At 55.7% G+C, this 44,133-nt stretch carries 37 protein-coding genes and 1 pseudogene; 16 read left to right on the top strand and 22 right to left on the bottom strand.

Annotation, left to right across the window (positions count from 1 at the left end):
* Positions 1 to 180 precede the first annotated feature (180 nt).
* Positions 181 to 837 (top strand): HAD family hydrolase, encoded by a 657-nt coding sequence (locus ACLRGG_RS13255; RefSeq protein WP_416250205.1) that lies wholly within the window; start codon positions 181 to 183, stop codon positions 835 to 837.
* A 63-nt stretch (positions 838 to 900) separates the two neighbouring features.
* Here the strand turns inward: ACLRGG_RS13255 and ACLRGG_RS13260 are convergent, their stop codons facing one another.
* Positions 901 to 2,028, bottom strand: coding sequence for a PQQ-dependent sugar dehydrogenase (locus ACLRGG_RS13260; protein WP_416250206.1), 1,128 nt, complete (start codon positions 2,026 to 2,028; stop codon positions 901 to 903).
* 494 nt (positions 2,029 to 2,522) lie between these two features.
* Between ACLRGG_RS13260 and rimO the strand changes: the two genes are divergently transcribed.
* A complete protein-coding gene (gene rimO / locus ACLRGG_RS13265; protein ID WP_416250207.1) occupies positions 2,523 to 3,851 on the top strand; it encodes a 30S ribosomal protein S12 methylthiotransferase RimO in 1,329 nt (442 codons plus the stop codon).
* Between the two features lie 132 nt (positions 3,852 to 3,983).
* Here rimO and ACLRGG_RS13270 read toward each other — a convergent pair whose 3' ends face one another.
* The 6 genes from ACLRGG_RS13270 to ACLRGG_RS13295 all read right to left on the bottom strand — a co-directional run bounded on the left by ACLRGG_RS13270 (position 3,984) and on the right by ACLRGG_RS13295 (position 10,911).
* Entirely contained in the window at positions 3,984 to 4,433 is a 450-nt protein-coding gene (locus ACLRGG_RS13270) for a DUF4385 domain-containing protein (RefSeq protein WP_416250208.1), read from the bottom strand.
* Positions 4,434 to 4,437: 4 nt separating this feature from the next.
* Positions 4,438 to 5,343, bottom strand: coding sequence for a glutathione ABC transporter permease GsiD (gene gsiD, locus ACLRGG_RS13275; RefSeq protein WP_416250209.1), 906 nt, complete (start codon positions 5,341 to 5,343; stop codon positions 4,438 to 4,440).
* 9 nt (positions 5,344 to 5,352) lie between these two features.
* Positions 5,353 to 6,273 (bottom strand): glutathione ABC transporter permease GsiC, encoded by a 921-nt coding sequence (gene gsiC / locus ACLRGG_RS13280; protein WP_416250210.1) that lies wholly within the window; start codon positions 6,271 to 6,273, stop codon positions 5,353 to 5,355.
* A 65-nt stretch (positions 6,274 to 6,338) separates the two neighbouring features.
* On the bottom strand, positions 6,339 to 7,877 hold the full coding sequence (gene gsiB / locus ACLRGG_RS13285) for a glutathione ABC transporter substrate-binding protein GsiB (RefSeq protein ID WP_416250211.1): 1,539 nt from the start codon (positions 7,875 to 7,877) through the stop codon (positions 6,339 to 6,341).
* A 42-nt stretch (positions 7,878 to 7,919) separates the two neighbouring features.
* Positions 7,920 to 9,776 carry a glutathione ABC transporter ATP-binding protein GsiA gene (gene gsiA / locus ACLRGG_RS13290; protein ID WP_416250212.1) on the bottom strand — a complete coding sequence of 619 codons (1,857 nt, stop codon included), beginning with the start codon at positions 9,774 to 9,776 and terminating at the stop codon, positions 7,920 to 7,922.
* The gene (locus ACLRGG_RS13295) at positions 9,766 to 10,911 is read right to left on the bottom strand and encodes an isoaspartyl peptidase/L-asparaginase (protein WP_416250213.1); all 1,146 of its coding nucleotides are present in this window, start codon (positions 10,909 to 10,911) and stop codon (positions 9,766 to 9,768) included. The genes gsiA and ACLRGG_RS13295 overlap by 11 nt, the downstream gene beginning before the upstream one ends.
* Positions 10,912 to 11,194: 283 nt before the next feature.
* Here ACLRGG_RS13295 and moeA point away from each other — a divergent pair, with 283 nt between their 5' ends.
* From moeA to ACLRGG_RS13310, 3 genes are all read left to right on the top strand, one after another.
* Positions 11,195 to 12,427, top strand: coding sequence for a molybdopterin molybdotransferase MoeA (gene moeA / locus ACLRGG_RS13300; protein WP_416250214.1), 1,233 nt, complete (start codon positions 11,195 to 11,197; stop codon positions 12,425 to 12,427).
* Between the two features lies 1 nt (position 12,428).
* A complete protein-coding gene (gene moeB / locus ACLRGG_RS13305; RefSeq protein WP_416250215.1) occupies positions 12,429 to 13,187 on the top strand; it encodes a molybdopterin-synthase adenylyltransferase MoeB in 759 nt (252 codons plus the stop codon).
* 175 nt (positions 13,188 to 13,362) lie between these two features.
* Positions 13,363 to 14,877 (top strand): sensor domain-containing diguanylate cyclase, encoded by a 1,515-nt coding sequence (locus tag ACLRGG_RS13310; protein ID WP_416250216.1) that lies wholly within the window; start codon positions 13,363 to 13,365, stop codon positions 14,875 to 14,877.
* 242 nt (positions 14,878 to 15,119) lie between these two features.
* On the opposite strand, the gene ACLRGG_RS13315 is transcribed toward ACLRGG_RS13310, so the two are convergent.
* Together ACLRGG_RS13315 and ACLRGG_RS13320 are read right to left on the bottom strand one after the other, a co-directional pair.
* Positions 15,120 to 16,712, bottom strand: coding sequence for an ABC-F family ATPase (locus ACLRGG_RS13315; RefSeq protein WP_416250217.1), 1,593 nt, complete (start codon positions 16,710 to 16,712; stop codon positions 15,120 to 15,122).
* Positions 16,713 to 16,819: 107 nt separating this feature from the next.
* Positions 16,820 to 18,307, bottom strand: a complete 1,488-nt coding sequence (locus ACLRGG_RS13320) for a sugar porter family MFS transporter (protein ID WP_416250218.1) — start codon at positions 18,305 to 18,307, stop codon at positions 16,820 to 16,822.
* 574 nt (positions 18,308 to 18,881) lie between these two features.
* Between ACLRGG_RS13320 and ACLRGG_RS13325 the strand changes: the two genes are divergently transcribed.
* Complete coding sequence (locus tag ACLRGG_RS13325) at positions 18,882 to 19,043, top strand: hypothetical protein (RefSeq protein ID WP_416250219.1); 162 nt, start codon at positions 18,882 to 18,884, stop codon at positions 19,041 to 19,043.
* Positions 19,044 to 19,087: 44 nt separating this feature from the next.
* Here the strand turns inward: ACLRGG_RS13325 and ACLRGG_RS13330 are convergent, their stop codons facing one another.
* From ACLRGG_RS13330 to ompX, 6 genes are all read right to left on the bottom strand, one after another.
* Complete coding sequence (locus tag ACLRGG_RS13330) at positions 19,088 to 20,641, bottom strand: efflux transporter outer membrane subunit (RefSeq protein ID WP_416250220.1); 1,554 nt, start codon at positions 20,639 to 20,641, stop codon at positions 19,088 to 19,090.
* 1 nt (position 20,642) lies between these two features.
* Positions 20,643 to 22,211: a DHA2 family efflux MFS transporter permease subunit gene (locus tag ACLRGG_RS13335; RefSeq protein ID WP_416250221.1), complete on the bottom strand. Its 1,569-nt coding sequence runs from the start codon at positions 22,209 to 22,211 to the stop codon at positions 20,643 to 20,645.
* Positions 22,208 to 23,410: an HlyD family secretion protein gene (locus ACLRGG_RS13340; RefSeq protein ID WP_416250222.1), complete on the bottom strand. Its 1,203-nt coding sequence runs from the start codon at positions 23,408 to 23,410 to the stop codon at positions 22,208 to 22,210. The genes ACLRGG_RS13335 and ACLRGG_RS13340 overlap by 4 nt, the downstream gene beginning before the upstream one ends.
* A gap of 108 nt (positions 23,411 to 23,518) precedes the next feature.
* On the bottom strand, positions 23,519 to 24,637 hold the full coding sequence (locus tag ACLRGG_RS13345) for an SLC13 family permease (protein WP_416250223.1): 1,119 nt from the start codon (positions 24,635 to 24,637) through the stop codon (positions 23,519 to 23,521).
* Between the two features lie 23 nt (positions 24,638 to 24,660).
* Entirely contained in the window at positions 24,661 to 25,113 is a 453-nt protein-coding gene (gene mntR / locus ACLRGG_RS13350; RefSeq protein WP_416250224.1) for a manganese-binding transcriptional regulator MntR, read from the bottom strand.
* Between the two features lie 357 nt (positions 25,114 to 25,470).
* On the bottom strand, positions 25,471 to 25,983 hold the full coding sequence (gene ompX / locus ACLRGG_RS13355; RefSeq protein WP_067702657.1) for an outer membrane protein OmpX: 513 nt from the start codon (positions 25,981 to 25,983) through the stop codon (positions 25,471 to 25,473).
* Between the two features lie 365 nt (positions 25,984 to 26,348).
* Here ompX and rhtA point away from each other — a divergent pair, with 365 nt between their 5' ends.
* The 7 genes from rhtA (at position 26,349) to ybiO (ending at position 33,404) form a co-directional block, all read left to right on the top strand.
* Positions 26,349 to 27,251 carry a threonine/homoserine exporter RhtA gene (rhtA, locus tag ACLRGG_RS13360; protein ID WP_416250225.1) on the top strand — a complete coding sequence of 301 codons (903 nt, stop codon included), beginning with the start codon at positions 26,349 to 26,351 and terminating at the stop codon, positions 27,249 to 27,251.
* Positions 27,252 to 27,635: 384 nt separating this feature from the next.
* Positions 27,636 to 28,139 (top strand): DNA starvation/stationary phase protection protein Dps, encoded by a 504-nt coding sequence (dps, locus tag ACLRGG_RS13365; protein WP_416250226.1) that lies wholly within the window; start codon positions 27,636 to 27,638, stop codon positions 28,137 to 28,139.
* Positions 28,140 to 28,229: 90 nt separating this feature from the next.
* Positions 28,230 to 28,496, top strand: a complete 267-nt coding sequence (locus ACLRGG_RS13370; protein ID WP_416250227.1) for a DksA/TraR family C4-type zinc finger protein — start codon at positions 28,230 to 28,232, stop codon at positions 28,494 to 28,496.
* A gap of 286 nt (positions 28,497 to 28,782) precedes the next feature.
* Positions 28,783 to 29,529, top strand: a complete 747-nt coding sequence (gene glnH, locus ACLRGG_RS13375) for a glutamine ABC transporter substrate-binding protein GlnH (RefSeq protein WP_416250228.1) — start codon at positions 28,783 to 28,785, stop codon at positions 29,527 to 29,529.
* Between the two features lie 95 nt (positions 29,530 to 29,624).
* Positions 29,625 to 30,284, top strand: coding sequence for a glutamine ABC transporter permease GlnP (glnP, locus tag ACLRGG_RS13380; RefSeq protein ID WP_416250229.1), 660 nt, complete (start codon positions 29,625 to 29,627; stop codon positions 30,282 to 30,284).
* Positions 30,281 to 31,003 (top strand): glutamine ABC transporter ATP-binding protein GlnQ, encoded by a 723-nt coding sequence (gene glnQ / locus ACLRGG_RS13385; RefSeq protein WP_416250230.1) that lies wholly within the window; start codon positions 30,281 to 30,283, stop codon positions 31,001 to 31,003. Before glnP ends, glnQ begins: the two co-directional genes overlap by 4 nt.
* Before the next feature lie 178 nt (positions 31,004 to 31,181).
* A complete protein-coding gene (gene ybiO, locus ACLRGG_RS13390) occupies positions 31,182 to 33,404 on the top strand; it encodes a mechanosensitive channel protein (protein WP_416250231.1) in 2,223 nt (740 codons plus the stop codon).
* Positions 33,405 to 33,418: 14 nt separating this feature from the next.
* Here the strand turns inward: ybiO and rlmF are convergent, their stop codons facing one another.
* Positions 33,419 to 34,351 carry a 23S rRNA (adenine(1618)-N(6))-methyltransferase RlmF gene (gene rlmF, locus ACLRGG_RS13395; RefSeq protein ID WP_416250232.1) on the bottom strand — a complete coding sequence of 311 codons (933 nt, stop codon included), beginning with the start codon at positions 34,349 to 34,351 and terminating at the stop codon, positions 33,419 to 33,421.
* A 124-nt stretch (positions 34,352 to 34,475) separates the two neighbouring features.
* Here rlmF and ACLRGG_RS13400 point away from each other — a divergent pair, with 124 nt between their 5' ends.
* The 3 genes from ACLRGG_RS13400 to ACLRGG_RS13410 all read left to right on the top strand — a co-directional run bounded on the left by ACLRGG_RS13400 (position 34,476) and on the right by ACLRGG_RS13410 (position 37,003).
* Complete coding sequence (locus tag ACLRGG_RS13400) at positions 34,476 to 35,105, top strand: flavin reductase family protein (RefSeq protein ID WP_416250233.1); 630 nt, start codon at positions 34,476 to 34,478, stop codon at positions 35,103 to 35,105.
* A gap of 139 nt (positions 35,106 to 35,244) precedes the next feature.
* The gene (locus ACLRGG_RS13405) at positions 35,245 to 35,766 is read left to right on the top strand and encodes a 5' nucleotidase, NT5C type (RefSeq protein ID WP_416250247.1); all 522 of its coding nucleotides are present in this window, start codon (positions 35,245 to 35,247) and stop codon (positions 35,764 to 35,766) included.
* A 79-nt stretch (positions 35,767 to 35,845) separates the two neighbouring features.
* Positions 35,846 to 37,003, top strand: a complete 1,158-nt coding sequence (locus ACLRGG_RS13410; protein ID WP_416250235.1) for a M20 aminoacylase family protein — start codon at positions 35,846 to 35,848, stop codon at positions 37,001 to 37,003.
* Between the two features lie 12 nt (positions 37,004 to 37,015).
* On the opposite strand, the gene ybiB is transcribed toward ACLRGG_RS13410, so the two are convergent.
* The 6 genes and pseudogenes from ybiB to ACLRGG_RS13440 all read right to left on the bottom strand — a co-directional run.
* Positions 37,016 to 37,987 (bottom strand): DNA-binding protein YbiB, encoded by a 972-nt coding sequence (gene ybiB / locus ACLRGG_RS13415; protein ID WP_416250236.1) that lies wholly within the window; start codon positions 37,985 to 37,987, stop codon positions 37,016 to 37,018.
* Between the two features lie 20 nt (positions 37,988 to 38,007).
* On the bottom strand, positions 38,008 to 40,170 hold the full coding sequence (dinG, locus tag ACLRGG_RS13420; RefSeq protein WP_416250237.1) for an ATP-dependent DNA helicase DinG: 2,163 nt from the start codon (positions 40,168 to 40,170) through the stop codon (positions 38,008 to 38,010).
* A gap of 164 nt (positions 40,171 to 40,334) precedes the next feature.
* Positions 40,335 to 41,117, bottom strand: a complete 783-nt coding sequence (locus tag ACLRGG_RS13425; RefSeq protein WP_416250238.1) for a DUF3750 domain-containing protein — start codon at positions 41,115 to 41,117, stop codon at positions 40,335 to 40,337.
* Positions 41,118 to 41,225: 108 nt separating this feature from the next.
* Positions 41,226 to 41,786, bottom strand: coding sequence for an Ail/Lom family outer membrane beta-barrel protein (locus ACLRGG_RS13430; RefSeq protein WP_416250239.1), 561 nt, complete (start codon positions 41,784 to 41,786; stop codon positions 41,226 to 41,228).
* A gap of 1,120 nt (positions 41,787 to 42,906) precedes the next feature.
* A complete protein-coding gene (locus ACLRGG_RS13435; protein WP_416250240.1) occupies positions 42,907 to 43,620 on the bottom strand; it encodes a topoisomerase II in 714 nt (237 codons plus the stop codon).
* Between the two features lie 44 nt (positions 43,621 to 43,664).
* Positions 43,665 to 43,901, bottom strand: a pseudogene (locus tag ACLRGG_RS13440) (hypothetical protein); the annotation flags it as partial.
* Between the last annotated feature and the right edge of the window lie 232 nt (positions 43,902 to 44,133).

The following is a 44,133-nucleotide window of genomic DNA, read 5'->3' on the forward strand; positions in this document are numbered from 1 at the left end:
CAGCAGTAGAGTAAAGATTTTTATATTTTATTAGATAATAACCTGACACTGAGGGTAAAGTGGCGGTTTTTTCGCCTTCACCGCCAGCGAAACCAGGCTAAATTCCGAATTTTTGCAAAACAGTTAAGTGCATCACATAATTCCGCTACTCTGAGGTCAATCTGCCTGAGGAGCAACACCATGGATTTAGCCCTGTTTGACCTTGATGAGACCCTTATTTGTGAAGACAGCACTGGCCTGTGGCTGCGCTGGCTGGTCTCCCAGGGGTTTGCGCCACCTGAACTGATTGAACAGGAGCAGGCGTTGATGGAGCAGTACTATGCAGGGTCGTTGTCGATGGATGAGTATATGCAAACTATCCTGGCCCCGCTGACCGGCATGGGCACGTTAACGGTTTCCGGCTGGGTACGCCGGTTTATACAGCGCGATATACTTCCCCGCGTTTACCCCGCTGCCCGCGAACGCATGAGCTGGCATCAGCAGCGCGGCGATACCATTCTGGTGATTTCCGCCAGCGGCGAACACCTGGTAACACCCATCGCGCAGCAGCTTGGCGCTCATGATGCCCTGGCCATTGGCGTTGAGATTGTGGATGACCGTTACAGCGGAAACACCTACGGCACAGTGACCTATAAAGAGGGCAAAGTCGCCCGGCTACAGGAGTGGCTTGACGACCAGCAGAAAGCAAAATTTAACCGCACCTGGGCCTACAGCGACTCATTAAATGACCTGGCGATGCTGGAACACGCCGATCACGCCTGGGTGATAAATCCGGCCCAGCCACTGCACACTCTGGCACAGCAGCGAGGCTGGGAAGTGTGCAACTGGGTCAGATAATCCCCTCTGCCGGGCGTGGCGGAGCAATGTGACGCCGGGTCAGAGAGAATCGCTCACAGCGCGCTACTGGCCGGATGACTCCGCCAGACCAACCTTAAGCAGCTTGCCGTCGTTCTCATCCGTCAGCACATACAGGTAGCCATCCGGCCCCGTTCTTACGTCACGAATGCGCTCCTTACGGTCGGCCAGAAGCCGCTCTTTTTCCTCAATGTTGCTGCCGTCCACCTTCAGGTGGATCAGGCTCTGCTGCTTCAGCGCGCCGATAAATAAGCTATTTTTCCACTGCGGAAAGCGCGGGCTGTTATAGAACGCCATGCCGCTGATGGCGGGTGACACCTTCCACCAAAACGCAGGCTGCTCGGTGCCTGCCACCCTGCCCCCTTTCGATCCCGGGACTTTTTCCCCGCTGTAGTCAATGCCCCAGGTGGCGAGCGGCCAGCCGTAATTCTTGCCCTTGCTGAGGATATTAACCTCGTCTCCGCCGCGCGGGCCGTGCTCGCTTTCCCACATCTCATGCGTCCAGGGGTTGAGCGCCAGCCCCTGAGGATTACGCATCCCCGAGGTCCAGACTTCGCTCCGCGCCCCGGCCTTACCGACAAAAGGATTATCTTTCGGCACGCTGCCATCGGCATTCAGCCGTATTACTTTGCCGGTCAGTGACGCGGGATCCTGAGCGGTTTCAGCGTGGAAATTATCGCCAAAGGTAACATAGAGATATCCCTTATCATCAAAGGCCAGCCTCGATCCCAAATTAGCGCCACTGGAGAGCCATGGCTGCTGACGAAGCACCACCCGAAAATTTGTAAGCTGGCGGCTGTCCGGGCTTAGCGTACCGTAGCCCACCGCAGCACCCGCCCTGCCCTCACTGTCCGCTTCGGTCCAGGTGAGCCAGACGCGATGACTCTGTTCAAAGTCCGGCGCCAGCGCCACGTCCAGCAGGCCACCCTGACGCTGCGCCCACACCTTCGGCACGCCGCTAACCGGCTGCGACAGCCCCTTACCGGGCTGCCAGAGGCGCAGCTGCCCCGCACGTTCGGTTATCAGCATGCTTTCCCCATCCGGCATAAATGCCAGCGCCCAGGGGTGATCCAATCCTTTCTGCAGCTCTTCAACGGTCAATTTCTGCGCCACTGCCCCCTGACTCAGGGTCAGCGCGACGGCCAGCAAGATGTATTTAACGAAACGGGACATACCTTTCTCCTGATGGGAAGCATCAGATAAATCTAGTAAAAGGTGTCAAAGCACGTGGAAGTTTTACAAAACATTAAGCTGGGGTGCAGGGGCCGTCGGGTATACCTTGATTTCGTAACTGATTGCATTGATAGATCAATAAACGTGCGGATCTCGCATCGATCAGTCCCGGCAGGTAGCTTCGCCGCCGTCTTTGGCACCGCGCCATGCGCCTGGACAGTCTGATACTTACCGCTTCAACATCGGCAGTAATATTAACCACGGCCCCTTTCCTCCAGCCTGCTCTGGCAGCAAGATCTTCGGGAATACTCTGCACCACTAAGCCTGGCAAGTGTTAGTATTCACTGTTGGCGGGTAAGCCCATAGCAATTCTAAGCCTCCCTGAAGGACTCTGCCCCCCTTTAATCCCCTCTGTTATTAACATTGCTGTATAAATTTTGCTTCGACCCCGGTAAAATCCCGCGCAAATTGCTGTGCTGAACTGGAAATGAGCTATGTCGCAAACTACAACAATGGCACCACGGGTCGGTTTCGTCTCGCTGGGCTGCCCAAAAAACCTGGTCGACTCTGAACGGATCCTCACCGAGTTGCGTACGGAAGGATACGAGGTTGTGCCACGCTATGACGATGCGGAAATCGTTATCGTTAATACCTGCGGCTTTATCGACAGCGCGGTGCAGGAGTCGCTGGAAGCGATCGGTGAAGCGCTGAATGAAAACGGTAAGGTCATTGTTACCGGCTGCCTGGGCGCGAAGGAGAACCAGATCCGGGAAGTGCATCCCAAAGTGCTGGAAATTACCGGCCCTCACAGCTATGAGCAGGTGCTGTCCCACGTGCATCGCTACGTGCCTAAGCCACAGCATAATCCGTTCACCAGCCTGGTGCCAGAACAGGGCGTGAAGCTGACGCCGCGCCACTATGCCTATCTGAAAATTTCCGAAGGCTGCAACCATCGCTGCACCTTCTGTATTATTCCCTCTATGCGTGGCGATCTGGACAGCCGCCCTATCGGTTCGGTGCTCGACGAGGCCCGTCGACTGGCCGAAGCCGGGGTGAAAGAGCTGCTGGTGATCTCGCAGGATACGTCAGCCTACGGCGTCGACGTCAAACACCGTACCGGCTTCTGGAACGGTCAGCCGGTTAAAACCAGTATGGTCAGCCTGTGCGAACAGCTGGCGAAGCTGGGCGTATGGGTGCGCCTGCACTATGTTTACCCTTACCCACACGTTGACGATGTGATCCCGCTGATGGCGGAAGGCAAGCTGCTGCCCTATCTCGACATTCCCCTTCAGCATGCCAGCCCGCGCATTCTTAAGCTGATGAAGCGACCAGGTGCCGTAGAGCGTACGCTGGAGCGCATCAAGCGCTGGCGCCAGATTTGCCCTGAACTGACGCTTCGCTCGACGTTTATTGTCGGCTTCCCCGGTGAAACGGAAGAAGATTTCCAGATGCTGCTCGATTTCCTCAAGGAAGCACGGCTGGATCGCGTGGGCTGCTTTAAATACAGTCCGGTCGAAGGCGCTACGGCCAACCAGCTGCCTGACCCGGTGCCGGAGTCGGTTAAAGAGGAGCGTTACGATCGCTTTATGCAGCTACAGCAGGCAATCTCCGCTGAGCGCCTGCAGGAGAAAGTCGGTCGTGAGATTCTGGTGATTATTGACGAAGTGGATGAGGAAGGCGCAATTGGCCGCAGCATGGCCGACGCCCCTGAGATCGACGGTGCGGTCTATCTGAACGGAGAGTTTAACGTGAAGCCCGGTGACATTATCCGCGTGAAGGTGGATAACGCCGACGAATACGATCTGTGGGCATCTAAAATCTAGCCTCTGTTCGCCTGCTTACCGCCGGTTTCAACCGGCGGTTTCAGTATCGACAACTTCAGGTGAAGCGGCTGGCTTCAGCCAGCGACACGCGACGCGACAGGGTTTAGCCCATTACAACTGACGCGGTCAGCCTCAGCCATATTTCGCCTGATGCGCTTTCTTCCGGGCCAGATAGTCCGCATCGGCCCGCAGCTTGTCCCACTCCGCTTTAAAAATAGCCGCCGCAGCGGCCTTCTCTTCGTTCAGCTCACGCGGCAGCACCTCACGATCATTATCATACTTGCGGCCGCCCTTGTGATTGGCATAGCGCCTGGCGCGGGTATACCCCATCTGAATAAACTTACGCGCCATATCCATGCCGACAAAATCATCGCTGGCGCGGTACGCCTCAAACAGTTTCATAATCTCATCCGCCGAGGCCCGGGCAATTTCAGGCGTGCGGAAGCGCCAGTGGGGAAGGATCTCACCTTTATAAGGCTCCACCATCAACACGCCCTGCTCGCCGCGTCCTACCTGATAAAGCTCTGGATGCTGACGGAAATCAATGCGCTTAAAATCCTGTTCATAATCGAATTCTTTCATCAGGTTAGCTCTTTAGCTTAGGATCCAGCGCATCGCGCAGACCGTCACCCAGCAGATTAAAGGCCAGAACGGTGAGAAATATCGCCAGGCTGGGGAATACCGCTACGTGCGGCGCCATCACCATATCCGCGCGGGCTTCATTAAGCATCGCCCCCCACTCCGGCGTTGGCGGCTGCGCGCCCAGCCCCAAAAATGACAGGCTGGCCGCCGTAATGATCGAGGTGCCGATGCGCATGGTGAAATAGACCACAATCGAAGAGAGGGTGCCGGGCAGAATATGGCGAACCAGGATGGTGAGATCCGATGCGCCGATGCTGCGTGCCGACTCAATATAGGTCATATGCTTTAGCACCAGCGTATTGCCCCGCACCAGGCGGGCAAAGGCCGGAATGCTGAAGATCGCGACGGCAATAATCACGTTCGACATGCCGGTGCCCATGATCGCCACCACCGCGATCGCCAGCAGAATGCCGGGGAAGGCAAACAGCACATCGCTGATGCGCATGATAATGCGATCCCACCAGCCTTCGTAGTAACCCGCCAGCAGGCCCAGCGCCGTGCCGATCGCAGCACCTATCGCCACCGAGACGAAACCGGAAATCAGCGACAGCCGCGTACCCAGCAGCACCCGGCTAAAAATATCTCGCCCAAGCGAGTCCACGCCGAACCAGTGCATCAGCGAGGGGCCTTCCGTCAGCCTGTCGTAGTCGAAATAGTTTTCAGCATCAAACGGGGCAAGCCAGGGAGCCAGCATCGCCACCACAATCAGCAGCAGCACAAACAGACCTGCCGCTATCGCCACCGGCTGACGGCGGAAGCGCCGCCAGAACTCATGCCAGGGGGTGCGCACGCGATGCTGCGTTATAGTCGGCATCGCGGACAGCGCCGCGTTAAGTCGCCAGTTTTTCATCGCGGGTCCTTATTTATAGCGAATCGCAGGGTTGATTGCGGCATAGAGCATATCGACAATCAGGTTAATCAGAATAAACTCCAGCGAGAACAGCAGCACTTCGGCCTGTACCACCGGGTAGTCGCGCATTTCAACCGAATCCACCAATAACCGTCCCAGTCCCGGCCAGTTAAATACCACCTCGACGACGATCGATCCCCCCAGCAGGAAACCAAACTGCAGGCCCATCATCGTCACCACCGGGATCATCGCATTGCGCAGGCCGTGCTTGACGATTACCCACGTCTCCCGCACGCCTTTCGCCCGCGCGGTACGCATATAGTCTTCCTGCATGACCTCAACAAAGGATGCGCGGGTAAAGCGCGCCATAACCGCCGCGACCGCCGCGCCCAGGGTAATTGAGGGTAAAATATAGTGTCGCCAGCCATCAGCGCCCACCGTAGGCAGCCAGCCCAGCTGGACGGAGAATACCTGCATCAGCAGCATGCCAAGGGCAAAAGCCGGGAAGGAAATACCCGATACGGCCAGCGTCATGCCCAGTTTATCCGGCCATTTATTGCGCCATACCGCCGAGATAATGCCGATGGCCATACCCAGAATCACCGACCAGACCATACTGCTTAACGTCAGCCAGAGCGTGGGGAAGAAGCGCTGCGCGATTTCGGTGGAAACCGGCCGCTTAGTCACCATCGACTGACCAAAATCGCCCTGTAGCGCATGGGTGATAAAGTGCCAGAACTGATGGGTAATCGGCTGATCCAGCCCTAACTGGTGGCGCACCAGCGTCACCACCGTCGCATCGGCCTCTGGCCCTGCCACAAGGCGAGCCGGGTCGCCCGGCAGCATATGAACAAACAGGAACACCAGAACCGCCACAATCAGCAGCGTTGGGATCAGTCCCAGTAAACGTCTGATAAAATAATTAAGCATGCGTTATCCTGCGCCTCAGACAGCCGCACCTTCCGGGAGGGAAGGTGCGGGCGTGTATCGGCGGGTTACTTCAGAGAGGCGTCGTCAAAGCTGAACGAGGTGTCAGGCATGACGTAGAAGCCCGTCAGGTTTTTAGTATTGGCTGAAACCAGCTTTTCTACCACCAGCGGGGCCCAGGGCTGATCCTTCCAGATACGATCCTGCGCATCCTTATACAGCGACGCTTTTTTATCGCCGTCGGTGGTATTCAGCGCCTCGGTCAGATCTTTATCTACCTGCGGATTGCTGTAAAACGCAGTATTAAAGATGGTTGGCGGCCAGGACTGGGTGGCAAACAGTGGCGTTAGCGCCCAGTTCGCTTCGCCGGTAGAAGCGGACCAGCCGGTATAGAACATGCGTACGCCGCTCTCTTTCTGACCTTTATCCTCCACTTCCGCCGCGCGCTGTCCGGCATCCATCGCCACGACATTAACCTTAATACCCACCTGGGCCAGCTGCTGCTGGGTAAACTGCAACACCTTCTGCGCGGTGCTGTGGTTATGTGAAGACCAGAGCGTGGTGGTGAACCCGTTCGGGAAGCCCGCTTCCTTCAACAGTTCGCGCGCCTTAGCCGGGTTGTACTCAGGGGCCGGATAGGCCTGGGAGTACTGAATGGCAGGCGGCACAATGCCGTTAGCCGGGGTGGCGTAGCCGGAGAAGGCCACTTTCACCAGCGCCTGACGGTTAATGGCGTAGTTAATGGCTTCGCGTACTTTAGGGTTATCAAACGGCTTCTGGGTGACATTGAAGCTGATATAGCGCTGCATAATGGACGGTGAGGTCACCAGATCCAGCTTCGGATTTTTCTCCAGCAGCTTCGCCTGCTCATAGGGGATGGGGAAGGCAAAATTGGCTTCGCCGGTTTGCAGCATCGCCGCGCGGGTGTTGTTATCCACTACCGGACGCCAGGTGATGGTATCCAGCTTTGGATAGCCCGACTTCCAGTAGCCCGCGAATTTCTTCACCTTCACAAAATCGGTTTGATTCCAGGTTTCCAGCTCGAACGGCCCGGTACCCACAGGATGGAAGCCGATATCCTTGCCGTATTTCTTCAGCGCGGTCGGAGAGATCATCGCGGCCGCCGGGCTGGCCAGCGTATTGATAAAGGCAGAAAACGGCTGTTTTAAGGTGATTTTGACCGTGGTGGGATCCACCACTTCGGTGGTGCCAACCGACTTAAACAGGTTGTAGCGCTTGAGATGGTTATCCGGGTTGCTGGCGCGGTCAAGATTCACCTTCACCGCTTCGGCATTAAAGTCGGTGCCGTCCTGGAACTTAATGCCCGGACGCAGTTTGATGGTGTAGGTCAGGCCGTCGGGGCTGGCCTGGTAGCTCTCGGCCAGCACGTTGGTCAGCTTCATCTCTTTATCGAAGCCAAACAGGCCCTGATAGAAGGATTTTGCAACCGACTGAGACAGCGTATCGTTCGCATCGTAGGGGTCGAGGGTGGTGAAGTTCGATCCCACGGCGATCACCGCATCCTGTGCTGCCCAGGCCGGCACTGCCGCCAGGCTGCCCAGAAGTCCGGCAGTTAAGAGCATGTTACGTTTGCGGGTTATCATCATTTTGCATTCATCTCCTGTCCCTTCTTATTGTTGTGCTGCAAGTCAGGCACCGCCAATGGCATGGCGGGCAACATAGTGTCCGGCGCTCACTTCTACCAGCTGAGCCACTTCCGGCTCGTCTCCCAGAGCGCGTACCGCACTGGGGATTTCATCCACCAGCAGTGCTCTTTCGCGTCGACGATGGCGGGGATCGGCCACCGGTACGGCAGACATCAGCTTACGGGTATAGGGATGCTGAGGATTTTCGAATACCGACTGGCGCGGCCCAATCTCCACAATCTGCCCGAGGTACATCACCGCGACGCGGTGGCTGATGCGCTCGACAATCGCCATATCATGCGAGATAAACAGGAAGGCTATGCCAAATTCCCGCTGCAGGTCGAGCATCAGATTCACGATTTGCGCCTGGATGGAGACGTCCAGCGCGGATACCGATTCGTCAGCAATCACCACTTTGGGGTTGAGCGCCAGCGCACGGGCAATACAGATACGCTGCCGCTGACCGCCGGAAAACTCGTGCGGATAGCGCCGCGCATGTTCAGGCAGCAGCCCAACGCGCTGCAGCAGCCAGGCCACGCGATCTTCTGCCGCCTGGCCTTTAGCCATACCGTGAACCAGCAGCGGTTCCATAATCGAAAAGCCGACGGTCAGGCGGGGATCGAGCGAAGCATAGGGATCCTGAAAAATAAACTGGATGTCGCGCCGCAGATGCGAAAGCGCCGGCCCGGTCAGCCGATCAATCCGCTGGCCGTTGAAGGTGACAGACCCGCCCTGGCTTTCCACCAGCCGCAGCAGCGACCGCCCGGTGGTGGATTTGCCACAGCCCGATTCGCCCACCAGCGCCAGCGTCTCGCCCGCATGCAGATCAAAACTGACCTTTTCTACGGCGTGGACCCGGCGAGTGACACGGTTAAACAGGCCACTGCGAATATCAAAACGGGTTACCAGATCCCTGACCTGCAGAACCGGATCTCCCTCATTAACCACGGTGTTCTGCGGCACCGTCGGGGTCACGTCCTCCCCGCTGCCCGTCAGGGGGAAATGCAGCGGGAAAGCAGTGCCGGTCATGGCGCCAAGTTTGGGGACGGCGGCCAGCAGCGCGCGGGTATAGGGCTGCTGAGGGCGCTCAAAAATATTCTCAACCGTGCCGGTTTCCACCACGTCGCCGCGGTACATCACCTGCACGCGATCGGCCATTTCCGCCACCACGCCCATATCGTGAGTGATAAAAATCACCCCCATCTGCATCTCTTTTTGCAGTACGCGGATTAGCTGGAGGATCTGCGCCTGGATGGTGACATCCAGCGCGGTAGTCGGCTCGTCGGCAATCAGCAGCGCCGGACGGCACGAGAGCGCCATCGCAATCATCACGCGCTGGCGCATACCGCCCGAAAGCTGATGGGGAAAGCGGGAGAGCACGTTTTTCGCATCGGGAATACGCACCAGGTCGAGCATGCGCTCCGCTTCTTTCAGCGCCTCGCGGTGGCTTTTCCCCTGGTGAAGACGCAGGGATTCGGCGATCTGCTCACCGACGGGGAACACCGGGTTCAGCGAGGTCATCGGCTCCTGAAAGATCATCGCCATGTCCGCCCCGCGAATGCGACGTAGCTGGGACTGGGGGGCGGACGACAGTTCAACCAGCTGATCATTGCGGCGGCGCAGCCATATCTCGCCGCTGTCGATACGCCCGCCGCCCTGCTCTATCAGCCGCATCAGCGCCAGCGAGGTAACGGACTTTCCTGAACCGGACTCGCCGACAATCGCCAGCGTCTCACCGCGCTGGACGTCCAGCGAAAGGCTTTTGACCGCCCTCGTCACGTCCCCTTCCTGGCGGAAGCTGACGCCCAAATCCCTGACGGACAGGACCTGATTCGCGGGAATCGCTGCTTTATTCGTCATCCTCCTGCTCCTTACTGTTTTCCGCGCCCGGCTCTTCCCGATAGATGCCGGTGACGGGCGCCTTGCCGACATAACCGTAACCGCGATACATACCCTCGCAGTTAAACGGCAGGGCGACGTTACCTGCGCGGTCAATCGCAATCGCGCCGCCGCTGCCGCCAAGTTCGGGAACCTTATGCAGAATAACCCGATCGCTGGCCTCCGCCAGCGTCAGCCCGCCATACTCCATTTGCGCGGCAATATCATAGGCGGCCAGCAGCCGCATAAAGACCTCACCGGTGCCGGTGCAGGAAACGGCAACGGTGGCGTTACTGGCATAACAGCCCGCCCCGACAATCGGCGAATCGCCCACGCGACCCGCCTGTTTATTGGTCATCCCCCCGGTTGAGGTGGCGGCGGCCAGGTTCCCTGCCAGGTCGAGCGCAACCGCCCCCACGGTGCCGAATTTGCTGTCCGCATCGAGCGGCGCGCCCGCGCCTACGGTTCCAGCATCTCCCGCCACGTCTTCAGCGCCTGAAGCCGGGTCTTCTCCTTCTCCCGCCCAATCTTTATCGCTTCCCGCCAGGTCTGCGTCGTCGCGCAGCCGGGCAGCTTTTTCACCTGCGTCAGACTCGCGGTGCGCCGCTGCGGCACCGCCATGATCGAGCAGCAGCTGATTCGCATCACGTGCGCGCTCAAGCTGTTCCCAGCGCGCTGCGGTGGAGAAAAAGTCCGGTGCAACCTGTTCCAGACCCTGCCCGGCGGCGAACGCTTCCGCCCCTTCGCCCGTCAGCAGAACGTGCGGGCTGTTTTCAAGCACCGCCCGTGCGGCGAGGATCGGATTACGAATCTGGCTGATACCTGCGACGGCACCGGCTGCCAGCGTGCGACCATCCATAACAGAGGCATCCAGCTCGTGCGTTCCCTTGTGGGTGAAGACCGCCCCTTTGCCCGCGTTGAAGAGTGGGCACTCTTCCAGCAGGCGTACCGCTTCGGTCACCGCATCCAGTGCGCTTCCCCCTGCGGCGAGCACTGCCTGACCGTGGGCAACGATATCTGCCAGCGCCTGAGTATAGTGGCGTTCCTGCTCTGCGCGCATACTGGCGCGGGCAATCGCCCCTGCTCCGCCGTGGATGGCGATAACTGCTCTGACCATAACCGGTACCCTGAGTGCCAAATCAGCATGGAAAACACTGAGTTAGAATGATTTTATTTAATATAAGGACGTTTTTGACTATAGGCAGGCAATAAAGTGATGTAAAGGGGAATGTTTAGCACCGGGTCATAACGAAAAGTTCTATCTCATAACTGCCGGTGCGCTTACTGCTGCCGGACTGCGGATATCCTTTCCGCCGTTTACGTGACCCTGGCGTGGATTCGCGCCATAATATTGCCTTCTGCTTTTATTGCCGTCCCTGCTGGGGCATGCCGGAGACACTATGGAATCCTTTACTGCGGGACTGATCTCCCTTGACGATGCGCTGGCGACCATGCTGGCACAAATTACCCCGGTCAGCGAAAGTGAAACGCTGCCTCTGGTTGAGGCCGCTGGCCGCATTACCGCCGCTGACGTGGTCTCACCGGTAAACGTGCCCCCCTTCGCCAACTCGGCGATGGACGGCTACGCCCTTCGCCTGGCCGATGCGCAGGCCGACACGCTGACGGTCGCCGGAAAGGCCTTCGCCGGGGTGCCGTTTAGCGGCAGCTGGCCCGCGGGCAGCTGTGTACGCATTATGACCGGCGCTCCCGTTCCTGAAGGCGCGGAAGCGGTGGTCATGCAGGAGGAGACCGAACGGCAGGGCGAAGCGATCCGCCTGACTGGCATCGTTACCGCCGGGCAAAATATCCGCCTGCCGGGAGAAGATATCCGCGAAGGTGACAGCGTACTGCGGGCGGGTACGCGGCTGGGCGCGGCTGAGCTGCCGCTGCTGGCCTCGCTGGGCGTACCGGAGGTTAAAGCGCTGCGCAGGCTTCGCGTCGCCGTTTTCTCCACCGGCGACGAGCTGCAAACCCCGGGCCAGCCGCTGGCACCGGGCCAGATCTACGATACCAACCGCCTGGCGGTGAAGCTGATGCTCGCTAAGCTCGGCTGCGAGGTTATCGATCTGGGCATTATCCGCGACGATCCGGATGCGCTTCGCGCGGCCTTTGATCAGGCCGACAGCATTGCCGACGTCACCCTGAGCAGCGGTGGCGTGTCCGTTGGCGAGGCCGATTACACTAAACGCATGCTGGAAACGCTCGGCGAAGTCACTTTCTGGAAGCTGGCGATTAAGCCTGGCAAGCCCTTTGCATTTGGCCGACTCAAAAACAGCTGGTTCTGCGGGCTGCCGGGCAACCCGGTATCTGCCGTGCTGACCTTTTATCAGCTGGTCCAGCCGCTGCTGGCGAAGCTGAGCGGCCAGCAGACCGCTGCCCTGCCACCGCGCCAGCGGGTGAAGCTGGTAGGGAACCTGAAAAAAACGCCGGGCAGGCTGGATTTCCAGCGCGGTATTCTTAGCCGCAACGATCGCGGCGAGGCTGAAGTGCGCAGTACTGGCCCGCAGGGTTCGCACGTGTTTAGCTCATTCAGTATGGCCAACTGCTTTATCGTACTGGAGCGCGAGCGCGGCAGCGTACAGGATGGCGAATGGGTTGAGATTGAACCCTTTAACGCGCTGCTGGAGGGATAGAATGCTGCCGGAACTGCAAAACGATGAGATCCTGCGCTACAACCGCCAGATTGTGCTGCGCGGATTTGACTTCGAGGGGCAGGAGCGGCTTAAAGCCGCAAAAGCGTTAGTGGTGGGACTGGGCGGCCTGGGCTGCGCGGCCGCCCCCTATCTGGCCTCTGCCGGAACCGGGCATCTGACCCTGCTGGACTTTGATACCGTCGCCGTGTCCAATTTGCAGCGACAGACGCTGCATACCGATGCGGATATTGGTCAGCCCAAGGTTGACTCCGCCCGCCAGCGTCTTAGGGACCTTAACCCCCATATCAGCCTGCGCGCCATTCATGCCCGTTTAGATGATGCAGAAATGGCCGCGCTGATTGCAGAGCATCAGGTGGTGGTCGACTGCACCGACAACGTAGGGACGCGCGAGCAGCTCAACCGGCTGTGCTATGCCAGCAAGGTTCCCCTGGTGTCCGGTGCGGCAATCAGAATGGAGGGACAGCTCAGCGTTTTCAGCTGGCAGGAGAGTGAGCCCTGCTACCGCTGTATCAGCAGGCTGTTCGGAGCACAAACCCTGAGCTGCGTGGAGGCTGGCGTTATGGCACCGCTGGTTGGCGTTATTGGATCCCTGCAGGCGATGGAGGCGATTCGCATTATGGCCGATTATGGCGCACGTCCGGCGGCCAGGCTGCTAATGTATGACGCGATGACGCTCCAGTTCCGCAGCATGAAAGTGGCAAAGGACCCGGCCTGCGAAGTCTGTGGTCATCATACATAACAAAGTCTGTGGCCCAGATCAGCAGCTATTTTGTTATCACTACTGCAATTTTCAGCTAATTCAGGCTGGAACAGAACTTTTCCTCTCACTGGCACTATATTTAAGCGGGAACACCCTGAGGAACTGGAGAGTTTTATTAATGTTTTCGCCAACCCGATCGCAACCGAATGTCAGCATGAGCAGCCTGCGAACATTAATGATCGCCTTTCTGCTCATTGTCAGCCTGGCCGTCATCCTGGTGAACGGCTGGATGGTGATGGATACCTGGCAGCGCGGAGTACGGGAGACTGAAAATGACGCACGCAACCTTTCTCAGTCCGTCTCAAAACAGTCGGAAGACTCCTTTCTGCAGGTAGAGCTGACGCTGGAGGATCTGCGCGACCGCATCACCCTGATGGGATTGGATCCTGAGCGGCAAAGGAATATTGCCAACCTGCTTCGTGAGCGTAAAGATTCGCTGCCTCAGCTGCATGGCCTGTTTATTTACGATACAACAGGCACCTGGCTGGTGACCTCCGAGGGGATTTTGCAGCAGCACAGTAATAACAGCGATCGGGAATACTTTCGTTTTCATCAGCGAAATACCGATCCCGGAATGCATATTGGTCAGGTTATTCGCAGCCGCTCCACGGGCGACCTGGTTATCCCCCTTTCCATGCGCTTAAGTAATCAGGACGGTTCATTTCGCGGCGTGCTGCTGGCAACGCTGCGTATTGACTATTTTCGGCAGATATTTAGCTATTACAATATTGGCGACCAGGGACTGATGGCGCTGATGCTTAATAGCGGCACCGTGCTGTATGCGCGTCCTTTCCCGGACAATACCATCAATCTCAATATTTCCAACAGTCCGCTGTTTAACCGACTGCTGAAAAGCGCTTCCAGCGGTACCGCCACCTATAAGGCTGCGCTGGATGGCGTAGAGCGTATTTTTGGCTATGCCACGCTGAAGCGGTACCCTTTGGTGGTGACCGTCGCCTACGGCAGTGCCCAGCTGCGGCAGGCCCTGATGACCAATCTGATCCTGTATCTTGTGCTCTGCGTGATGCTGCTATTGGTGATTGTCGCGATGGGCTACCTTCTGCTGCGCAATCTGAGCAAGCATATTCAGGATCAAATAGAGCTGGCGCAGGTTCGCGATCAGCTCACCGCAATGAATCAGACGCTTCAAACGCTGGCGCTGGTCGATAGCCTGACCGGGCTTGCCAACCGGCGACGGTTCGATCTGTGGCTGGATCGCGCGCTGCTGCGGGCCAATAAGCTGATGACGCCGGTTGCGCTGCTGATGATTGACGTCGATTTTTTCAAGCGTTTCAATGATACCTATGGGCATCTGGCCGGAGACGAGTGTCTGAAGCAGGTCGGCAGCGCCCTGTTGCCGCTGGTGCGCGGTCCTGAAGATCTCGTGACGCGCTACGGCGGTGAAGAATTTGCGGTCATTCTGCCCGGTAGCGGGCGTGAGGAGGCGCTGCGCTATGCCCATAATGCCGTTGACGCTGTTGCAGCGCTGGCGATTCCGCATTCCAGCACCGATATAGAGAGCAAGAGGGTTACCGTGAGCGTTGGGGTGCAGGTTATCCGGGGTGGCAACGGTGATGCCACGCGTCAGACGCTAATTGGTCTGGCGGATAAAGCACTTTACAAGGCGAAGGCGTCGGGGAAAAACCAGGTCGGTGAGGCGTCATCGTAAATTATGTAGCGACAGTCCCGATGCGGCATTGACTCAGTGCCGTCGTGCACGGGTGGGGCCCGGCTGCTCCTTTTTGCATTGCGCTGGCTGCAATTATGGGCGGTGTCGGAGATTCCTGGAAACTCTTCGCCAGACAGGAATGCATACAGGAAGTCTGTAATGACCTGAATAGCGGCACCACAGATATTATAGCCCGGCGTCAGGCTCACCCATTCCATGAGCCTGACGCCGGGCTTATTAAATCAGACGATACCCTGACTACGCAGATAATCTTCGTAATTGCCGGTAAAATCGTTGATCCTGCCAGGAACCATCTCAATCACCCGAGTTGCCAGCGAACTGACAAACTCACGGTCGTGAGAAACGAAAATCAACGTACCTTCGTACATCTCCAGCGCCATATTCAGCGCCTCGATGGACTCCATATCCAGGTGGTTGGTTGGCTCATCCATAATCAGTACGTTCGGCTTTTCCATCATCAGCTTACCGAAAAGCATACGCCCCTTCTCTCCCCCGGAAAGGACCTTCGCGGGCTTACGGATGTCATCCTGACTGAACAGCAGGCGCCCGAGAATACCGCGCACGGCCTGCTCATCATCGCTCTCCTGCTTCCACTGGCTCATCCAGTCGAAAACCGTCAGATCGTCAGCAAAATCATGGGCGTGATCCTGAGCGTAATAGCCGATACGCGCGTTTTCAGACCACTTCACAGAACCCGTATCAGGCTGCAACTCACCCACCAGCGTTTTCAGCAGGGTCGTCTTACCGATACCGTTAGGACCAATAATCGCCAGTTTCTCGCCCACTTCCAGCAGCAGATTCACATTCTTAAACAGCGGCCCCTGGTCGAAACCTTTGCTCACCGCCTCCAGTTCCAGCGCGTTGCGGAACAGCTTTTTATCCTGATCAAAACGGATAAACGGGTTCTGACGGCTTGAGGCCTTAACTTCTTCCAGCTTAATCTTATCAATCTGCTTAGCGCGCGAGGTGGCCTGGCGAGACTTTGAGGCATTGGCGCTGAAGCGGCTAACAAAAGACTGCAATTCGTTAATCTGCGCTTTTTTCTTAGCGTTATCAGACAGCAGACGCTCGCGGGACTGGGTTGCGGCGGTCATATACTCGTCGTAGTTACCGGGATAAACGCGCAGCTCGCCGTAATCCAGATCGGCCATATGCGTGCAGACCATATTCAGGAAGTGACGGTCATGCGAAATGATGATCATGGTGCTGTTACGATCGTTCAGCACCTGCTCCAGCCAGCGAATGGTATCGATGTCCAGGTTGTTGGTCGGTTCGTCGAGCAGCAGGATATCCGGATTAGAAAACAGCGCCTGCGCCAGCAGCACGCGCAGCTTCCAGCCGGGTGCAACCTCGCTCATCGGGCCATAATGCTGCTCAAGCGGAATACCCACGCCAAGCAGCAGTTCACCGGCGCGCGCTTCAGCGGTATAACCGTCCATTTCACCGTACTTCGATTCAAGATCGGCCACTTTATAGCCGTCTTCTTCGCTCATTTCCGGCAGGGCGTAAATGCGGTCACGCTCTTCTTTGACTTCCCACAGCTCACCGTGGCCCATGATCACCGTATCAAGTACCGTGTACTGCTCAAAGGCGAACTGATCCTGGCGTAGCTTACCGATACGCTCATTCGGATCGAGGGAGACATTACCGCCTGACGGAACCAGATCGCCGCCAAGGATTTTCATAAAGGTGGACTTGCCGCTACCGTTAGCGCCGATCAGTCCGTAGCGGTTGCCGCCGCCAAATTTGACAGAGATGTTTTCGAACAGCGGCTTACTGCCAAACTGCATGGTGACGTTACTGGAAACTAGCACAGGATTGCCTTTCGTTTGCGATGTGGGGGTGTGATTCAGCGCGCATTATGCCAAAAAAAAGGGGCGGCGAATACTCCACCGCCCCCCCATGCGTTGTTTACTGACCGTTAGTGGCTTTTTATCTCGCGTTTGGGCGCGGGCATCGGACGCGTTTCAACGTCATTGCTGAGCCAGTCATGCAGGTAGTGTTCAATCTGTTCCAGGCTGCGATTGCGGGTTTCCGGTATGCATTTCACCACAAATACCGCCCCCATCAGGCCGATTAGGGCGAAGATAAAGAATGCGCCCGCCAGGCCTACCGTCGACAGAAGCACCGGGAACGCCAGAGAGATCAGGAAGTTAGCAATCCACATGGCGAAGACCGCACCGCCCATAAAGATCCCGCGCAGGCGGGTCGGAAAGATCTCCGACAGCAGCAGCCAGGTGACCGGCGACAGCGCACCCTGCTGGAAGCTCAAAAACATCAGCATACCCAACAGCACCAGATATCCGCGCATCACGTCAGGCTGACCACCGATCGTTTCAGGCATAAAATAACTGACGCAGCCGATAAACAGCAGACAGGCGGTACAGCCAAACTGGCCAATTTTCACCATAGTGCGGCGGCCCAGCTTGCCCAGCAGCCAGATGCCGACAAAGGTCATAATCACCGAGATTGCCCCGTTGCTGATGGTGGCGAATAGCGCCGCGTCGGTGCTCATGCCTACGGCTTTCAGCATAGTCGGTGCGTAATACATGATGGTATTTACGCCGGAAAGCTGCTGAATCACTGCAATCCCGACCCCAATAAAAAACAGCTTCAGCAGCCAGGGCTTTCTCAGTTCGCGCAGGCTTGGCTTGCCTTTGTTTTCATCCTCGGTCAGGGTTTCTTCAATTTCGGTCAGTTCCCACTCCACGTCGCTTTTGGCGCGGGTGCGTTCAAGCACCTGGCGGGCCTCTGCCAGCCTGCCCTTCATGGCATACCAACGGGGGGAGTCAGGCATAAACATCATACCTATCCACAGCGCAACGGCAGGAATAGTGGCAATGGCCAGCATCCAGCGCCAGGTTTCATGACCGCCCCAGGCGGCGTTAAAACCGGCATTCGAGATATAGGCCAGCATCTGCCCGGACACAATCATCAGCTCCTGGAGGGTCACCAGCTGACCACGCTTGTTCGCCGGGGCAATTTCAGCAATATAGACCGGCACCGTCGCGGCTGCGCCGCCTACCGCAACGCCGAGCACCAGGCGGAAGAAAATCATCCAGTTTACATCGGGTGCAAGCGAGGTCCCCATCGCACCCATGGCAAAAATTGCTGCGAGGATAATGATGATTTTCTTACGCCCGGCGGAGGCAGCAAAATGGCCTGAGATAAGGGCGCCAAAGGCGGCACCAAACAGCAGCGAGCTGGTCACCAGACCGGTAGTAAACGGCGTCAGGTGGAGCTCGTCGCCCATAAACAACAGCGCACCCGAGATAACCCCAGTATCATAGCCAAAAAGCAGACCGCCCAGCGTAGCGATGCAGGCGACAACCTTAACAAAGGGTTCCGTTTTGGAGGTACTGTTGGGGCCTGAGGCCCGGCTGGGCGTGAGATATTGTTCTTTCGACATAATGATATCCTAACCTCGTCTTCTAGACCTGATGTAAAGGGATGTCGGAGAATGAAACGTCTTGTCCGACAATAGTCTGCTACCGCATTAATTTAGACCTTTTCTTTCATTTTAATTAACCATGAAAATTAAATTTTGCAACACAGCTCCCATCATCAGCTTGAAATTGTGATAAAAACCACAGAGAGCGGCGTACACTGTTGTCTCAATTCCCGCGCCATGCTATGGAACGGAGTCACCAAACCATGATAAATTCGGCCTGAATATTTCACTTTCATTCGCCTTAAACCCTTTCTACAGGTGGTGGTTAGAATGTTTATTCGATAAATTCGCCTTATTACCGTTTCGGGGAGTCGCGCAACTTCAGACAAAGGGAGTGAAAACGAAAGCAAGAGAGTGGAAAGTCAAAGACAGGCTTAGTGAAAACGAAAGCGGGAGAACTGAACGCCAAAGGCAGGCAAAGAGAAAGCGAAAACGGGGAAAATAAGTCCAAATACAGTGGAAGGAAGGCCAAAGACAGTCGTGATAAGCCCTTATTCGCAGGGATCGATAACAGCGTGTTATCGGACAGAATGTGAACGCATTAACAGGCGAGCAAAACATGGATCGGCAGGAGGCGGTGACAGCCTGTCGCCCGGTAGCCGGATGCATTGGTCGTGGGAAGCGCTCGCTGGATCACTCGTCCGGCGCTAACCGTCGCAAGGGAAGCACCTTCCTCATCTGGCGCGCGCCGTAGCCAGGGCCTGTTCTCGCCTGACGCGCGCCGGTTAAGAGGCGATCCTAAGGCGTTTTACTGCCGCTCCCGGCCGGGCCAAAAACCGAATAATTTGGCAGCTGAACGTTTTGATACAGCTCCCAGCCCCCGCCAAGAGCTTTATAAAGCGCAACCAGATCCAGGCTGGTCTGCACCCTGGCCGATGCGGCCTGCTGCTTCGCCTGAGCCAGCTGACGCTGGGCATCCAGCGCATCAATAAAGGTTGAGAGCCCCTGACGATAGCTGTCATTAGCCAGATTAAAAGCGTTCTGAAGCGCATCCACCGTCTGATCAAGCCCCTCCACCTGCTGCTGATCGGTGCGGTAGCTGACCAGCGCGTTTTCCACATCCTGCAGCGCAGTCAGCACCGTTTGTCGGTAGCCCAGTGCAGCATTTGCCTGTTCGGCGCGGGCCAGCTTAACGCTGGAAACCAGCCTGCCCCCCTGAAAAATGGGAATCGACAGCGACGGACCAAAGCTGTAGAAATTACTGCTCCAGTTATCCAGATAGCTGGCATCGGTATTGCGCATGCCAAACTGCCCCGTCAGTGAGAGATCGGGGAACAGCTGCGCGACGGATACGCCAATATTGGCGGTGGCGGCGTGGAGCTGCGCCTCCGCCTCACGGACGTCAGGCCGTCGGCGGGCCAGCGTGGAAGGAATACCCACCGGCACCCTCTGCGGCAACGCTGGCAGGGTTTTGGGCTGGATCAGTTCGGCATCCAGCGCGCCCGGCGGCTTACCGATTAACACTGCCAGCCCGTTCATGGCCTGACGCATCTGCGCCTGATACTGTGGCAGCTGGGCTTTAAGCGAGTTCAGCTGCGCACGTGCGTTCTCAACATCCATTTGCGGGGCCAGCCCATTACGCTGCTGACTCTGGGTCAGTTCCAGCGTCTGCTGCGCCACGTCAATCTGGCTTTGCAGCGTCTGGCTGATCGACTGTGCGCCACGCAGCTGCAAATAGGTACGGGCAACTTCAGCTTCCAGAGAAACCAGCGCATCGTTGCGATTCTCGATCGACTGCTGCTGCTGCGCCTTCGCCATCTCAACCTGACGACGCACTTTGCCCCACAGATCTATCTCCCATGAGGCGTCAAAGCTCCCCTGGTAAAGGGTGACCGGCTTGTTCAGGCCATCCAGGGCCGAACGGGCCTCCGGGTTGAGCTGATCGGCCTGGTCATACACGCCATTCGATTCCAGCTCGCCCTTAAGCCCGAGCTGCTCACGATTGAGTGAGGCATTGGCGTTTACCGAGGGGAACCAGGCTCCGCGCGCCTGATTAAGCTGCTGGCGGGAGCCAGCGATGCGCAGCACTGCCTGTTGCAGACTGATATTGCCCGCAATAGCGCGTTCGATCAGGCTGTCGAGCTGGGGATCGCGGAAGGATTTCCACCAGCGGGGATTGGTCTGCGCCGCCTGCGGGCGGGAACCGCCATCGCCCTGCATATCGTTGAACGCCGCTGGCGTCACCGGCTTTGGTGCCTGATAGTCTGGCCCGACGGAGCAGCCCGATAGCGCCAGCAGAGTAACCATTAGCGTCGCTATCCGCGAATGCCGGAATAAAGGAGAAACGTTCATGTCAGTGTGCTCCAGCACTGCCCTCGCTCTTAATCGGCGCAAGCAGAAGACAAAAAGGGATAAGGATCAGGGCGACAACACTCATGCCCAAAAAGACGTCGATATAGGCCAGAATGCGCGCCTGGGCGATCATCTCTTTATACAGCTGGCCGGTGGCTATCGTAACCGGATCGCCTATCGCCGAGGTGAAATCCTTCACCCCCTGCGCCCAGCGGGCCACCGTCAGGTTAAAGGGCTCATTTAACGCCGACATATTGTGCACCATATTCGCGCTGTGGGTCTGTTCCCGTTCGGTGATCATCGCCGTTGACAGCGAAATCCCAATCGAACCGGCCACGTTACGGCACATGGTGAACAGCGCAGAGGCATCAGCGTTAAGGCGCTGCGGGATGGTGACAAAGGCGACGGTGCTTAGCGGCACAAACAGGAAGCCAAGGCCGATAGTCTGTGCGCTACGCATCAGCACAAGGGTGGTAAAATCCACATCCGGCGTCAGCGTCGCGGAGTACAGAAACGAAACGAACAGGCAGGTAAAGCCAAAGGCAATGATCCACCTTGCCTGCACGACGGGCATCAGCTTTATCACCAGCGGGATAGTCAGGACGATCAGCAGAGCGCCAGGCGAGAGCACCAGCCCCGACCAGGTGGCGGTGTAGCCCAAATCCTGCTGTGCCAGCTGAGGGATCACTACAGAGGTGCCATAGAGGATCATCGCCATGCCCCCCATCAGCAGGCTGGCAACCGCAAAGTTGCGGTCTTTCAGACAGTGAAGATCGACCACCGGTTTTTTCGCGTACATCAGCCAGTAGACGGCCCCCACCAGCCCGATGGCGGTTAACAGGGCAAAGGTGACAATGAAGGGTGAGCTAAACCAGTCATCATCCTCCCCGCGATCGAGCATCACCTGCAGGCAGCCCAGCCCCAGCGTAATCAGTCCAATCCCGATATAATCGATGCTGAGCTTACCTTTGGCCCACTTACGCTCCCAGGGTGGATCTTCCAGCAGATGGTAAATAGCCAGCACGCTGAATATCCCGACCGGAATATTGATAAAGAATACCCAGCGCCAGCTGTAGTTATCCGTTATCCATCCGCCAAGCGTCGGACCCAGTACCGGTGCCACAATTATCGCGATTGACGACAGGCCAAACGCCTTACCGCGATCTTCTGCTTTGAAGTAGTCCAGCAGCACGGACTGCTGTACCGGCTGCAGTCCGCCACCAAAGAAGCCCTGCAATACCCTGAACAGAATGATTTGCCACAGTTCCGTGGCAATGCCGCACAGGAAAGAGCAGATGGTAAACATCACAATACAGATCAGGAAGAACTGCTTGCGGCCAAGCATACGGCTGAGGAAAGCCGAAATCGGCAGCACGATACCGTTCGCCACCAGATAAGAGGTCAGCACCCAGGTCGATTCATCGTAGCTGGAGGAGAGCGTACCGGCGACGTGAGGCAGCGCCACATTGACGATGGTGGTATCCAGGATCTCCATGAATACCGCCAGCGTCACCGTTATGGCAACCAGCCACGGGTTACTGGCGGGCTGCCAGCTCTGGCTGTCACTCATTCCACCGTCACCTTCGGTTCAACCGACAGGCCAAGCGGCAGCGGTTTATTCGCATCCAGCCCTTTATCAATGATGATTTTAACCGGGACGCGCTGGACAATTTTCACGTAGTTGCCGGTGGCATTTTCTGACGGGAAGGTCGAGAAGCGCGAGCCGGAGCCCATCTGGACGCTGTCAATATGCCCTTCGAGCTTCATATCCGGCCAGGCATCGACGGTGATATCAACCTTATCGCCCGGTTTCATGCGCTCAAGCTGAGACTCTTTGAAATTGGCGGTGACCCAGACGTCGGGTGAGACCAGCGAGAACAGGGCACTCCCTGCCTGCACCAGCGTACCTACCTGAACGTTACGTTTGGTCACAAAGCCATCGTAGGGTGCGCGGACTTCGGTGTAGGAGAGGTTCAGGTTCGCGGTATTAAGCTGCGCCTGAGCCTGTTCCACCTGCTGTTGACGCGCTTCTACGTTGGTTTCCTGCTGACGAATCTGCAGCTGGATTTGCGAGGCGACTTCAACCTGGGCCTTTGCGCTCTCCAGTTCGGCGCGCGCGCTTCTTAGCTGGGCGCTGGCCGCATCAATATTACGCTGTGAGGTGGCGCGAGGATCCACGCCGCGCTGACGTTTGTAATCTTCCTGGGCGTTAAGCATATTTGCTTCGGCTTTCGCCTGCTGCGCCAGCGCCTGGTCTTTCTGCGCCGGGTACTGTACGCGGGACAGCTCCAGTGAAGCCTGGGCCTGATGAAGCTGCGCAACCGCCAGCCCCAGCTGGGCCTGAGCCTGATCGCGCTGGGCGGTGTTATCACGGGGATCAATCACCACCAGCAGATCGCCTTTTTTCACCCGCTGGTTATCCTTCACCCGCAACTCCGTCACGTAGCCAGAGGCTTTCGGAGCGATGGTGACCGCATCCGATTCGGTAAAGGCATCGTCGGTGGTTTCAATATTGCGGTTGGTCAGCCAGAACCACAGCCCGATGATGATCATCACCACCACTACTATCCCCAGGATGATAAGCGGTTTCTTGCCCGGGCGCTTGCGCTCAGGCTCACCGTTATCCTGCTGGTTTTGGTTACCCTGCGAATGCCCGTTATCCGGTGAATTCTGGTTAGCCTGTGAGGGTTGATTTTGCTGCTGATTGTTATTGCGACGACTCAGGTCATCATCTGAGGAAGAAGTTGATTGATTAGCCATAGTTCTCATCAGTTTACAGCGGGCCCCGTTCAGGCCCGGAGGATTCATTCTGCTATAACAATAGGACGTAAATTGACAAATGCCAGCGTTTCTTTACGAAGTCAGACTAGCCTGACTTTATACCGCATGAATGCCTAAAAAGAGAGCCCAGCCGATCAGCAGAGCCCAGCCCAGCATCGGCACGGAATAGAGGTGGAAACGCCACCAGATAGCAGGGTCTTTGGCCATGCGCAGCGCAATCAGATTTGCCAGTGAACCGGGCAACAGGCCAAACCCGCCAATATTGACCGCCCAGGCCAGCAGCGTGCTGGCAGGCAGCGAGCCGAGCAGCAGAATGGTGGCGGGCACATTACTGATCACCTGCGACAGACCTGTCGCCATCAGATACTGCCCACCGGCGGGCAGATGTGATACATAGCCGAGGGCGGGTTGCAGCAGCGGCAGGCGGGTAAGCAGAAAGACGTCAACAAACATCATGATAAACACCGCCAGCAAACTCCAGTCCAGCGACAGCAGGATACGACGCGCCCGCAGCAGAAAGACGACAAAAACCAGCAGCAGGCCCCAGACGGCCAGATCCACTTCCAGCGCCGTGATAAACAGCAGATAGAGTCCGGCACTGATCCACAATAGTGGACGCTGCCACTGCGGCGGGCTGCTCTCCTGCGAAGTGGACTGGATCCTCTCTGCGGAGAAAGCCACCCAGGTCAGCAGCAGCAGGCTGCTCACCAGTACCGCCGCCAGCGGCAGCATCTGCCAGATAAATGCGGCAAAACCGGCTCCGCCGTGTCGCCACAGCAGGATATTTTGTGGATTACCGATCGGCGTCAGCAGCGATCCGGCATTTACCGCCAGCGCCTCGAAGATGATCAGCCGATTTATGGGCAGCGCGGAGTAGCGCTTTAGGGTCAGGGTGAGCGGCACCAGGATAAAGAGTGCGACATCGTTGGTCAGCACGGTAGACAGCAGCGCGGCAGCCGTCACCAGAAAGAGCGCCAGTCTTCGCTGCGTATGAAACCGCAGCACCAGCCGACGACCCAGCACGTTGAAATAGCCGCTGGATTCAATCCCCCGGGTAAGGATCAGCAGACCACACAGGGTAACGATAGTGGGCCAGTCCACTGCGACGGGAAGCTGTGCCAGGGTAAAGGGTGCGAAGCAGGCCAAAGCCAGCCCCAGCAGAATTAACAGATGCAGTAAGCGATCGTGCAGAAAAGGCCGGAGCAGCATTGTCATAGAGACTCACAGAGAGGACAGCGTTACTGTCGGCTTTCGTAAAACTGCTTAAAAATAGCCAGCGTCTCATCACTCACATGATGTTCGAGTCCTTCTGCATCCCGCCGGGCGGTTTCCGGACTGATGCCGAGCGCCAGCAAAAAGGTTTCAACAATATGGTGTCGCTCACGGCTCTCTTCCGCCAGCGCCTCCCCCTCTGCGGTCAGAAACACACCGCGGTAAGGAACCTGCTCGACCAGACCGCCACCTGCCAGTCTTTTTAGCATTTTGGCAACGGTGGGCTGCGAGACGCCCAGGCGGGCGGCCATATCTACCTGGCGCGCTTCGCCAAATTCACGGATCAGATCTGAAATAAGCTCAACGTAGTCATCAATCAGCTCACGACGATGGGCTTCACGTACCTGGCGGAAGCCTTCGACATGCTCTTCGATCTCTTTCAGTTGCGCGGGCACTGCACTTTTTGCGCGACGACTCATTCAGCTTCCTCTTAAGTATTCCTGACGCGTAGCTTCAGCCTCAGTAGTGTGTGCCACATTGTAAACGAAGCACGACGAAGCACAAATATTCGCTACATAGCACTGGCTACGAATTATAGCTCATGCTATAACTGTTTATAAAGCGTACGTATGACCGCGGAGGCCCCTCAGATGAACCCCCCCCTTTTGCTCAAGCTGCTCTGCCGCTCACCTTTTACGCTGCGGCTGATGCTGCTGGAGATGCTGACGCATCAAACGCCTGCTCCCGCTAAATGAGCTTTTAAGCAGCCATAAAAAAATCCGCCACGAAGGGCGGATTTTTTTCGTGCCAGCCGGACCGGCTGTGGCAGTAGCAGCTTAGAAGCTGTAACCTACACCAGCGATCCAGGTGCCAACGTCAACGCTACGGATACGGCTCTGCTCGTAACCTACGTCCAGAGCAACGTTCTGGATTGGGTTGAACTGCAGACCAGCACCGTAGGAGAAACCTACGTCACTTGAATCAGCTTTGTCACGTACGGTAGTGTCGTTTTCCTGGAATTTGCCGTAGCCAATACCCACAACGCCGTAAATGCTAGCCCAATCGTTCAGGCGGTAAGCAGGACCACCAGTGATACCGTAGTACTGGCCTTTGTTATAAACGCCTGCATCGGTACGATCTTTTTCGGTGTAGGTGAAAGAACCGATCCAACCCAGTGGATCGCTGCCGTTTTCATAGCGATACTTCAGGTTAAAACCGTTAGCTTTGTTTGCTACACCCTGATAATCGCTCTGAGCGTAACCGCCGGTAACGGTGCTTTGCGCCATTGCTGAACCAGCAGAAACTGCCAGTACACAAGCCAGTGCTGAAAGACATGCAATTTTTTTCATAACCACCTCAAATGTGAAAGTACTTCTCTCCTGACAACGCTGGAAATATAACAAAACTTAGCCAGAAACTCTGCCCTGATTTTGTTGTCCAACACAATGTTTGGTGTAACAGAAGGTTAATGAAGTGAAGTATGTCTTTATTTTTACTAACAAATACCCTCTTCAATCCAAAGTTCCGTAAAAGCGAAAAAAAATTGCTCATTAAGATTATTCCTAATTAAAACGCCCTTTTCCTGACATAATTACACACTTGACTGGCCTTCTTGCGGCTTTTTTTCACCCTTCTTTACCGCTATTACTGCCCATCAAGTAGACTGTTGTGAACGTTTATCTCGATTCACTGAATGAACAAGGATGGTCACTGGATGTCTGCTGCTTCATCTTCATCTTCTTCTGGTACAACCCCGATCTGGCTCCCCGTGCTGGTGCTGTTAATTGCGATGACCTCAATTCAGGGGGGGGCCGCGCTGGCCAAAACGCTTTTCTCTGACGTGGGGGCAACCGGTATTACCGCACTGCGGCTGGCCTTCGGCACCGTTATCCTCTGCGTTATTTTTAAACCCTGGCGGTTGCAGTTCAGCCGTCAGCAGATTACGCCCCTGCTGCTTTATGGTCTGGCGCTGGGTGGGATGAATTATTCGTTTTACCTGGCGTTGCGCACCATCCCTCTGGGTGTGGGCGTAGCGCTTGAGTTCACCGGGCCACTGGCGCTGGCACTGGCTGGCTCCCGCCGTCCGCAGGATTTTCTGTGGGTGGTGCTGGCGCTGGCCGGTCTGTGGTTCCTGCTGCCGCTCAGTAAGGATATTTCAGGGGTGGATCCTGAGGGCGCGATGCTGGCCGTACTGGCTGGCGTCTTCTGGGCCGTTTACATTCTCGCGGGGAAACGGGCAGGCGCTCACCACGGCCCGGCGACCGTAGCGATGGGCTCGCTGATCGCCTCAGTGATATTTGTGCCCGTCGGGCTCGTTTTTGCACATAGCGGTATCTGGAGCCTGTCGATCATTCCGGTCGCACTGGCTATTGCCGTTCTCTCCAGCGCCCTGCCCTACTCGCTGGAGATGGTGGCGCTCACGCGTCTGCCTGCGAAAACCTTTGGCACCCTGATGAGTCTGGAGCCGGCGATGGCGGCAATGTCAGGCATGCTGTTTCTTGGCGAAGTGCTTTCGCCGATGCAGTGGCTGGGCCTGCTGGCCATTATTCTGGCCTCTGCCGGCTCCACGCTAACGCTCCGTCCATCAAAGCAGAAAATCGTCCGGGTCGGTAAATAGCCAGCTCACTTATCAGGTAAGGCCCGCCGCATATTAACGGTGGGCGTGGAGGAAATTACATTCCGCCTGCTGGCGGCAGTGGCAGCTGAACATTCCTCAGAAATATCCTGCAAGCCTTTCTGACAAAAATTTAAACGGCCGATTCCGCACTGAATGCAGCATTAATATATTTGTTTATTTTCATATGATTATATATTTTTCGCTAAGTGATAATCTTAATCACACGCATTTATGTTCTTTTAGAGGCTTTATTAAACCCGTCCGGGGGGTGAAAGGCGCATGCTATTCAACCAATAGGCAGCACCTTTCCAGCAGGATTAAAAACCCCTGCTATACTTAGTTCCGTACTTAATTAGGACAACCAACATTAAGAGGATATTAATGATGAGTACCGCTAAACTGGTAAAAACGAAATCTTCTGATCTGATTTTCACCCGTAACGACGTGGCTGACGACGTGAAAAAAGCCACCATAGAGGTGCTTAATCGTCTGGTTACCGAATTTATTGATTTGTCTCTTATTACTAAGCAGGCGCACTGGAATATGCGCGGTGCGAACTTTATTGGCGTACACGAAATGCTTGACGGCTTCCGTACCGCCATTATTGACCATCAGGATACCATTGCCGAACGTGTTGTTCAGCTGGGTGGCATTGCACTGGGGACCACCCAGATTGTCAACGACCGAACCCCGCTTAAAAGCTATCCGCTGAACATCCACAGCGTACAGGATCATCTAAAAGCGCTGGCAGAACGTTACGCTATCGTGGCAAATGATACCCGTAAAGCCATCACGGAAGTTGAAGACGAGGATACGGCTGATATCTTTACCGCCGCGTCGCGCGATCTGGATAAGTTCCTGTGGTTTATCGAGTCTAATATCGAATAAGTTACCCTACCGTGCGTCCGGCACGGTTGACACTGAGTGGATCGGGAGCAGATGAATTTTCATCTGCTTTTTTCACGTCTGGAGGCATACATGGCAAGCGGATGGGCGCACGACGACGCTGTACAGGAGCAGATTGACTCCACCATTGATGATGCAGTCAGCCGGGTACGCCGGGCGATACACCACGGCCCCAGCGCGGAGTTTTGTGAGGAGTGTGGTGAACCCATACCCGAAGCTCGCCGCCTGGCTCTGCCCGGCGTACAGTACTGCGTGCAGTGTCAGCAGGCACGGGATGAACATCAGACCGCTACCTCCCTGTACAACCGACGCGGCAGTAAAGACAGCCAGCTAAGATAAATATTCTAAAACCTCGATCGCTTTAGCATTTCTGTTACAGCATACCGCTGCGTCTGTTGTTTTGCCGCCCCGGTTTGCTACATATTATCCTGCACCATTGAGCACCAGCCGCACCACAAAGAGGCGCCATTTTGGTGCAGCTGGTTTGCTCATCAATTCCCTGATGATTAAAACGACATTAATATGCTGATTTGCTTGAAAGTTGTAAACCTGGCATAGTTTTTTCATAGGGGAGCTGGCATACGTTTGGGTAAAGAGCTTGCCCGACTGCAATAAGGATAAAATGATGAAGTCGATTGTTAAGTTTTCCCTGGCTGCGCTGACGCTGGCGTTTGCCGTCTCTTCTACCGCCGCAGAAAAAAAACTGGTTGTTGCGACCGATACCGCTTTTGTCCCGTTTGAATTTAAGCAGGGCGACAAGTATGTCGGATTTGATGTCGATCTGTGGGCGGCTATCGCTAAACAGCTCAATATTGACTATCAGCTGAAACCTATGGACTTCAGCGGGATTATCCCCGCACTGCAAACCCACAATATCGATCTGGCGCTGGCCGGGATCACCATTACCGACGAACGTAAAAAGGCCATCGAATTTTCCGACGGCTATTACAAAAGCGGCCTGCTGGTCATGGTGAATGCCAACAACGATTCGATTAAAAGCATTGATGATTTGACGGGAAAAGTCGTCGCAGTTAAAAGCGGCACCGGCTCCGTCGACTACGCCAAACAGCACATCAAATCGAAAGATCTTCGTCAGTTCCCCAATATAGATAATGCCTATATGGAACTGGGAACCCACCGTGCGGATGCCGTACTGCACGACACGCCAAATATCCTCTACTTTATTCACACTGCCGGTAAAGGCCGCTTTAAGGCCGTTGGCGACTCCATCGAAGCCCAGCAGTACGGTATCGCATTCCCGAAAGGCAGTGACGAACTGCGTGAAAAAGTGAACGGCGCGCTGAAAGTGCTGCATGAAAACGGCACCTATAACCAGCTGTATAAAAAATGGTTCGGTAGCGATCCAAAATAAGCTGACGACCTTCTGGCTCTTTTACGCGGGTTAAGCAGCACTGCTGCCCGCGTTTTTACTCCCCCCGTAGCGGGTTTTTATCCGGAGAATAGATCATGCAGTTTGACTGGAGCGCCATCTGGCCATCAATTCCGGCCCTGCTCGAAGGCGCCCGCCTGACCCTGTGGATTTCCATCCTCGGACTGATTGGCGGCCTGATTATCGGCCTGATCGCCGGTTTTGCCCGTGCCTATGGCGGCTGGCTGTCCCGTAACGTGGCGCTGGTCTTTATTGAGTTGATTCGCGGTACGCCGATTGTCGTGCAGGTCATGTTTATCTACTTTGCGCTGCCAATGGCCTTCACTGATTTACGCATTGACCCGTTTAGTGCGGCGGTGGTTACAATTATGATCAACTCCGGCGCCTATATTGCGGAGATCACGCGCGGTGCAGTGCTCTCCATCCACAACGGTTTTCGTGAAGCAGGCCTGGCGCTGGGGCTGTCCCGACGGGAAACGCTGCGCTATGTCATTATGCCGCTGGCGCTACGCCGTATGCTGCCCGCGCTCGGCAACCAGTGGATTGTCAGCATTAAAGATACCTCACTGTTTATCGTGATTGGCGTGGCTGAGCTCACCCGCCAGGGCCAGGAAATTATTGCCGGGAACTTCCGCGCGCTGGAAATCTGGAGCGCCGTGGCCGTTATCTATCTGTTTATTACGCTGGTGCTGAGCTTTGTTCTGCGTCGCATTGAAAAAAGGATGAAAATCCTGTGATCGAATTTAAAAACGTCTCCAAGCATTTCGGCCAGACTCAGGTGCTGCATAACATCGATCTGACCATAAAGCAGGGCGAAGTGGTGGTGATTATTGGGCCTTCCGGCTCCGGCAAGTCAACCCTGCTGCGCTGCATCAATAAGCTGGAAGAGATAACTGAAGGCGAACTGATTGTCGATGGTCTGAAAGTCAACGACCCGAAGGTGGATGAACGGCTGATCCGTCAGGAAGCAGGCATGGTATTTCAGCAGTTCCATCTCTTTCCGCAGATGAACGCTCTCGATAACGTTGCCTTTGGCCCCATCCGCGTACGCGGCGTCAGTAAGGCAGAAGCGCGGCAGCAGGCACAAGCGCTGCTGGCCAAGGTGGGTCTGGCCGAGCGGGCGCATCATTTTCCTTCTGAGCTATCCGGCGGGCAGCAGCAGCGTGTGGCGATTGCCCGCGCACTGGCGGTCAAGCCTAAAATGATGCTGTTTGATGAACCCACCTCTGCGCTGGACCCGGAACTGCGCCACGAAGTGCTCAAGGTGATGCAGGATCTGGCCGAAGAGGGCATGACCATGGTTATCGTAACCCATGAAGTAGGCTTCGCCAGAAAGGTCGCCTCGCGTCTGATCTTTATCGACAAGGGTCGTATTGCTGAAGACGGTGCGCCCGATGAACTGATTGATAACCCGCCTGGCCCGCGTCTGCGTGAGTTTCTGCAGCACGTTTCCTGATGGCTTATGGGCGGAAGTGCTTTCCGCCCTGCTCCCTCCTTTGTTCTTACGTGCGGCACGCGCGCGCGGATGGCGCTGAACGGTCTATACTTTCCGGTCGACGCTGTTGTTTGCGCCACAAAGGAAGATAAAGATGTTGGCTACTCCCTCTCGCTGGCAATTCATGGGCCGGTGTCTGATGATTATGGTACTCGTTTGCCTGCCCAAATTTTCAAATGCCGTCACGCTGCCTGCCGCTGCCGTTGCGGCCTCCCAAACTCAGTCGTCCGCCAGCGACCAGAAGAGTGAACCCAGCAACGACGAAAAAAAGGCCGCATGGGCCGCGCTGGCCGCCATTTTACAAAATGATAAGTCCCGGCAGGCGCTGATCGACCAGCTTAATCAGGCCTCCGAAAGTCCCTCAACAGCCGCAACCCCCACTCTGACGCCGCCGGAAGAGACTGAAGACAAAACCGTCCTTGAGAGCGTTACCGACGTTAGCCGCCATTTCGGCGGCCAGTTTCTTTATCGCGTGCAGGAGCTGCAGCGCAATATCTCGGAAGCGCCTCATAAGTCTTTCAATAAGAAAACCTTTTTTAATGCCGTCAGCCACTTTGCCATGCTGGCGGCCGCGCTGTTTACCTTCTATGAGGTCACAGGGTGGCTGATGACGCCGCTGTACCGCCGCATGGGAGAGTGGGGAAGGAAGAAAAACAGTGACCGAACCAGCTGGCTACATCTGCCTGCGATGATCGTCGCGGCTTTTGTTATCGATCTGCTGCTGCTGGGTATTGCGCTATTTTTTGGCCAAATACTTAGCGACAGCCTGAACGGCGGCAGCCGCACCATCGCTTATCAGCAGGGGCTTTTCCTTAATGCCTTTGCGCTGATTGAGTTTTTCAAGGCGATCCTCAGACTGATGTTCTGTCCCCGCTACGCGCAGCTTCGCTTCTTTCATCTGCCTGATAACCGCGCGAACTACTGGAACCGACGGCTGAGCTGGCTGAGCGGCGTTATCGGCTATGGCCTGCTGGTGGTGGTGCCTATCGTCTCGAATCAGGTCAATCTACAGGTTGGCGCGCTGGTAAATATGGTGGTGATGGGGCTGATGACCGTCTGGGCGCTCTATCTGATATTTCATAACCGCCGCAATATTCAGCTGGAGCTGCAGCGGCTGGCGGATCGATCCCTGTCGTTCTTTGCGCTGTTTATTCGCGCCTTCGCATTAGTCTGGCACTGGCTGGCAAGCGCATATTTTATCGCGCTCTTTTTGCTTTCCATGTTTAATCCCGGCGACAGCCTGAAGTTTATGATGGCCGCTACCGTCCGATCGCTGGCAATTATCGGTATCGGTGCGCTGGTGTCGGGCATCCTGACCCGCTGGATCTCGAAGAAAATCACCCTCTCGCCCGATCTGCGCCGCAACTATCCTGAGCTGCAAAAGCGGGTTAACGACTGGATTTCGGTGATGCTGAAGCTGGCGCGCATTCTGACCGTGTTTACCGTCAGCCTGATGCTGCTAAGTGCCTGGAATCTTTTCGATTTCTGGCACTGGCTGACCCAGGGGGCAGGCGTGAAGCTGGTCGATATCATCATCCGTATCGTGATGATCCTGTTCTTCTCCGCGGTCGGCTGGACGCTGCTCGCCAGCCTGATTGAGAGTCGGCTCGCTTCCGACTCCCACGGACGACCGATGCCCAGCGCGCGCACCCGCACGCTGCTCACGCTGTTTCGCAATGCGCTGGCGGTGATAATCAGCACCATCACCATCATGATCCTGCTCTCGGAAATTGGTGTGAATATCGCGCCGCTGCTGGCCGGGGCCGGCGCGCTGGGCCTGGCGGTTTCATTCGGTTCGCAGACGCTGGTAAAGGATATTATCACCGGCATCTTCATCCAGTTTGAAAACGGCATGAATACCGGCGATCTGGTCACCATTGGGGCGATCACCGGCACGGTAGAACGGATGTCTATCCGATCTGTGGGCGTACGCCAGGATACCGGGGCCTATCATATTATTCCCTGGTCATCGATCACCACCTTTGCCAACTTCGTACGCGGCATTGGTTCTTTTGTGGCGAACTATGACGTGGACCGCAGCGAGGACAGCGATCGCGTGAATGCCACCCTACAAGCGGCGGTGACGGATTTGATGCAGGATAAGGCGATTCGCGGCATGGTGATTGGTGAACCCGCTTTCGCCGGCCTGGTCGGCCTGACCGATCACGGCTTTACCGTTCGCGTCTCCTTTACCACCCAGCCGCTTAAGCAGTGGACCGTGCGTTTCGCGCTGGACGATAAGGTCAAAAAGCATTTCGATGCGGCGGGTATTAGCGCACCGCATCAGCGGCTCCAGGTGATGCAGAGTGGAACAGAAGTTGACGGGGCCGCCAGCTTCCAGTCACTGCCTGCGCCGGAGTAGCGGTATCCTGTGCTTTAACGACGGCTGATCTGACGTTCGCGATGCGGTGTATCCATAAAGCTCCAGGCAATAAACCGGCTTTGCTTCTGCCCCTGTGCCATATCAATCGTGCGCACAGCAGCGGCACCGACATTTTCCAGCGCCCGCCAGATCTCGGGCAGGTTCTCCTTGCGTGAGACCAGCGAGGTAAACCAGATGCACTGGCGGGAGAAGGTGACGCTTTCATCAATCATCCGGCTGATGAAGGCTTTCTCACCGCCTTCGCACCACAATTCGTCCTGCTGGCCGCCAAAGTTGAGCGGCGCATGTTTGTCCAGGCCCAGATTGCGAACTTTACGCTGGCTGCCCTGCTGTGCCTCTTCGGCAGAAGCATGGAATGGTGGATTACACATCACCGCGTGATACTGCTCATTTTTGTGAATGATGCCGCTAAAAATGGCCTGGGGATCTTTCTGCCGACGCAGGCGAATGCCACGGTTCAGCCCTGGATTAGCGGCAATGATAGCGCTGGCCGCACGCATCGCCTCTTCATTCACTTCACTGCCGGTAAAGCGCCAGCCATATTCGCGGTGGCCGATCAGCGGATAGATGCAGTTTGCACCGCAGCCGATATCCAGCAGGGTCAGATCGCGTGGCACCACGCCTTTGTTATCTTCGGCCAGCAGGTCGGCCAGATAATGCAGGTAGTCGGCGCGGCCTGGGATCGGCGGGCAGAGAAATCCTTCCGGGATCGCCCAGCTTTCGATCTGATAAAAATGGTGTAGCAGCGCCTGGTTCAGCACTCTGACCGCCGCAGGGTTGGCAAAGTCCACCGTCTCATCACCGTACTGATTGACCGACACAAAGGCCGCCAGCGGTGGATGGCTGGCGATCAGCGCGGGGAAGTCATAGCGTCCGCGATGACGGTTACGCGGGTGTAGCTGAGTTTTTACGGCGGTATTTTTCATGGGCGGCTCTCTTATCTCAAGGCGCGTAAGATACCTGCTGGCGTAAAAATCGTAAACCATTCCCGGCTTTTTTCCCGGCGGGAGCAGCTATTATAGTGAGTCATACGTTATCTGAGGAGTTACCATGTCGCGTTCCCGTCACTCTTATCAACCCCGGCTTGGGCACGGTCTGCCACACGATCCGCTGAACGCTATCGTTGGCCCGCGTCCGATTGGCTGGATCAGCTCGCAAAGTGCCGCTGGCGTTCGTAACCTCGCCCCCTACAGTTTTTTTAACTGCTTTAACTACCAGCCACCAATAATTGGGTTTTCCAGTCAGGGCTGGAAGGACAGCGTGGCCAATATTGTCGAAACCGGTGAGTTTGTCTGGAACCTGGCCACCCGCGAGCTGGCGGTGGCAATGAATGAAAGCTCCGCCAGCGTGCCGCCCGGCGAGGATGAGTTCGCGCTGGCTGGCGTGACGCCTATTCCCGGTACTCAGGTCGCGGTGAGTATGGTAGCGGAAAGCCCGGTAAATTTTGAATGTAAACTGACCCAGGTACTTCAGCTGGAGGGCGCAGACGGCGGGAAACTTCAGCAGTGGATGGTGCTGGGCGAGGTGGTTGCCATTCATATAGATAACGACCTGCTGGAAGAGGGGATTTACCAGACGGCTAAAGCCCATCCAGTTCTTCGCGCGGGCGGCCCGAGCGCCTATTACGCCATCAGTGATGATTTGCGTTTTGACCTGGTGCGCCCGGACGCCAGAAAGTAGCGGCCTGATGGATTAACCGTCATGAATTCAGCCACGCTTACCCCAGCTGGCTGGTGGTAGCCGGGAAGCAACTGCTGTATCCTGGTCAGGCACTACAATGTCTGACCGCTTTCAACAACAGGAGTGAACGAGAGTGACAATGCAAAGAATTGCCATCGATATGGATGAAGTTATTGCCGATTTCCACCTTAAAATGCTCAATACCGTCAATGCACATTATTCTCTTTCGCTGACCGCTAGCGAGTTAAACCTCTTCGATCTGCGCCATAAAAACCCCGAGATGCTCAATGAGATGATGGTGCTGGCCAGCGATGCGGATTTCTTTGCCGATCTGAATGTCATCGGCGACAGTCAGCGGGTGATTGCGGAACTGAGCAAGCGTTATGAGATCTTCATTACTACGGCAGCCATGGAAGTTCCCACCTCATTTAACGCCAAGTTCAACTGGCTTAAGCGCCATTTCCCGGCAATCAAGCCGACAAATATTGTGTTCTGCGGCCTCAAAAGCGTTATCAATGCCGATTATATGATCGACGATAATGCTTTCAACTTTGAAAATTTCTGCGGTGAAGGAATATTGTATACCGCCCCGCATAATTTGCAGGTGACTGGCTATCGTCGGGCAGATAGCTGGCAGGATATTGAGAGCATGCTGTTGTAGCCGCGCGGTGCCTGCCGCCATTCTATGCTACTTTACATCAGCCAGATGACAGGATTAACACCCGGGAGGAGAAGACGATATGGCTATCCCCGTTTCGCTCATTGAAGACGCTATCGGCTGGCGCAGGCAGCTGCATGCACAGCCCGAACTGGGCTACCAGGAGATTAAAACCTCCGGCTGGGTGGCTGAACAGCTGCGCGCTACCGGACTTCAGGTGCATACCGGCCTGGGTGGGACAGGCGTGGTCGGTACGCTGGAAAATGGTCCCGGCCCCGCGATTGGCTTTCGTGCCGATATGGATGCGCTGCCGATCACCGAATCGGGCAGCCCGATCTGGCGCTCCACGCAGCCGGGCGTCATGCATGCCTGCGGCCACGATGGACATACTGCGATGCTGGTGGCCGCGGCAAAGCATCTTAGCGCGACGCGGCGCTTTAGCGGCACCCTGCATTTCGTTTTTCAGCCTGCCGAAGAGAATCTTGGCGGCGCGCGTAAAATGGTGGCGGATGGCCTGTTTGAGCTGTTTCCGATGGCGGCTATCTATGGCATGCACAACTGGCCGGGCCTGCCCGTCGGACATATGGCCATAAACAGCGGCGCAATGATGGCATCGCTGGACGCGTTTGAAATTACTCTGCACGGCAAAAGCTGCCATGCCGCTATGCCGGAAAACGGAGCCGATCCGGTGGTCGCAGCTGCCCAGTTAATTCTGGCGCTACAAACCATCCCGGCCAGGCGTCTTTCTCCGCTCGCATCTGCCGTGGTCAGTATTACGCAAATCAACGGTGGTGAGGCGATCAACGTTATTCCGGAGACCGTAGTGCTGCGTGGTACACTACGCTGTCTTCAGGCCGATGTACGGGCAAAAGTCAGGAAGATGATCGAGGCCTTCGTCACCACCTTTACCGTCCCGCTGGGGATAGAGGGGCGGATCGAGTACCTGACGGACTATCCGGTGACCACCAATAACGCGGCGGAGGCGCAGAAGGTGCGTCAGTGTGCGCTATCGCTGCTTCCGGCGGAGAACGTACACTGGGAGGTCAATCCTTCAATGGCGTCAGAGGATTTTGCCTGCATGCTGGAAGCCTGCCCCGGTGCCTATTTCTGGATTGGTGCGGATGGCGCGATACCTTCGCCGCCGCTGCATAACGCGCAGTACGACTTTAACGATGCGATGATCGGCGAAGGCATTGCGCTGTGGAGTACACTGGCTGAGCAGCTCCTGCCGGCAAGCTAGTCAGCATTCAGCTTAATATCCGGCCTGTTCAATCTGTGCAAGCGCACTTTCAATATCTCTTGCCCGCCCGGTTGCCACAAAACAGCAGGCAATCTGCTGACGCAGCGGCTGCGGTATCGCGATTTCGCGCTGCATACAGCGCACGATCCACGCGGCCGTGGTGGCAGCGTCCTTTTCTGCCGGCAGCGCATTGCGTGCTGTCCCACTCTCTTCCTGACGGGGCAGCAGAAGTTCCGGCTCAGTACCGGCAATCAGGCTGATGGCCGGACAGCGCTGCGGATTAGCATATACTTCACCTTCCGTACCGTTAAGCAGCAGCGCCCTGCCCCCGGTGGCATGGAAAAACTTCGCCACCCGGGGAATATACTCCGGGTGAGAAACGCTGGAGAGCCTCAAAGCCGCGTCTTCAGCAAAAGGCGTCAGCAGCTTTGCCAGGGTATGCGCACTGTTACGTACGCCCATCCGCCAGCGCAGGGAGAGCTGTTTTTCCAGCGGCGGGCAAAGCGTGCCGACAGAAATAAACACCAGCTCCCCCCGATGAAGTTTAGCCTGCGCCTGGGCCGCATCCGTCACTGCATCAATGCCCAGCGCCCGGAAAACTGCTTCGCTGGTCACTCGTGTAGGATCGTCGCTTACCCCATGCACCAGTACCGGAAATCCCAGCGCCGAAAGCAGCAGCGCCAGCAGCGGCGTCAGATTTCCCTGCCTGCGCGCGCCGTTGTAGCTGGGGATCACCACGGGCATCGGCCGGTCGACTGGGGGGGTCAGACGCATCACCCGCTCCTGCATCGCCGCATAAAAACCTGGCATCTCTTCTTCGCCCTCACCCTTGATGCGCAGTGCGATAAGCATGCCGCCCAGCTCCAGCTCGGGCACTTCGTCCGCCAGAATGTGTCGATACAGATCGCGCGCGGTAGCAAAATCAATATCGCGGGCATGATTTTTCCCGCGCCCAATCTCTTTAATGATCTGTTTGTAGTCCATACGGTTGCTCTGTTGATTCATTAACGTTTACGCCGCGTGATCGATTTCCTGCCGCTCACCGCCGGGCTGGCCGCAGGTAGCCTCCCCTCAGGCATCGCCGGTTGCTCAATCGGGAACACCGGCAGTGCGCCGAGCAGGCGGGCACCGTAGCTTTTCGTCAGCAGGCGACGATCGTAGATAACAATCTCACCGTAGCAGGTATGACTGCGGATCAGCCTGCCGACTTGTTGAATCAGGTTAAACGAGGCGCTGGGCAGGCTCTGCACTTCAAACGGATAGCGGCGCAGGCTTTTCAACCACTCTCCCTCGGTCAAAATAACCGGACTGTCCACCGGTGGGAAAGCAATTTTGTGAATATGCACCTGAGAAAGCAGATCGCCCTTCAGATCCAACCCCTCGGCAAAGGACTGTAGCCCCACCAGCACGCTGGTCTCGCCCTGCTCAACCCGCTTACGGTGCAGCGCCACCAGAGCCGGGCGCGGCCTGTCCCCCTGTACCAGCATCATCAGCCGCAGCTCGGGCAGATACGCCAGAAACTGCTGCATCGCCCGCCCGCTGGCAAACAGCACCAGCAGTCCTTTATGCTTTGCCTCTTTGACTTGCTGACGGAAGAAGTGCGCCATCTCCGCCAGATGCTCAACCTCGGTGGCCATCATCGGCTCATAGCGCATTTGCGGTATCACCAGCCGGCCCTGCTCAATATGGTTGAAGGGGGAGTCCAGCGCGACGAAGCGGTCGCTCACTTTTTCACTCAGGCCAGACATCTCCTGTAGCCGCTGAAAGCTGTTCAACGAGCGCAGCGTGGCAGACGTCAGCACCACATGAGGAATTTTACGCCACAGCAGCTTTTCCAGCTGCTCGCTAACGCGGATCCCGGCACAGTGGAACGTCAGGTGGGCGCTGCCCTCGCGTATATCGCGCGTCACCCACTTCGACACCGGCGCACCCGACGCCCGCTCCATTGCCGCCAGCCGCCACAGCTTGCTGCTGGCTTCGAACCAGCCCAGCGCTTTATTCATCTGGATCAGCGTACGATGCAGACGAACGACATCGTACTGCCCCGATTTCTCGCTTAAATCGTTCAGCAGCGCCTCTGCCAGCCCGCGCAGGCCGTCGCTAAGCTTAAACAGCCGCGCGCACAGGGTGAGGATCTCTTCGGGTAGCAGACCCATTTCAAAGCGGTACTCCCCCTCCTGATTACCCGGCGGCAGAAACTGCGCCAGCAAATGTGATAGCTGCTGGAGCTGTTCACGCACTTCTTCACAGTGGGCTTTAAGCCGCTCCGGATTGCTCAGCGCGGGCGGCCTTTTCGGACGGAACTGCGCCATGCACTGCTCAACCAGACGGCAAAAAAGATCGAGCTGGAGCGTGGTCCAGCCGGGGGTGATATCACCGCTCATTTCCAGCGCATCGCGGGCGACATCCGGCAGATGGTGTCCTTCATCCAGCACCAGCAGCAGATTTTTGGGCGGCGGGAGCACCGATTCCGTTTCCAGTGCCGCCATCACCAGCGCGTGATTCGCTACCACCACGTCTGCCTGCTCGATTTCGCGGCGGGCAACGTAAAAGGGGCACTCGCGATACCAGTGGCAGTTACTGCCCAGACAGTTGGCCTTATCGGTGCTCAAACGCTGCCAAAGCGACTCTTCGATGGTGTCGTCGCAGTGGTCGCGCAGACCATCCCACTGATGGCGGTTACGCTTCTGTTCCAGCCCGGTGCAGAACGCCCGCTCCTCCTTGCTGGCGGTCATATCGTCATCAAGAAACAGCAGCAGATCGCCCTGCTTCTCTTCGTCAGTGGCCAGGGCAGAGAGGTTGCGCGGGCAGACATAGCGTCGACGGCCAAAGGCCGCGGTGAAACGCAGGTCGGGGATGATTTTTTTCAGCAGGGGCAGATCCTTGCTGAATATCTGATCCTGAAGGGCGACGTTGGCCGTACTGACCACCAGCGGCTTTTCCTCCGCCCGACTGACCGCAATGCCGGGGATCAGGTAGGAGAGCGTTTTACCGACGCCGGTTGGCGCTTCAATGGCCAGATGACGGCCATCGTCACCCGCCAGCGTTTTCGCCACTTCAGCAATCATCTGCCGCTGGGGAGCGCGGGAGATGAAATCAGGTATTTGCTGCTGGAGGGCCTTGTACCACTCCGCGATTTGCGCTTTTAACGCGACTGTTAGCGCCATGACAACCACATGTATTCAAAATGGCCTGTATTTTTACACAGTATTGAGTCGGCGTCAGCCTTCCTCTTTAATCAATCGCCCGATCTCCGACGTCACTTCAACGTTGACTGAGGCGACCTTGCCAGAAGCGGGCATTAACCTCACGAATCCTCCGTAAGCGCTCTTTAACCTCCCGCAGACGTATCGTTAATCACTTTATCCACCCCCATCCGGCCAGTAAAAGGCAGACGCAGCGCGGGCGACTTAACGTCAAGGCCAAAACTGAGGCCGGAAATATTCAATTCAATCCCCTCCTCCGCACCCAGCGTCAGGCCTAAAATCCCCAGCAGAGAGATCTGCACGCCCCTGCCCGACGGCGGCAGGCCAATCAGATTACGCAGCGGGCGGTAATCTTTCCCTATAGCATTCGCGGGCAGATCCAGCCTCAGCGCAGGCACGTTCCTGCCGATATGCGCCAGGAACGTGTTGCTGTTAGGGCCAGGCCATACGCGGTAAGTGTGCGACCAGGGGTAGCTTTTGATAGCGGCCTCAATATGGGGGATCATCGCCTCCGCCTCACTGCCGCGATGGTCTACCAGCAGACGAGGGGTAGCGCCAAACCAGTAGCCGTCGGGAAGCGCGTAGTTATGGCGAACCACATTGCTGCTGCCCCAGCTAACCACTTCGTAGCGGCTGTACACCGTTTCCCCTGCTTTTTTGAAGATAATCCAGGGATGAACCGCCACCAGGCCCCGCCAGCCAAAGGTCGGCGCGGTATAAACCTGCACGATCGCCCTGTTGCGAAATGCGACTGCGTCCGGGGCAATCCCGGCAGAATCACGACGGGCGGTGGACCAGCTTTGCCCGCTCAGCGTCACGCCGCTGTGGCTCGCACTGAGATAACTTTGCGCAAACGACAGCAACAGCAGGCAGATAAAACCAATAATAAATATCTTCAAATAGAGCATGTGACTGGACCGGGGAAGCAAAAAGGGAGGGACTTACAGAGTAGATGGTTTCGGCTGCGCTGCCAATACCTGAAAAGTGGCTGCCGGAGCAGCCACCTGGGCTAAAAATCAGAAGCGATAGCCGAGGCCTATATTGAACCCATTGATTGAAAGATGATTTCCCGCATCGTCCAGATTAGATCCTTCGTAGCCGATATCAATCGCCAGAGAGTCAAGCGGGTTAATCTGTATACCCAGGCCGTACATAAAAGAGGCTTTATTATTTCCTGACGTCTCCTGATATCGGAGACTTGAATTCTGCCACATTTTTTCAATATGAGATTTATTGTAGTTAACCCCAAGCAGGCCATACAGGCTAATATATTGATTGAACCGGTATGCTGGACCGACCGCAAGAGAGTAGTACTTTAAATCTGCACTCCTTGATACGGTATTAAATGCATTCGAAAAATGATAGTCCTCTTTCCCATTCATATAGGTAAACGAGCTTATTATCCCCAGTGCACTATCATATTCGTAACGGTATTTAGCATTTACCCCGCGAATATTTTTGAAGTCCTGGACTTTGCTCTGCGCGTAGCCCAGTGACAGAGTGTGCTGTTCAGCATGAGTGGGTGCTGCGCCAGATAACGCAGCCAAAACAAACAGAGAGGTATATAACTTTTTCACTTTAAATAGTCCCTTATATAAAATATAAAAATCTAATCGGTAACACTATCCTGTAATTCATTCATAGCAGTAACAGGGTACAAGCGTATTGACACAGAATTTTCCTGCCTGCCAACCAGAATGCATTTTCAGAAAGTGCTTTACTACAATGGGCAAATGAAATTCCCTTTACCCAATACTGGGGCTTAAGGAAGCAGCCTTGCTTACCTTAGGTTAATCTCAAGTCTTTACACCCGACACGGTATGTTAGCTGAAGCAGGGTTGAACTTTTTGAGCACAGCCAGCCATCAATACTTCCTTAAAACGTACTTAAATTTGCCCTGTAAACCTCTCTGAGGGAAAAGAGTGCACTTCATATTATTACCTTGCTTATTAATGGAGGTTGCAATCTTTCAAACTTTGATGTTTTTAAATGCGAGCGTTAACATGAGGATATTATCATTAATCGCCCATTTTACAAACTATTTTCTGCGTTTCCAACTCAGGCTTACTGGCTCATAAAACAGTATCAAGGAGACAAGCTTCCGTCATTTTATTGTCACAGCATTGCAGAGCGCATATCCATTACCTGTATGCTGCCGCGGTGAAATACTTACTGGCATCTTATTATTACGCGTTAGCGTTACATAAACTCGTCACTTCTGCTTATTAATGCTACTTTAATCGAATTCACCAATTTGAAACCTGAAGCGTTCAATAACCCGATACCCTGGTGATATTAGCTTGTCTTTATCCGGTTAGATTTCACCAGGCCATCACTGTCAAGGGGGATTTGAAGCATGGTAGCTTTAGAATTCACCGTCCCCGGCAGACCTTCAATAAATCTACCGACATTGGGTATCCAGCCATACCAGCTTCTGCCTGAATCAGCATAGAAATAAACCATTATCGGGTTGCGGTCATCGTCAAATGAATAGCTATTTGGTTTACCATATTCAGACTCGATATCCTTCCGGGTGCTTTTACCTACAGAAATAAATGAGTTGAGCTCAGAAAGTTCCTTTTTTTACGTAACTCAAGCCATTAATGTTAGTCTGATTATTGGCCAGCTAATCTTTCGGCTTATATCCTCGGTGAGTCGCCTTTATGACGCAACCCAAATTTTTAATGATTTCATTCACTACTGACTTTCATCAGCCAATATTAAGCGGATAGCTCCTGCAGCTCTTTCCTTAGGTAACATCAATATGTTATTCCAGACATCCTGAATCAGTTCGCAGGCAATTTTTTCTTTTCCTAAGCCTTTACGTGGATCGCTCATTATGAAGAAATCCTGTCCGTACCGGGGTATTAACTTCTGTGCTATTGACTGTATGGTTTTCTGTGCATTTTCCCTTTCAGAATCAGTAACTCTATGTTTGTCCGGACCGTACGCTGAGCGCATCATTGCAGCGTCAACATTGATCCTTTTGATTAACATTTCTCTGGGTAGGATTTTGGCAGCGTTGATTCCTCCTTTTATTTCCGGGAAAAGGAAGCGAAAGCAAACGTCATCGCTTATTTTTTGCACTGCCGCGATCTGCTCCATATTTACCTGCATCACAGCTACCGCCTGAGTATCTGGCGCAAACTGTAAGCGATTTCTTTGTATAGCCAGAATTTGAGGTTGGATAGCATCAATAAATTGCTGTTCACTTTTCCCTTCTTCCCTCATTGCCAGCATTTGGGCGCGAATACGCGCAAAAAGCTGAGGATCCTGTTCCTTTAGCACATTATAAGTGGGCATATTTTCAATTACAGCGTCAACTTTATCTGCAAAACTCTCAGCCGATGAATTTCTCAGATAATAATTGTCGGCAATATTCCACAGCGCTATCCCTGCAAGGGTGAGCACCACCGCACCACATCGTCCTGTCCAGTTCTTTTTACATATCAGGCCAGCTCGTTAGCGGCACAGCTCACATACGCCTGGCGCTGCTTCGCATGGTACATGTCGAAGGTATCGACGTGGAACGCGCCGGTTGACTCGTCCAGCACCTGCACGTTGACCTTCATCACCTCTGAGAGCGTGTTTTTCTGCCAGCCGCGTACCCGCCACGCGCGCGGGCCGGAACGAAGCAACAGCTCCCCGGCTGGCGTGGTTTCGCAGGCGATGGCGGCGGTTGCAGCAGGCTGCTAACGACACGCTGTGCTTTAACTCATCCAGTTCTCTCTGTGGGATGCGGGGCATATCAAGTTCCTTCTAAAAACCGTCAAGATTCATATTGGAGTCTTTTTATGGTTCCTTATATGATACATCAAGTCAAGCGATAAAAAAGGGAGGGTTATAGTGATGGCAGTAACCACAACTCTGGTGTTTCCTATGAGCTTTCCTGACCGCCTGACAGCACTTCGTAAAGAGCTGGGT

The organism is Erwinia sp. PPS120 (assembly GCF_047918655.1).
GTDB classification, from domain to species: Bacteria; Pseudomonadota; Gammaproteobacteria; order Enterobacterales; family Enterobacteriaceae; genus Erwinia; species Erwinia tasmaniensis_A.

What these genes read in the sequence shown, in the direction of transcription:
- ACLRGG_RS13330 (WP_416250220.1), bottom strand. Translation starts at nt 20,641, where the DNA reads ATGAACGTTTCTCCTTTATTCCGGCATTCGCGGATAGCGACGCTAATG.
- ACLRGG_RS13310 (WP_416250216.1), top strand. Translation starts at nt 13,363, where the DNA reads ATGAGCAGCCTGCGAACATTAATGATCGCCTTTCTGCTCATTGTCAGC.
- ACLRGG_RS13410 (WP_416250235.1), top strand. Translation starts at nt 35,846, where the DNA reads ATGGCTATCCCCGTTTCGCTCATTGAAGACGCTATCGGCTGGCGCAGG.
- rimO (WP_416250207.1), top strand. Translation starts at nt 2,523, where the DNA reads ATGTCGCAAACTACAACAATGGCACCACGGGTCGGTTTCGTCTCGCTG.
- ACLRGG_RS13335 (WP_416250221.1), bottom strand. Translation starts at nt 22,211, where the DNA reads ATGAGTGACAGCCAGAGCTGGCAGCCCGCCAGTAACCCGTGGCTGGTT.
- ybiB (WP_416250236.1), bottom strand. Translation starts at nt 37,987, where the DNA reads ATGGACTACAAACAGATCATTAAAGAGATTGGGCGCGGGAAAAATCAT.
- ACLRGG_RS13255 (WP_416250205.1), top strand. Translation starts at nt 181, where the DNA reads ATGGATTTAGCCCTGTTTGACCTTGATGAGACCCTTATTTGTGAAGAC.
- ACLRGG_RS13295 (WP_416250213.1), bottom strand. Translation starts at nt 10,911, where the DNA reads ATGGTCAGAGCAGTTATCGCCATCCACGGCGGAGCAGGGGCGATTGCC.
- ACLRGG_RS13340 (WP_416250222.1), bottom strand. Translation starts at nt 23,410, where the DNA reads ATGAGAACTATGGCTAATCAATCAACTTCTTCCTCAGATGATGACCTG.
- ACLRGG_RS13400 (WP_416250233.1), top strand. Translation starts at nt 34,476, where the DNA reads ATGTCGCGTTCCCGTCACTCTTATCAACCCCGGCTTGGGCACGGTCTG.
- gsiD (WP_416250209.1), bottom strand. Translation starts at nt 5,343, where the DNA reads ATGAAAAACTGGCGACTTAACGCGGCGCTGTCCGCGATGCCGACTATA.
- moeA (WP_416250214.1), top strand. Translation starts at nt 11,195, where the DNA reads ATGGAATCCTTTACTGCGGGACTGATCTCCCTTGACGATGCGCTGGCG.
- ACLRGG_RS13320 (WP_416250218.1), bottom strand. Translation starts at nt 18,307, where the DNA reads ATGTCGAAAGAACAATATCTCACGCCCAGCCGGGCCTCAGGCCCCAAC.
- dinG (WP_416250237.1), bottom strand. Translation starts at nt 40,170, where the DNA reads ATGGCGCTAACAGTCGCGTTAAAAGCGCAAATCGCGGAGTGGTACAAG.
- ompX (WP_067702657.1), bottom strand. Translation starts at nt 25,983, where the DNA reads ATGAAAAAAATTGCATGTCTTTCAGCACTGGCTTGTGTACTGGCAGTT.
- rlmF (WP_416250232.1), bottom strand. Translation starts at nt 34,351, where the DNA reads ATGAAAAATACCGCCGTAAAAACTCAGCTACACCCGCGTAACCGTCAT.
- glnH (WP_416250228.1), top strand. Translation starts at nt 28,783, where the DNA reads ATGAAGTCGATTGTTAAGTTTTCCCTGGCTGCGCTGACGCTGGCGTTT.
- mntR (WP_416250224.1), bottom strand. Translation starts at nt 25,113, where the DNA reads ATGAGTCGTCGCGCAAAAAGTGCAGTGCCCGCGCAACTGAAAGAGATC.
- gsiC (WP_416250210.1), bottom strand. Translation starts at nt 6,273, where the DNA reads ATGCTTAATTATTTTATCAGACGTTTACTGGGACTGATCCCAACGCTG.
- ACLRGG_RS13370 (WP_416250227.1), top strand. Translation starts at nt 28,230, where the DNA reads ATGGCAAGCGGATGGGCGCACGACGACGCTGTACAGGAGCAGATTGAC.
- gsiA (WP_416250212.1), bottom strand. Translation starts at nt 9,776, where the DNA reads ATGACGAATAAAGCAGCGATTCCCGCGAATCAGGTCCTGTCCGTCAGG.
- ACLRGG_RS13425 (WP_416250238.1), bottom strand. Translation starts at nt 41,117, where the DNA reads ATGCTCTATTTGAAGATATTTATTATTGGTTTTATCTGCCTGCTGTTG.
- ybiO (WP_416250231.1), top strand. Translation starts at nt 31,182, where the DNA reads ATGATTATGGTACTCGTTTGCCTGCCCAAATTTTCAAATGCCGTCACG.
- ACLRGG_RS13270 (WP_416250208.1), bottom strand. Translation starts at nt 4,433, where the DNA reads ATGAAAGAATTCGATTATGAACAGGATTTTAAGCGCATTGATTTCCGT.
- rhtA (WP_416250225.1), top strand. Translation starts at nt 26,349, where the DNA reads ATGTCTGCTGCTTCATCTTCATCTTCTTCTGGTACAACCCCGATCTGG.
- ACLRGG_RS13405 (WP_416250247.1), top strand. Translation starts at nt 35,245, where the DNA reads ATGCAAAGAATTGCCATCGATATGGATGAAGTTATTGCCGATTTCCAC.
- ACLRGG_RS13260 (WP_416250206.1), bottom strand. Translation starts at nt 2,028, where the DNA reads ATGTCCCGTTTCGTTAAATACATCTTGCTGGCCGTCGCGCTGACCCTG.
- dps (WP_416250226.1), top strand. Translation starts at nt 27,636, where the DNA reads ATGAGTACCGCTAAACTGGTAAAAACGAAATCTTCTGATCTGATTTTC.
- glnP (WP_416250229.1), top strand. Translation starts at nt 29,625, where the DNA reads ATGCAGTTTGACTGGAGCGCCATCTGGCCATCAATTCCGGCCCTGCTC.
- gsiB (WP_416250211.1), bottom strand. Translation starts at nt 7,877, where the DNA reads ATGATGATAACCCGCAAACGTAACATGCTCTTAACTGCCGGACTTCTG.
- ACLRGG_RS13345 (WP_416250223.1), bottom strand. Translation starts at nt 24,637, where the DNA reads ATGACAATGCTGCTCCGGCCTTTTCTGCACGATCGCTTACTGCATCTG.
- moeB (WP_416250215.1), top strand. Translation starts at nt 12,429, where the DNA reads ATGCTGCCGGAACTGCAAAACGATGAGATCCTGCGCTACAACCGCCAG.